Source organism: Frondihabitans sp. Leaf304 (assembly GCF_001423105.1).
In the GTDB taxonomy this organism is placed as follows: domain Bacteria; phylum Actinomycetota; class Actinomycetes; order Actinomycetales; family Microbacteriaceae; genus Frondihabitans.
The window spans coordinates 1-42154 of the sequence record NZ_LMNV01000003.1; the positions used below are offsets into that span (position 1 = coordinate 1).

At 66.9% G+C, this 42154-nt stretch carries 42 protein-coding genes; 5 read left to right on the forward strand and 37 right to left on the reverse strand.

Features of this window, described 5'->3' with window-relative positions; all coding sequences use genetic code 11:
* Positions 1 to 501: 501 nt before the first annotated feature.
* From tyrS to infC, 15 genes are all read right to left on the reverse strand, one after another.
* Positions 502 to 1815 carry a tyrosine--tRNA ligase gene (gene tyrS, locus ASF54_RS10350; RefSeq protein WP_055962452.1) on the reverse strand — a complete coding sequence of 438 codons (1314 nt, stop codon included), beginning with the start codon at positions 1813 to 1815 and terminating at the stop codon, positions 502 to 504.
* A gap of 9 nt (positions 1816 to 1824) precedes the next feature.
* Entirely contained in the window at positions 1825 to 2427 is a 603-nt protein-coding gene (locus ASF54_RS10355; protein WP_235481030.1) for a DNA-3-methyladenine glycosylase, read from the reverse strand.
* A 113-nt stretch (positions 2428 to 2540) separates the two neighbouring features.
* Complete coding sequence (argH, locus tag ASF54_RS10360; RefSeq protein WP_200919611.1) at positions 2541 to 3980, reverse strand: argininosuccinate lyase; 1440 nt, start codon at positions 3978 to 3980, stop codon at positions 2541 to 2543.
* Entirely contained in the window at positions 3977 to 4900 is a 924-nt protein-coding gene (argF, locus tag ASF54_RS10365) for an ornithine carbamoyltransferase (protein WP_055962459.1), read from the reverse strand. Before argF ends, argH begins: the two co-directional genes overlap by 4 nt.
* Positions 4897 to 6105, reverse strand: a complete 1209-nt coding sequence (locus ASF54_RS10370) for an acetylornithine transaminase (RefSeq protein WP_055962461.1) — start codon at positions 6103 to 6105, stop codon at positions 4897 to 4899. The genes argF and ASF54_RS10370 overlap by 4 nt, the downstream gene beginning before the upstream one ends.
* On the reverse strand, positions 6102 to 7052 hold the full coding sequence (gene argB, locus ASF54_RS10375) for an acetylglutamate kinase (protein ID WP_055962464.1): 951 nt from the start codon (positions 7050 to 7052) through the stop codon (positions 6102 to 6104). Before argB ends, ASF54_RS10370 begins: the two co-directional genes overlap by 4 nt.
* A 10-nt stretch (positions 7053 to 7062) precedes the next feature.
* Positions 7063 to 8220 (reverse strand): bifunctional glutamate N-acetyltransferase/amino-acid acetyltransferase ArgJ, encoded by a 1158-nt coding sequence (argJ, locus tag ASF54_RS10380; protein WP_055962468.1) that lies wholly within the window; start codon positions 8218 to 8220, stop codon positions 7063 to 7065.
* On the reverse strand, positions 8217 to 9263 hold the full coding sequence (gene argC / locus ASF54_RS10385) for an N-acetyl-gamma-glutamyl-phosphate reductase (RefSeq protein ID WP_055962471.1): 1047 nt from the start codon (positions 9261 to 9263) through the stop codon (positions 8217 to 8219). The genes argJ and argC overlap by 4 nt, the downstream gene beginning before the upstream one ends.
* Before the next feature lie 55 nt (positions 9264 to 9318).
* Positions 9319 to 11877: a phenylalanine--tRNA ligase subunit beta gene (gene pheT, locus ASF54_RS10390; RefSeq protein ID WP_055962475.1), complete on the reverse strand. Its 2559-nt coding sequence runs from the start codon at positions 11875 to 11877 to the stop codon at positions 9319 to 9321.
* Positions 11877 to 12917, reverse strand: coding sequence for a phenylalanine--tRNA ligase subunit alpha (pheS, locus tag ASF54_RS10395; RefSeq protein WP_055963854.1), 1041 nt, complete (start codon positions 12915 to 12917; stop codon positions 11877 to 11879). The genes pheT and pheS overlap by 1 nt, the downstream gene beginning before the upstream one ends.
* Before the next feature lie 128 nt (positions 12918 to 13045).
* Positions 13046 to 13507, reverse strand: coding sequence for a hypothetical protein (locus ASF54_RS10400; RefSeq protein ID WP_157510147.1), 462 nt, complete (start codon positions 13505 to 13507; stop codon positions 13046 to 13048).
* Between the two features lie 663 nt (positions 13508 to 14170).
* Entirely contained in the window at positions 14171 to 14974 is an 804-nt protein-coding gene (locus tag ASF54_RS10405; RefSeq protein WP_055963856.1) for a TrmH family RNA methyltransferase, read from the reverse strand.
* A gap of 76 nt (positions 14975 to 15050) precedes the next feature.
* Positions 15051 to 15440 carry a 50S ribosomal protein L20 gene (gene rplT, locus ASF54_RS10410; protein ID WP_055962480.1) on the reverse strand — a complete coding sequence of 130 codons (390 nt, stop codon included), beginning with the start codon at positions 15438 to 15440 and terminating at the stop codon, positions 15051 to 15053.
* A 41-nt stretch (positions 15441 to 15481) separates the two neighbouring features.
* Positions 15482 to 15676, reverse strand: a complete 195-nt coding sequence (rpmI, locus tag ASF54_RS10415) for a 50S ribosomal protein L35 (RefSeq protein ID WP_055962484.1) — start codon at positions 15674 to 15676, stop codon at positions 15482 to 15484.
* Between the two features lie 50 nt (positions 15677 to 15726).
* On the reverse strand, positions 15727 to 16359 hold the full coding sequence (gene infC, locus ASF54_RS10420) for a translation initiation factor IF-3 (RefSeq protein ID WP_084816184.1): 633 nt from the start codon (positions 16357 to 16359) through the stop codon (positions 15727 to 15729).
* Positions 16360 to 16630: 271 nt separating this feature from the next.
* Here infC and ASF54_RS10425 point away from each other — a divergent pair, with 271 nt between their 5' ends.
* Entirely contained in the window at positions 16631 to 16990 is a 360-nt protein-coding gene (locus tag ASF54_RS10425; protein ID WP_055963859.1) for a DUF1844 domain-containing protein, read from the forward strand.
* 51 nt (positions 16991 to 17041) lie between these two features.
* Here ASF54_RS10425 and ASF54_RS10430 read toward each other — a convergent pair whose 3' ends face one another.
* From ASF54_RS10430 to ASF54_RS10455, 6 genes are all read right to left on the reverse strand, one after another.
* A complete protein-coding gene (locus ASF54_RS10430) occupies positions 17042 to 17743 on the reverse strand; it encodes an SseB family protein (RefSeq protein WP_235481031.1) in 702 nt (233 codons plus the stop codon).
* 92 nt (positions 17744 to 17835) lie between these two features.
* On the reverse strand, positions 17836 to 18582 hold the full coding sequence (gene priA, locus ASF54_RS10435; protein ID WP_055962493.1) for a bifunctional 1-(5-phosphoribosyl)-5-((5-phosphoribosylamino)methylideneamino)imidazole-4-carboxamide isomerase/phosphoribosylanthranilate isomerase PriA: 747 nt from the start codon (positions 18580 to 18582) through the stop codon (positions 17836 to 17838).
* Between the two features lie 64 nt (positions 18583 to 18646).
* The gene (gene hisH, locus ASF54_RS10440; protein ID WP_055962497.1) at positions 18647 to 19291 is read right to left on the reverse strand and encodes an imidazole glycerol phosphate synthase subunit HisH; all 645 of its coding nucleotides are present in this window, start codon (positions 19289 to 19291) and stop codon (positions 18647 to 18649) included.
* The gene (hisB, locus tag ASF54_RS10445) at positions 19288 to 19911 is read right to left on the reverse strand and encodes an imidazoleglycerol-phosphate dehydratase HisB (protein WP_055962500.1); all 624 of its coding nucleotides are present in this window, start codon (positions 19909 to 19911) and stop codon (positions 19288 to 19290) included. Before hisB ends, hisH begins: the two co-directional genes overlap by 4 nt.
* Positions 19908 to 21011: a histidinol-phosphate transaminase gene (locus ASF54_RS10450; RefSeq protein WP_055962503.1), complete on the reverse strand. Its 1104-nt coding sequence runs from the start codon at positions 21009 to 21011 to the stop codon at positions 19908 to 19910. Before ASF54_RS10450 ends, hisB begins: the two co-directional genes overlap by 4 nt.
* Positions 21012 to 21202: 191 nt before the next feature.
* A complete protein-coding gene (locus tag ASF54_RS10455) occupies positions 21203 to 21601 on the reverse strand; it encodes a LysM peptidoglycan-binding domain-containing protein (protein WP_055962506.1) in 399 nt (132 codons plus the stop codon).
* Between the two features lie 226 nt (positions 21602 to 21827).
* Here ASF54_RS10455 and lexA point away from each other — a divergent pair, with 226 nt between their 5' ends.
* Positions 21828 to 22535, forward strand: a complete 708-nt coding sequence (lexA, locus tag ASF54_RS10460; RefSeq protein WP_084816185.1) for a transcriptional repressor LexA — start codon at positions 21828 to 21830, stop codon at positions 22533 to 22535.
* Positions 22536 to 22613: 78 nt separating this feature from the next.
* Here lexA and hflX read toward each other — a convergent pair whose 3' ends face one another.
* A complete protein-coding gene (gene hflX, locus ASF54_RS10465) occupies positions 22614 to 24149 on the reverse strand; it encodes a GTPase HflX (RefSeq protein ID WP_055962509.1) in 1536 nt (511 codons plus the stop codon).
* Between the two features lie 41 nt (positions 24150 to 24190).
* Between hflX and ASF54_RS10470 the strand changes: the two genes are divergently transcribed.
* On the forward strand, positions 24191 to 24799 hold the full coding sequence (locus tag ASF54_RS10470) for a class I SAM-dependent methyltransferase (protein ID WP_055963864.1): 609 nt from the start codon (positions 24191 to 24193) through the stop codon (positions 24797 to 24799).
* Positions 24800 to 24882: 83 nt separating this feature from the next.
* Here ASF54_RS10470 and dapF read toward each other — a convergent pair whose 3' ends face one another.
* The 13 genes from dapF to thyX all read right to left on the reverse strand — a co-directional run bounded on the left by dapF (position 24883) and on the right by thyX (position 39284).
* Positions 24883 to 25758 (reverse strand): diaminopimelate epimerase, encoded by an 876-nt coding sequence (gene dapF, locus ASF54_RS10475; protein WP_055962512.1) that lies wholly within the window; start codon positions 25756 to 25758, stop codon positions 24883 to 24885.
* Positions 25755 to 26687, reverse strand: a complete 933-nt coding sequence (miaA, locus tag ASF54_RS10480) for a tRNA (adenosine(37)-N6)-dimethylallyltransferase MiaA (protein ID WP_235481032.1) — start codon at positions 26685 to 26687, stop codon at positions 25755 to 25757. Before miaA ends, dapF begins: the two co-directional genes overlap by 4 nt.
* 11 nt (positions 26688 to 26698) lie before the next feature.
* Positions 26699 to 28264 (reverse strand): tRNA (N6-isopentenyl adenosine(37)-C2)-methylthiotransferase MiaB, encoded by a 1566-nt coding sequence (gene miaB / locus ASF54_RS10485; protein ID WP_055962515.1) that lies wholly within the window; start codon positions 28262 to 28264, stop codon positions 26699 to 26701.
* Between the two features lie 72 nt (positions 28265 to 28336).
* Positions 28337 to 29209 carry a regulatory protein RecX gene (locus ASF54_RS10490; RefSeq protein ID WP_055962518.1) on the reverse strand — a complete coding sequence of 291 codons (873 nt, stop codon included), beginning with the start codon at positions 29207 to 29209 and terminating at the stop codon, positions 28337 to 28339.
* The gene (gene recA / locus ASF54_RS10495; RefSeq protein WP_055963868.1) at positions 29206 to 30315 is read right to left on the reverse strand and encodes a recombinase RecA; all 1110 of its coding nucleotides are present in this window, start codon (positions 30313 to 30315) and stop codon (positions 29206 to 29208) included. The genes ASF54_RS10490 and recA overlap by 4 nt, the downstream gene beginning before the upstream one ends.
* A 381-nt stretch (positions 30316 to 30696) precedes the next feature.
* The gene (locus tag ASF54_RS10500; protein ID WP_055962522.1) at positions 30697 to 30921 is read right to left on the reverse strand and encodes a DUF3046 domain-containing protein; all 225 of its coding nucleotides are present in this window, start codon (positions 30919 to 30921) and stop codon (positions 30697 to 30699) included.
* 156 nt (positions 30922 to 31077) lie between these two features.
* Positions 31078 to 31386, reverse strand: a complete 309-nt coding sequence (locus ASF54_RS10505; protein ID WP_055962525.1) for a helix-turn-helix domain-containing protein — start codon at positions 31384 to 31386, stop codon at positions 31078 to 31080.
* A 147-nt stretch (positions 31387 to 31533) separates the two neighbouring features.
* On the reverse strand, positions 31534 to 32025 hold the full coding sequence (locus ASF54_RS10510; RefSeq protein WP_055962528.1) for a CinA family protein: 492 nt from the start codon (positions 32023 to 32025) through the stop codon (positions 31534 to 31536).
* On the reverse strand, positions 32022 to 32663 hold the full coding sequence (gene pgsA / locus ASF54_RS10515; protein ID WP_055962531.1) for a CDP-diacylglycerol--glycerol-3-phosphate 3-phosphatidyltransferase: 642 nt from the start codon (positions 32661 to 32663) through the stop codon (positions 32022 to 32024). Before pgsA ends, ASF54_RS10510 begins: the two co-directional genes overlap by 4 nt.
* Before the next feature lie 4 nt (positions 32664 to 32667).
* The gene (locus ASF54_RS10520; RefSeq protein ID WP_055962535.1) at positions 32668 to 35586 is read right to left on the reverse strand and encodes an FtsK/SpoIIIE family DNA translocase; all 2919 of its coding nucleotides are present in this window, start codon (positions 35584 to 35586) and stop codon (positions 32668 to 32670) included.
* 192 nt (positions 35587 to 35778) lie between these two features.
* On the reverse strand, positions 35779 to 37455 hold the full coding sequence (locus ASF54_RS10525; RefSeq protein ID WP_055962538.1) for a ribonuclease J: 1677 nt from the start codon (positions 37453 to 37455) through the stop codon (positions 35779 to 35781).
* A 73-nt stretch (positions 37456 to 37528) separates the two neighbouring features.
* Entirely contained in the window at positions 37529 to 38506 is a 978-nt protein-coding gene (gene dapA / locus ASF54_RS10530) for a 4-hydroxy-tetrahydrodipicolinate synthase (protein ID WP_055962541.1), read from the reverse strand.
* A gap of 25 nt (positions 38507 to 38531) precedes the next feature.
* The gene (thyX, locus tag ASF54_RS10535; RefSeq protein WP_055962544.1) at positions 38532 to 39284 is read right to left on the reverse strand and encodes an FAD-dependent thymidylate synthase; all 753 of its coding nucleotides are present in this window, start codon (positions 39282 to 39284) and stop codon (positions 38532 to 38534) included.
* A gap of 80 nt (positions 39285 to 39364) precedes the next feature.
* On the opposite strand from thyX, the gene ASF54_RS10540 reads away from it, so the two are divergent.
* Complete coding sequence (locus ASF54_RS10540) at positions 39365 to 40273, forward strand: TIGR01777 family oxidoreductase (protein ID WP_055962546.1); 909 nt, start codon at positions 39365 to 39367, stop codon at positions 40271 to 40273.
* Positions 40274 to 40326: 53 nt separating this feature from the next.
* On the opposite strand, the gene ASF54_RS10545 is transcribed toward ASF54_RS10540, so the two are convergent.
* Together ASF54_RS10545 and dapB are read right to left on the reverse strand one after the other, a co-directional pair.
* A complete protein-coding gene (locus ASF54_RS10545; protein WP_442855784.1) occupies positions 40327 to 40773 on the reverse strand; it encodes a hypothetical protein in 447 nt (148 codons plus the stop codon).
* Between the two features lie 37 nt (positions 40774 to 40810).
* Entirely contained in the window at positions 40811 to 41554 is a 744-nt protein-coding gene (gene dapB, locus ASF54_RS10550) for a 4-hydroxy-tetrahydrodipicolinate reductase (protein WP_055962549.1), read from the reverse strand.
* Between the two features lie 36 nt (positions 41555 to 41590).
* Here dapB and ASF54_RS10555 point away from each other — a divergent pair, with 36 nt between their 5' ends.
* Positions 41591 to 42070 (forward strand): GNAT family N-acetyltransferase, encoded by a 480-nt coding sequence (locus tag ASF54_RS10555; protein WP_055963874.1) that lies wholly within the window; start codon positions 41591 to 41593, stop codon positions 42068 to 42070.
* Positions 42071 to 42154: the final 84 nt, after the last annotated feature.

The window sequence follows — 42154 nt, forward strand, 5'->3', positions numbered from 1 at the left end:
CCGAGGTATAATTTGGCATTTGACAATGTGCACGCTGTTGAGTTCTCAAGGACCAAACGCACCTGAGACCCGATGATGTTTATCATCTTCGCTCAAGGCAACTTTGAAACCTTATCCACCCCGTCGGGCCCTGTCAAACCCGCTCTTTCGAGAAGATCTAACGGACTTCAAGAGCCTCAGAGGCCCTTGCGCCCAGCCTTGGCCGGGAGGTGGAGGACTTGCAACCTTACTCACAACCGGTTCGAAGTTCAAGACCGAAGTCGAAGAAGAACCGGGGAGAAAGGGCCCCCGCTTGAGGCCGGTAAGAGGAGCCGCTAGGCCCTTCCGTTTCCGTTCCTTTGGGGTGACAAGAAGAAACAATACGGGCGGATGAACACCTCGGCAAATCTCGGCTGCATCCCGGGCGTGTCGTCGATGAGAGGCCCGGAAATACGGGGGTTTACGCACGATGGCCCGGTTTTCTCCCTATGGGGAGCACACCGGGCCATCAACGTCACCGCCTCAACTCGAGACGGTCACACCGGCGAGGGTCTTCTTGCCGCGTCGAAGAACAGCTCGCTTCCCGTCGAACGCGAGTGACACCACGAGTGCCGAATCATCACTGATCCGCTCGTTGTTCACGTAGATGCCGCCCTCGGCGGCCGCCCGGCGAGCTGCCCCGAGCGACGCCACTAGTCCGGTGGCGACGAGAGCCTGCGACACGGTGGTCGAGGGATCGACGATCGCGTGCGGCAATTCGGCAATCGCCGCTTCGAGTACCTCGGAAGGGAGAACCGCCAAGTCGCCCTGACCGAAAAGCGCCGCCGAGGCGTCGATGGCGGCTTGCGCGGCCTCGGTGCCGTGAACCAATCCCGTCACCTCGAGAGCAAGACGCTTCTGAGCTTCGCGAGCGAACGGACGCTCGGCAACCTGCGTTTCGAGCCGCTCGATCTCAGCACGATCAAGGAACGTGAACACCTTGAGTCGAGCCACCACATCGGCGTCGTCCTGGTTCAGCCAGAACTGGTAAAAGGCGTACGGCGAGGTGAGCGACGAGTCGAGCCAGACAGCGTTTCCTTCGCTCTTGCCAAATTTGGTGCCGTCGGAGTTGGTGATCAGCGGGGTGCCGATCGCGTGAACCGCGACTCCCTCCGTGCGACGAATCAACTCAGTGCCGCTGGTGAGGTTGCCCCACTGGTCGCTCCCCCCGGTCTGTAGCAAGCAGTCGTACGTGCGGTAGAGCTCCCGGAAGTCGAGCCCTTGGAGGATCTGGTAGCTGAACTCCGTGTAGCTGATGCCCGCATCGGAGTTCAAGCGGGCCGATACCGCGTCCTTCTTCAACATCGTGTTGACTCGGAAATTCTTGCCGATGTCACGAAGGAACTCGATGGCGCTGAGGGGCTCGGTCCAGTCGAGGTTATTGACGACACGGAGAGCGTTGGATCCTTCGCTCGAGAGGAACTTCTCGACGTGCACCCGGATGCTCTGCACCCACTCGGCCGTCTGCTCGCGCGTCTTGAGTACGCGCTCCGCCGTCGGGCGAGGATCGCCGATGAGTCCCGTCGATCCGCCGACCAACCCGAGCGGCTTGTGCCCGGCGAGTTGGAGACGCCGCATGAGGAGCAGCTGCACCAGGTTTCCGAGGTGCAGGCTCGGTGCGGTCGGGTCGAATCCGCAGTAGAACGTGATCGGGTCGCCGCCGAGGAGGTCACGCAGAGCACCCTCGTCGGTGGAGACGTGCACGAGTCCGCGATAGACGATTTCGTCCCACACGGTGTCGAAGGTGGGATCGTTCGCCTGGGTGGCCAAGAGGTCGGCCGTCGTCTGACTCGTCACCCGTCAACTTTAGCCGCGGCGGCGCGAGACGGCGGGACGATACGCCGACACCGTCGGGTCGTTGGCGATCCAGAACCGCCAGGGGTAGGCGTTTGTGCCGGCGTACCCTGCGACGCCGACGCGGGGGCCGGTTACGACGTCGAACGACTGCTCAGTCGGCAGCGTCAGTGTGAATGGCGGCGCGTCGATGGTCGCACCGTCATCGTTGAGCGAGATACCCAGCGCCGAGCCGAGCCGCCCGGGGCCTCGGGCGAGCTCGACGTCTCGGCGCGCAGCCGGTCGGCGTGACCTGGCCACCTCGAGACCGTCGACGATCTCACCGGCACGAAGCAACACTGCCGAAGCGGACCCTTCAGGCCCGCAGACGAGATTCAAGCACCGGTGGATTCCGTAGGAGAGATACACGTAGAGGGTGCCCGGGGCCAGCCACATGCTCGAGTTGCGGGCAGTCGGTCCGTTGTGGGCATGCGACCCCGGATCCTGACCCTGCCCCTGGTACGCCTCGACCTCGGTGATCCGAAGAGCCACGGGCCCCGACCGGAACACCGCGCCGAGCAACATCGGCGCCACCTCGAGCGCGGGCGCCGCGAGAGCGGCCGACACCGACGTCACGAATCAGAAGAAACGCTGGCCGGTGACGACCGTGTAGGTAACAGCCGCGACGACGACGAGCACGCACACCACGATGACCACCCGCAGCAGGATCGGCCGCCTCGGCTGATCGCTCATGACGTTGCCTGGAGTCCGAGATCGGCGACGAGGCCCCGCACCTGCGACGTCAACGAGACGAGCTGCTCGGCGACCCGGTTCGGCGCCGTGCCCCCGACCCCGTCGCGGCTGGCAATCGATCCCTCGACGGTCAGGACGGCGCGGATCTCGGGGGTGAGATGGTCGGAGACTTCGCGGTACTGCTCGTCGGTCGGCTCGTCGAGGTCGAGACCGTTCGTCTCGCAGAACTGCACGAGCGAACCGCTGATCTCGTGGGCGTCTCGGAACGGCACACCCTGCTTGACCAGCCACTCGGCGACGTCGGTCGCGAGCGAGAACCCCTGGGGAGCCAACTCGGCCAGCCGACCCTCATCGAACTCGAGCGTCGCGATCATCCCGGTGAACGCCGGCAGAAGCACTTCGAGCTGCGTCACCGTGTCGAAGACCGGCTCTTTGTCTTCTTGCAGATCGCGGTTGTACGCGAGAGGCAGACCCTTGAACGTCGCGAGGAGCCCCGTGAGGTTGCCGATGAGACGGCCCGACTTTCCGCGAGCGAGCTCGGCGATATCGGGGTTCTTCTTCTGCGGCATGATCGACGACCCGGTCGAGAAGCCGTCGTGCAGCTTGACGAAGCCGAACTCGCGGGTGTTCCAGAGGATCACCTCTTCGGCGAGCCGCGACAGGTCGATGCCGATGGAGGCCGTCACAAAGGCGAACTCCGAGACGACATCACGGCTGGCGGTCGCGTCGATCGAGTTCTCGGTGGTTCGGTCGAAGCCGAGCTCCCGGGCGACGAGCGCAGGATCCAGGCCCAGCGACGATCCGGCCAGCGCCCCTGATCCGTACGGCGACGCACTCGCCCGTCGTGACCAGTCGCGGATCCTCTCGAGATCGCGCACCAGAGGCCACGCGTGAGCGAGGAGGTGGTGGGCGAGGAGCACCGGCTGGGCGTGCTGGAGGTGGGTACGACCCGGCATGACGGCGGTATCGTGCGCGGTCGCCTGCGCGACGATCGCGTCGATGAGGTCGGTGACGAGTCTCGCGATTACGAGGCCGTGGTCGCGGAGATACATCCGCACGAGAGTCGCGATCTGATCGTTGCGGCTGCGACCGGCACGGAGCTTGCCACCGAGCTCCGGCCCGGTGATCGACATCAGGTGCCGTTCGAGGGCCGAGTGCACGTCTTCATCGCTCTCGGCCGCCGTGTAGGTACCGTCAGCCACGCCGCGCTCGAGCGTGTCGAGAGCCGTGAGCATGCCGTGGAGCTCATCGGCGGTCAGGTAGCCGGCGGCATTCAAAGCGGTGGCGTGCGCGCGGGATCCTGCGATGTCGTAGGGGTAGAGCTGCCAGTCGAACTGCGTCGACTTACTCAGCGCCGTGAGCTCGGGGCTGGGACCGGATGCGAAGCGGCCGCCCCAGAGCGCGCCGGCCTCCGCGGCCCGGTTGCCGCCCGTCACTTCTGCTCCAGGAGCCAGGTGAGAAGCGCCTTCTGCGCGTGAAGACGGTTCTCCGCCTCATCCCAGATGACGCTGCGGGGGCCGTCGATAACGTCGGCCGCTACCTCGTAGCCACGATCGGCGGGAAGGCAGTGCAAGAAGATGGCGTCGTCATCGGCCTCGGCAAGGAGCGCCTGGTCGACCTTGTACGAGCCGAAGGTCGCGACCCGGTGAGCCTTCTCGTCTTCTTTGCCCATCGACACCCAGGTGTCGGTGACGACAATATCGGCGCCGCGAACGGCGTCGACGGCGTTGGTGATCACCTGAGCGGAGCCGCCCGTGGTGGCGGCGATCCGCTGAGCATCGGCGACGACAGCGGCCTCGGGAGCGAACTCCTCGGGGGCTCCGATGCGAACGTGCATGCCCGCAGTCGTGCCCGCGAGGAGGTACGACTGGGCCATGTTGCACCGGCCGTCGCCCACGAACGCGACGGTGAGGCCCTCGAGAGCACCCTTCTGCTCGCGGATCGTCAGCAGATCGGCGAGCAGCTGGCACGGGTGGAAGTCGTCGGAGAGGGCGTTGACGACCGGCACCGTGGTGCCCTCGGCCATCTCTTCCAATCCGGCCTGGCCGTAGGTGCGCCAGACGATGGCGGCGACCTGGCGCTCGAGCACGCGAGCGGTGTCGCTGGGCGTCTCCTTGCCCCCGAGCTGGCTCGAGGCGGTGGCGATGATGAGCGGGACTCCCCCGAGGTCGGCGATGCCGACGGCGAACGAGACACGGGTGCGCGTCGACGACTTGTCGAAGATCACGGCGACCGTCTGCGGGCCCTCGAGCGGACGAGCCTTGTAGCGATCCGCCTTGAGAGTTTCGGCGAGATCGAGGACGGCAGACTGCTCGGCGGGACTCAGATCGTCGTCGCGGAGGAAGTGGCGGGTCATGCGAGACCTTTCAGAACGGAGGTGAAGATCTCGGTGAACTCGGCGATCTCGGAATCGCCGACGATGAGCGGCGGAGCGATGCGGATGCTGGAGTCGTTGGCGGCATTGACGATAAGCCCCGCCTCGAGGCAGCGGGCCGAGATCTCGTTGGCGATCGGCTCGTGCAGGCCCACTCCGATGAGGAGCCCGCGCCCGCGGACCTCCTTCACGTGCGGCGACGCGATCGCCGTGATGGCGGCCCGGATCTGCTCGCCCCGAACGCGGGCATTCTCGACCAGGCCCGCGGACTCGATCTCACCGAGGACCGCGTTCGCCGCCGACGTGGCGAAGGGGTTCCCGCCGAAAGTCGAGCCGTGCTGACCGGCCTCGAACAGGTCGCTGGTGTCGCCGAACGTCACGAGCGCACCGATCGGGATTCCCCCGGCGATACCCTTCGCGACGGTGATCGCGTCTGGCACGATGCCGAACTGCTGGAAGCTGAACCAGGTGCCCGTGCGGCCGATACCCGTCTGGATCTCGTCGAGAATCAGAAGCGCACCGTGCTTGGCCGTCAGCTCGCGCGCGGCCTGGAGGAACCCCTCGGGAAGGTCGACGACGCCGGCCTCGCCCTTGATCGGCTCGATGATGATGCCCGCGACACGGTCGTCGATCGAGTGCTCGAGCGCCTCGATCGTCGTGTCGATGTGCTCCACGCCGGGAAGCATAGGTTCGAAGGGCTCGCGGAGCGCCGGTTTGCCGGTAAGGGCCAGGGCGCCCATGGTGCGGCCGTGGAACGAGGACTGGAGGGCGAGGATCCTGGTCTTCGTGCCGTCGGGGCCCTTGTTGAGGCGCAGCAGCTTGAAGGCGGCCTCGTTGGCCTCGGCTCCCGAGTTGCCGTAGTAGACCCGACCCTGCTCGCCGGCTCCCGAGATGGCCTTGAGGCGCTCGGCTAGTTCGACCTGCGACGGAGTCGCGAAGTAGTTCGACACATGGATCAGCGTCGCGGCCTGCTTGGAGACCGCCTCGACGAGAACCGGGTGGGCGTGGCCCAGGGCGTTGACGGCAATACCGGCGAGGAAGTCGAGGTAGCGCTTACCCTCGACGTCCCAGACCTGGCAGCCTTCGCCGCGCTCGAGCATGACCTTGGGAGTCGAAAGGCTCTTCATGATGGAGTCACCGAATCGGCGCTGCCACGTGCCTTCGGTGGTCGGGGTGGTCGTGGTCATGACTGTCCTCTCTTCTGCTCGTGCGTTCGTCTGCTGTTGGGGATGACCTCGGTGCCCGCACCGCGCTGGGTGAAGATCTCAAGGAGGATGGAATGCGGAATGCGACCGTCGATGATGGTCGCCCCGCCGACGCCCGCGACGACGGCGTCGAGGCAGGCGGTCATCTTGGGGATCATGCCGCTCTCGAGGCTCGGCAGGAGGCCGGTGAGTTCGTCGACGGTGATCAGCGCCACGAGCGAGTCGCGGTTCGGCCAGTCGGAGTACAGACCGGGCACGTCGGTCAGCATGATCAACTTGGACGCCTGCAGGGCGATCGCCAGGGCGGCCGCCGCGGCATCGGCGTTCACGTTGAGCGCCGAATCGGGATCCATGTCGTTCACGGCGATGGAAGAGACGACCGGGATCCGGCCGGCCGCGATCTCGGCGAGGACGCGCGACGGATCGACGTCGGTGATGTCGCCGACGTGCCCCAGATCGAAGGTCTCGCCGTCGACCTCCACGCCGCGGACATGCCCTTCGAAGAGCTTGGCCTCGTCGGTGCCGTCGCTGAAGACACCGCGCGCGAGATCGCCGTGCTCGTTCATCATGTCGACGATCTCGCGGTTGACCTCGCCTGCCAGCACGTCGCGCACGACCGAGATCGCCTCGGTCGTCGTGACCCGATATCCGCCACGAAACTCCGACTCGATGCCGGCCGCCTTGAGCGCGGCCGAGATCTGCGGCCCTCCCCCGTGCACGACGACCGGGTGCAGCCCCACCGTGCGGAGGTACACCATGTCTTCGGCGAAGGCGCGCTTGAGATCGTCGTTGATCATGGCGTTGCCACCGAACTTCACGACGACCACCCGGTCGCGGTAGTTCAGCAGCCACGGCAGCGACTCGATGAGCGTTGCGGCCTTGACCGCGGCCAGGGCCTGCTCGGACTGTGTGGCGTGCTCGGTATCCATGCTCACGCCCTCAGCTCGAGTACGCGCTGTTCTCATGCACGTAGTCGTGCGTGAGATCGTTCGTCAGGATGGTCGCCGTCGCGGGGCCGGCATGCAGATCGAGAAGGATCCGCAGTGCTCGCGGACTCATATCGCAGTCGGTCACGGGGCGGTCGGGTGTGCCCTTGGCACAGAGTCGCACCCCGTTGAACGAGACGTCGACGTCGTACGGGTCGAACTGCGCGCTGGTCGTACCGATGGCGGCGAGAACGCGGCCCCAGTTGGGGTCGTTGCCGAACACCGCGGCCATGAGGAGGTTGCTGCGGGCGAGCGACCGGCCCACCTCGACGGCCTCGTCTTCGCTGACCGCACCCACGACCTCGATCGTGATGTCGTGCGACGCGCCCTCGGCGTCACCCTGGAGCTGCTCGGCGAGGTCGGCGCAGAGGGCGGTCACGGCCCGGGTGAATGCGTCGTCGTCGGGAGTGATGCCCGACTCGCCGCTGGCGAGCAGGACGACCGTGTCGTTCGTCGACATGCAGCCGTCGGAATCGAGGCGGTCGAAGGTGACGTGCGTGGCGCTCCGAAGGGCAGAATCCAACTTCGCTGCCGGCACGTCGGCGTCCGTCGTCAGTACCACCAGCATGGTGGCGAGACCGGGTGCGAGCATGCCGGCACCCTTCGCCATACCGCCGACGACCCAGCCGTCGCCCTGGACGACCGCCTCTTTGGCGTGCGTGTCGGTCGTCATGATGGCAGTCGCCGCAGCTGTGCCGCCCGTCGGGCTCAGTTCGACGACCGCGGACTGGGATCCTGCGATCACCTTGTCGCGGAAGGTCTGGTCGCCCACGCCGATAAGACCGGTCGAGCAGACGACCACGTCGCCCGCGCCGATATCGAGCGCCTCGGCGACTGTCTCAGCCGTGAGGTGCGTGGTCTGGAAGCCGAACGGCCCGGTGAAGCAGTTGGCCCCGCCCGAGTTGAGCACGACCGCCCGGGCCTCGCCGTCGGCCACCACCTGCTGCGACCAGATGACGGGGTGCGCCTTGGCACGGTTGCTCGTGAAGACACCGGCGACCGCGGCCCTGCGACCGCGGTTGACCACCAGCGCAACGTCGGGTTTACCGGTCGACTTGAGGCCGGCGACGACGCCGGAGGCCTCGAAGCCCTGTGCTGCTGTGACGCTCACGGGGCGACTCCGTTCGTGGTGAGACCAAGGGTCTCGGGGAATCCGAGGGCGATGTTCGTCGACTGGACGGCAGCACCGGCCGTGCCCTTTGCGAGGTTGTCGAGGGCGCTGACGACGATGACGCGGCCGGCTGCCTCGTCGACCGAGAGCCCGATGAGGCAGACATTCGCGCCGAGAGTGTCGGCGACTCGCGGGTACTCCCCCGCGGGCAGCACATGCACGAACCGCTCGTCGGCGTACGCGGCCTCCCACGCGCGGCGGATGTCGGCCTCGGTCACGCCGGGAGCGAGCTTCGCGGTGGTCGTCGCGAGAATGCCCCGCGCCATCGGCACGAGCATCGGGGTGAAGGAGAGCGTCACGTCGGTGGCGCCGGCGACCCGGAGATTTTGCTGGGTCTCGGGGATGTGCCGGTGGGTTCCGCCCACACCGTACGCGGAGGCCGAACCGAGCATCTCGCTGGCGAGGAGGTGCGGCTTGAGCGCTTTGCCGGCGCCCGACGGGCCCACGGCGAGAACCGCGACGATGTCGTTAGCCGACACCAACCCGGCCTCGACGCCCGGAGCGAGCCCGAGGGTCATGGCGGTCACGTTGCAGCCCGGCACCGCGATGCGGGTCGCCCCGACGATCTCGTCGCGCTGCTTGCTGCCGCCGGCGTGGAGCAACTCGGGCATGCCGTACGTCCACGCACCGTAGAACTCGCCGCCGTAGAAAGCAGCCCAGTCGTCTTCGCTGGTGAGCCGGTGGTCAGCGCCGCAATCGACGACGAGGGTCTCGCTCGGCAGCTGGGCGGTGATCTCACCGGACTTGCCATGTGGCAGAGCGAGGAACACCACGTCGTGGCCGACGAGGTTCTCGGGAGTCGTCTCGACGAGTGTCAGGTGCGCAAGAGAACGGAGGTGCGGCTGGGCCGCGATGAGCGGCTGGCCGGCATTCTTGAACGCCGTGACGGTGGTCACTTCGAATTCTGGATGCTGAGCGAGGAGCCGGAGGAGCTCCCCGCCTGCGTAACCGCTTGCGCCTGCAACGGCGACGGATAAAGGCATGCTTCTACCCTAATGTTCGACTGGACGGGATCGGGGCGGCGACGCCTCGCGACGGTCAGTCGCGGAGAGTCGCCCCGAATCGCTCGCCAGCCAGACGGACGGCGCCGGCCTTGGCCTCGGAGGCCTCGGCGGCGGTCAGGGTGCGATCGGTCGCGCGGAACCGCAGCGCGAACGTGAGGGACTTCGAGCCCTCATCGATGCCTTCGCCACGGTAGTCGTCCACGAGGCGAGCATACTCGAGAAGCTCACCCGCGCCGAGCACGACCGATTCGAGCACCTCGCCGGCGGGCGCATCGGCGCCGACTACCAGAGACAGATCTTGAGTCGCGATCGGGAACGCCGAGATCGGCTCGGGCTGCAATTCGACCCGGGCGAGCTCCATGGCACGATCCAGATCGAACTCGGCGACGACGAGCCCACGGGGCAGATCGAGCTCGGCAGCCAGAGCGGGAAGCAGCTCGCCGGCGGCACCGAGGAGTTCGCCCGCGACCACCAGCTCGGCCGCGCGGCCGGGGTGCAGAGACGGGTGACGACCCTGACGAACCGTCAACTCGGCACCGATCGCCCGAAGAGCCACCCGCACGTCGTCGAGCACGTCGGCGAGATCGGCCTGCACGGCGGGCTGCCCCGGCTGACGCTCGATCGTCGAACCCGCGCGCAGCAGTGCGAGGTGGCGCGGCTGCTCGGGAAGGCTGGCGTTGAGCTCGGCGAGGACTTCGTCGGAGGGCCTGGCGGCACCGACCGGGATGAAGTCCGTTCCCGGTGCAGCGGCTTCGGTGGAGGCATCCGTCGGGGCTGTCGTTGAAGGATCCGTCGAGGCGACGAAGAACACCGAACCCGACTCGAACAGCGCAAGGTCGAGCAGACCACGCGAAATGTTGCGGCGGGCCGTCTCGAGAAGCCCCGGAATCAGCGACATCCGCATCTCGCCAGCGGCGGTGTCGAGCGGATTTGCCAGCGTCACCGGCGTGACACCAGCGGCGTGATCACGGACCGGCGCGAACGCCCCGTTCTTCTCCGGCGACAGGAACGGATACGCGAACACCTCGGTCAAGCCGGCCGCAGCGAGCCCGGTCGACACAGCGCGGCGCAGCACCTGCTCGCGAGTGAGACCTCGACCGGGAGGCGCGACGGGCAAGACCGACGGAATGCGGTCGTAGCCCGTGATTCGAGCCACCTCTTCGACGAGGTCGGCATCGGTGGTCAGGTCGGGACGCCACGTCGGCGGCGTGACGGCGAAGCCACCGTCGACGACAGCGACGTCGGCACCGATCGCCAGCAGGGATTCTTCGACCTCGGCCGCGGTGTAGTCGACGCCGATGAGGCGCGAGGCGCGGTCTTCGGCGAGGAAGACGGAGGCGGGGGTGACGGATTCGTCGAACGAGGATCCGAGGACGTCGCTCGTTCCGCCTGCCAACTCCACCAGCAGTTCGACTGCGCGCTCTGCAGCTGGCGCCGCCACGGCCGGGTCGACCCCGCGCTCGAAGCGTCGCGACGCCTCGCTCGGCAGCTTGTGGCGGCGCGCAGTGCGCGCGATGCTGATCGGCTCGAAGGTCGCGGCCTCGATGACCACGTCTGTCGTCGTCGCCGAGACCTCGGTGCGCTCTCCGCCCATGACGCCGGCGAGGCCGACGGGGCCCTCGTCGTCGGTGATAAGGAGGTCTTCGACGTCGAGGGCGCGGTCGCGTCCGTCGAGAGTGGTGAGGTGCTCCCCCGGAGCCGCGCGACGAACGGTGAGACCGCCGACGAGCTTGTCGAGGTCGTAGGCGTGCAACGGCTGACCCGTCTCGAGCATCACGTAGTTCGTGATGTCGACGGGCAGCGAGATCGAGCGGACGCCGACGAGCCGGAGGCGGGAGCGCATCCACGGCGGAGTCGGACGCGTGGCGTCGATGCCTCGGACGACGGCGGTCGTGAAGGTGCTGACCCCGCCTCGACCGCGGACCGGAGCGGCGTCGGCCACGGTGACGGAGAAGTCGCTGCGAGTCGTCGGCGTGAGTGCGGCTGCGGGATCCTTGAAGGCGGCCCCTGTGGCGTGCGAATACTCGCGGGCGACACCGCGGATGCTGAAGGCGTAGCCACGATCCGGTGTCACGTTGATCTCGACTGCTGCGTCGTCGAGCCCGAGCAGCGAGATCGCATCGGCGCCGACTTCGGGATCGAGGCCGAGGTCTTTGAGCAGCAGGATGCCGTCGTGCTCATCGCCGAGACCGAGCTCGCGCGTCGAAGCCATCATGCCGTCGGACACGTGCCCGTAGGTCTTGCGCGCCGCGATCGGGAACGGCCCGGGAAGCACCGCACCCGGCAGGCTCACCACGACCTTGTCGCCCACGGCGAAGTTGTGCGCGCCGCAGACGATGCCGCGCACGTCGGCTTCGTCGGTCTCGGGGTTCGGGCCGACCGCGATGCGGCACCAGTTGATGGTCTTGCCGTTCTTTTGGGGCTCGGGCGTGAACTCGAGTACCTGCCCCACGACGAGCGGGCCCGTCACGTCAGAGAGATGAACGTCTTCTTCTTCGAAGCCGACGCTCACCAGCGCCGCATGGACGTGCTCGAGCGTGACGTCTTCGGGAAGATCGACGTATTCGCCGAGCCACGAGAGAGGGACGCGCATCAGACCACCATTCCGAACTGCTCACTGAAACGAACATCGCCCTCGACCATGTCGCGCATGTCGTTGAGGTCGTTGCGGAACTGCAGGGTTCGCTCGATTCCCATTCCAAAGGCGAAGCCTTGGTATTCGTCGGGGTCGATACCCGCCGCACGAAGGACGTTCGGGTTGACCATGCCGCAACCACCCCACTCGACCCACCGCGCGCCACCCTTGGCGTTCGGCTGCCAGACGTCCATCTCGGCGCTGGGCTCGGTGAACGGGAAGTAGTTGGGGCGAAGGCGGATCTGCGCCTCGTCGCCGAACATCTGGCGGGCCAGGTGCTCGAGCGTGCCACGCAGGTGAGCCATCGTGAGGCCCTTGTCGATGGCGATGCCCTCGATCTGCGTGAAGACGGGTGTGTGCGTGGCGTCGAGCTCGTCGGTGCGGAAGACCCGCCCCGTGGCGACGTTGTAGACGGGCAGCTCTTTCGACAGGAGCGTGCGGATCTGCACGGGCGAGGTGTGCGTGCGCAACAGCAGGTGACGGTCGACGGGCTCGACGAAGAAAGTGTCTTGCATCGCTCGGGCCGGGTGGTCGGCATCGAAGTTCAGTGCATCGAAGTTGAACCACTCATGCTCGAGCTCGGGCCCCTCGGAGAGCTCCCACCCCATGCTCACGAAGATGTCGGCCATCTTCTCTTGCAGGAGGCTCAGCGGGTGGCGGCTGCCCTGTCGGCGCCGGACCGGCAGCGCGGTCACGTCGATGCGCTCGGACTCGAGTCGTGCGGCCTCTTCGGCGACGGCCAGCTCGGCCTCTCGAGCCGCGACAGCCTGAGCGACACGGCCCCGGGCTGCCCCCATCAGTTTGCCAGCGGCGGCCTTCTGATCGTTCGGCAGCGAGCGGAGACCGGCGTTCATGCGCGCCAGCATCGACGCCTCGCCGACATGGTCGGACCGCACCGCCTTCAGCTCGGCGACGGTGGAGGCCGCCTGAACCGCTTCTAGGGCGGAATCGACGGCACTCGCGACGGAGTCTTCGGAGATTGCTGGCGTGTCTGACACGAGAAGCAAGCCTACCGAATGCTCGCCTTCGAGCCCGATCGTCTCTACCTCGTCGCCGAAAGTGCCCAGATGGGGCTGATTCGGCCGATAAGAGGCCCATTCGGGCACGTTCGACCTGGTGCCAGACATCATCGCGGCCGACGCTCGCACAGGAGCCGACCGATGCGCTCAATCGCTCGGACGAAACGCTGACGCGCGTCGCCGCCCGTGACCCTGAGGACTCGCCAACCCTCGTCCTCGAAACGCTCGCGCCGCTCGATGTCAGAACGGAAAGTCGCCACGTCGGTCCGGTGGTGATCGCCCTCGTATTCGATCACCAGCCGCGCGAGGCCATAGGTCAAATCGGGTTGACCGAGGAATCGTCCTCTGGCGGTGTGCACGTCGACATTCAAGAAGGGCATCGGAAGACCGCCCCGGGTGATGGCGAGACGCAGATCGGTCTCGGCCGGCGACCGCGATCCCTCTCGGACCTCAGCAAAGGCACGCCGGAGGTTCACGCACCCGCGGCGACCGACCGCTTGCCGACAGGCGAGAGCAAGATCGTCGCGGGTGAGGCCGGATCGATGGGGATCGACGAGGGCGTCGCCCATCCGGATGAGCTCGTCGACCGAGAGCAGGGGAGCTAGCTCAACCCAGGTTGCCACCGGATGCGAGAGGGGCAGCCCCGATCGCACGGCCAGGGCTCCCCGGCCCACCGACCGATGGCCGACCACACCCCTGCCGCGAATGCTCCGATCCGCACTGCGAGTCGTCACATGCACGGGCGCCTTGGGATGCAGAAATCGGAAAGGTAGCGGCAGACCCCAGAGCGCCGCCGCAGTGACGTGACTGAACCATGAGTCGGGCGGCAGCCGCGAGGCGTAGGAGCGAGCCGCCTCGAGAGCGTCTGCCGGCATGCTGGCCGCACGGACACCGTGGAAGGGCGCGACCAGATCGCTCGAGCGAAGGCGATCTCGAGTAACACCGAGGGTGAGTGCTTGAGACGTCGAGAACGGTCCGCCTCTAATGGAAGCTGGAAGGGATGCTGGTCGAGTCATGAGACCAGGATCCGACGGCCCGGCTCGCTAAGACGGTCCGGTTATCGAGATGGGGAGAACTGCCGGTGGGTGCGTGCCCGTGGAGACCACATCATCTCCCGGACGGCCGTTCCTGACGATCCTCGAGCGTGCTCCTATCGGGGCCTTAGAGCCGATCAGAGACCACTTCGAGCACTCTCGACGCATTCAGCCGCGCTGGGCAACCGCCGCCAGGCATCAGGAGCGCTGAGCGAACGCACTCTCGTAGAGGCAGACCGACGCAGCGGTGGCGAGGTTCATGCTCTCGGCGTGGCCGTAGATCGGCACGACGACGGCGCGATCGGCGCGGGCGAGGTCTTCGTCGGTGAGCCCACGAGCCTCGTTGCCGAAGAGCCACGCGGTGGGGTCGGCGAGAATGCCCTCCTTGCGCGCGGCGAGGAGATCGTCGCCTTTCACGTCGGCGGCAAGCACGCGGACCCCAGCCTCGGTGCACCGAGAGAGAACGGCGGAGAGTTCGAGGCCGACCGCGACCGGAACGTGGAACAGCGAACCTGTCGTCGCCCGCACGACCTTGGGGTTGTAGAGATCGACGCTGCGCCCCGTCATGATGACGGCATCGGCGCCCGCCGCATCGGCGGCGCGGATGATGGTGCCCGCGTTGCCGGGGTCGCGTACCTCTTCGAGGATCGCGATGAGTCGCGGGCCGTCGTCGGCGAAGATGTCTTTGATCGCGGTCGGGAACTGACGGCAGACCGCGACGAGACCTTGCGGCGTGACCGTGTCAGCCATAGCCGTGAGCACCTGCTCGGTGACGAACTCGATCTCGACGCCCGCATCGACGGCAGCCTGAGCCAGCTCGGTGTACCGCTCGAGGGCTGTCGGCGTCGCGAACAGCTCGACCACCAGCTCGGGGCGGAACGTCAGGGCCTCGGTGACCGCCTGCGGGCCTTCTAACAGAAAAAGCCCGGTCTCAGACCGGGCGTCTCTCTTGGCCAGTTTGGCCACCGCCCGCACTCGCGGCGAACGGGGGTTGTCGATCATCTGGTTGCTGGGCACGCCCCCACCCTACGGGGAGAGCGGCGTGCCCAGCCACGAGACACGACCAGGGGAACGAAACCTACGCGGCCTCGACCTTGGGGGCCGACGTGTCGGCGGGAAGCGCAGCCTTGGCGGTTGCGACGAGGCCAGCGAACGTGGCGGGCTCGTTGACAGCGAGGTCGGCGAGGATACGGCGGTCGACCTCGACGCCAGCCAGGGCGAGACCCTGGATGAGGCGGTTGTAGGTGAGGCCGTTCGCGCGCGACGCAGCGTTGATGCGCTGGATCCACAGGCGACGGAACTCGCCCTTCTTGGCACGGCGGTCGCGGTACGAGTAGACGAGGGAGTGAGTGACCTGCTCCTTGGCCTTGCGGTACAGGCGCGAACGCTGACCGCGGTAGCCCTCGGCGCGTTCGAGGACGACGCGACGCTTCTTGGCGGCGTTGACCGCTCTCTTGACTCTTGCCATTGTTCTTAGTTCCTAACGATTAGACGGATGCCGACCAGGGGTCAGCGGCCGAGAAGCTTCTTGATGACCTTGGCGTCGGCCGGGGCCAGCACCTGGTCTTGGTTCAGGCGGGCCTTGCGCTTCGCGCTCTTGACCTCGAGGTTGTGACGCATGCCGGCCTGCTGCTTCATCAGCTTGCCGGTGCCGGTGACCTTGAACCGCTTCTTCGAGCCGGAGTGGGTCTTCATCTTGGGCATAGTCGTTGCTTTCTTCTCTGGAACCTCGGGGCGGAACGAGTAGGTGGTGCCTACTCGGCCGATGCCTCGGTGGTCGTGGTCTCGGCGACGGCAGCGTCGGCTGCCGCGGGGGCGGGGTGCTTGGGGGGCTTGTTGGCCTGCTTGCGAGCCTCGGATTCGGCCTTCGCCTCGGCCTTGTTCTTCAGCGGGCCGATCACCATGACCATGTTGCGGCCATCGATCGTGGGGTTGTTCTCGACGGTGCCCCACTCGGCGACATCTTCGGCGAAGCGCTGAAGCAGACGCACGCCCTGCTCGGGTCGCGACTGCTCGCGGCCTCGGAACAAGATCATGGCCTTGACCTTGTCGCCCGACTGGAGGAAGCCCTCAGCGCGCTTGAGCTTGGTCTCGTAGTCGTGCTTGTCGATCTTCAGGCGAAAACGGACCTCTTTGAGAATCGTGTTCGCCTGGTTGCGCCGAGCCTCTTTGGCCTTCTGCGCAGCCTCGTACTTGAACTTGCCGTAATCCATGATCTTTGCCACGGGCGGCTTCGAGTTCGGTGCAACTTCGACCAGATCCAGGTCGGCCTCTTGCGCGAGACGCAGGGCCATGGCGATGGGGACAACGCCCACCTGCTCGCCGGCGGGCCCGACAAGTCGGACCTCAGGGACGCGGATGCGGTCGTTGGTACGGGGATCGCTGATGCGGGACTCCTCTAATTCTTGATCAACACTCGACGGGTGGTCGGGCGGGCGAAAAAGAGGAAGTCACATGCCGGCTTACGCCAACACGACACCCTTAGAGCTGCTGGCCTCGAAACCTTCGTCTCGATGCCGTGCGGGGTGTAACTACCCGGTAACGTTGAAGTCGCGGGTGGGAGGAACTCCTCTTTCGAACAGGGCATAAAGCCCCGTAGCCGCATGAAGCCTAGCAGAGAGATCGCTTGTGAGCCACAACCCGCCAGCCGACGACCACATCTCCCCTTACGACACGGTGGGCGACGGGGTCGAAGAGATCGGGGCCGAGCGCGATATCGCCGATGTTCCGGCGGTCGAGGTCATCAACACGGTCGCGGTTCACCTACTCAGTGCGAGCGCCGTCAAGCTCGGGCTCGCCGACGCACCCGAGACCCAGATCGACCTCGACGAGGCCCGCAAACTCATCACGGCCCTGGCCGGGCTGGTTACTGCCGCGGCGCCCGAGATCGGCGACACCCACGCCCGCGCCCTTCGCGACGGGCTCCGCACCGTGCAGCTGGCGTTCCGCGAGGCGTCGCCCATCGCCGATCCGGTGGGCAAGGGGCCGGGCGAGAAGTACACCGGCCCGGTCAACTGACGGGACGGTCCGCGGCGCCGCACCCGGATCCTTGTCGAGCGCCCTCTGTCGTCAGACCGCAGCCACGACGCGAACGGCCATGCTGTCGACGCGCTTCGCGATGACCTCATCGGACGCCCAGGCGGACTGAAGTCTCGCGATCAGTTCTGCCAGCGCGTCGCGATCAAGGCCCGGCCTCAGCCTCAGCTCGACGACGAGCTCGGGGCCACTCAGTCGTGCCCTCGCCGACGAAGCGGCGACCGTGACGCTGGCGACGGACTGCTCGTCGGAGGTGGGACGCAGAAAAGCCTCTGCCACCTCGTCGTCGGCGTAGGACGCCACCCACGGCAGGTCTTGGGCGAGCGCCCACAGTGCAGGTCGTCGGATGCCGAACTCGGTCTCGGAGCCGGGATCGAGCACCAGGAGTTCGGTCGACTCCCCCGCCGCCGCGATGGCCACGCGTCGAGCTTCGGCCGGCACAGGCCGAGCCGTGGGGTTCCAGGTCGAGAGGGCCGAGACCGAGGTGAAGGCCGGTAGCACGCTCCGCCCGTCAGGGCCTTCGACGGTGACGATCGCGAGTTCTTGAGTCTTGTCGACGGTCACGCCGTGCTCGTTGACGCCCTCGTCGCCCGCGTGGGCGATCAGCGGGATCAGCAGACGGGCCGAGCGCAGCGCGTCGACGACAGCCGACTCGCCGACCTCCTGGGCGCGGAAACGCTTCAGCGCGTCGAGAAGCCCTGCATCGGCTGTTCCGTCATCGGCGGCGTAGGCCATGTCGTGCGCCTGAAAAGTTCGGCCGGCCCAGGGTGTGCCCGCACTGTCTCGATCGGAATCGCCGTGATCGCCGTGGTGGGAACTCGCCGCCATCAGCGCCCGGCGACGTCGAGGGCAGCCGCAAGAGTGAACGCACCGGCGTACAGCGCCTTGCCCACGATTGCGCCCTCGAGGCCGTGGGGCACCAATTCGCGAAGAGCGATCAGGTCGTCGAGGCTCGAGATACCGCCGGACGCGACGACGGGGCGATCGGTCTTCTTCATGACCTGCTTCAGCAGCTCGACGTTGGGACCCTGGAGGGTGCCGTCTTTCGTGACGTCGGTCACCACGTATCGAGCGCAGCCTGCGTCTTCGAGCCGAGCCAGCACCTCGAACAGGTCGCCGCCCTCTTTGGTCCAGCCCCGTGCGGCCAGCGTGGTGCCGCGCACATCGAGCCCGACCGCGATGGCGTCGCCGTAGCGTGCGATGACCGACGCCGCCCACTCCGGGTTTTCGAGCGCGGCCGTGCCGAGGTTGATGCGTTTGACGCCGGTCTCGAGTGCGGCCTCGAGGGACGCGTCGTCGCGGATACCGCCCGACAACTCGACGTGGATGCCGGTGACCTGCTTGATCACTCGGTGGATGACCTCCCGGTTGTGCCCTCGACCGAAGGCGGCGTCGAGGTCGACGAGGTGCAGCCATTCAGCACCCTGGTCTTTCCAGTCGGCTGCTGCATCGACCGGATCGCCGTAGTTCGTCTCGGTGCCGGCCTCCCCCTGGGTGAGGCGGACCGCCTTGCCGTCGGCGACGTCGACAGCCGGAAGAAGGGTGAGGGCGGGGGTGGAGATGATCTCGCTCATGGTGCTTTCTGGGGAGGAAGGGCGGAGAGATGAAGGATCCGGCACGGCCGGCTTCGTCGGCGGACTACAGCGTCTGCAGCCAGTTGGTCAGCAGGCGGATGCCGGGTTGGCCCGACTTCTCGGGGTGGAACTGGGTGGCCCAGAGGGGGCCGTTCTCGACCGCGGCGACGAACGGACCGCCGTGATCGCCCCAGGTGACGAGCGGGCCCTTGCGGGCCCCGTGCCCCTCGAGGCTCCAGGACTGGGCCGCGAAGGAGTGGACGAAGTAGAAGCGCTCGTCGCGGACGCCGTCGAAGAGAAGCGACTCGGTCGGCGCGTCGACGGTGTTCCAGCCCATGTGCGGCAGAACCTCCGCCTTCAACTCGTCGATGACGCCGGGCCATTCGCCGAGGCCGTCGACCTCGGAGCCACGCTCGACGCTCCGGTCGAAGAGCACCTGCATTCCGACACAGACACCGAGGACGGGTCGGCCGCCCGCCAGACGCCGATCGATCTTTTCGGCGCCGCGGACGGACTCAAGCTGGCTCATCACCGCGGAGAACGCACCGACACCGGGAACGAACAACCCGTCGGCTTTCGCCACGCGGTCGCTCTCGGCAGTGAGCTCGACATCGGCGCCGGCGAGCTCGAGCGCCTTGATGGCCGAGTGCACGTTGCCGCTGCCGTAGTCGAGCACGACGACCTTCGGGCGGGCACCGGCGGCCGTCATAGAGCACCCTTCGTCGAGGGAATACCCTCGACGCGAGGATCGGGCTCGACGGCATCCCGAAGCGCCCGAGCGAAAGCCTTGAATTCTGCCTCGGCGATGTGGTGCGGATCACGACCGCCGAGCACGGTGACGTGCACGGTGAGCCCCGCGTGGAACGCGATCGCCTCGAAGACGTGGCGAACCATCGACCCTGTGAAGTGGCCACCGATCAGGTGCATCTCGAACCCGGCCGGCTCGCCCGTGTGCACGAGATAGGGACGACCGGAGACGTCGACGACCGCCTGCACCAACGCCTCGTCGAGGGGCACGAGCGCGTCACCGTAGCGACGGATGCCCGCCTTGTCTCCGAGCGCCTGCTTCAGCGCGGTGCCGAAGGTGATGCCGATGTCTTCGACCGTGTGGTGCACGTCGATGTGGGTATCGCCGGTGGCCTTGACACTGAGGTCGATGAGTGAGTGCTTCGAGAGCGCGGTGAGGAGGTGATCGAAGAACGGCACCGACGAGTCGATGCTCGCCGAGCCCGTCCCGTCGAGGTCGAGAGACAGGTCGATGCTCGACTCACTCGTAGATCGACTGACCGACGCGGTGCGATCGCGGAACGCCTGGGACGCTGTGCTCATGCTCCGAGCCTAATGTCGCTCATGGCCTCGAGGAACGCCGTGGTCTCAGCAGCCGTACCGGCGCTCACGCGCAGGTGCCCCGGGATCGCGAGATCGCGCACGATGATGCCGCGAGCGAGGAGCTGCTCGAAGACCGCCTCGGGATCGACGACGCCGCCGAAGAGGACGAAGTTCGACCACGTCGGCCACGGGTGATAGCCGAGCTCGGTGAGCGTCTCGACGATACGGTCACGCTGCGCCTTGATGTCGTCGACCATGGCGAGCATCTCGTTGGCGTGCCGGAGGGCGGCGACGGCGGCGGCCTGCGTCAACGACGACAGGTGGTATGGAAGCCGCACGAGTCGGAGCGCGTCGATCACCGCAGGGTCGGCTGCGAGGTAGCCGACTCGGGCACCCGCGAACGCGAACGCCTTGCTCATAGTGCGGGAGACGAGCAGACGGGGTCGCCCTTCGAGGAGCGTGACCGCCGAGGGTCGATCGGCGGGCATGAATTCGGCGTACGCCTCGTCGACCAGGACGATGCCCCGGGCAGCCTCATAGGCCGCCTCGATGGTCGCCAGCTCGACCGGCGTGCCCGTGGGGTTGTTGGGCGCGCACAGGAACACGATGTCGGGGTCGACCCGGAGGATCTCGCGGGCGACCGTCTCGGGCGAGATCTCGAAACCCTCGTCTCGAGGCGCTTCGACCCACTCGGTACCCGTGCCCCTGGTGATGATGGAGTGCATCGAGTAGGTGGGGGGAAACCCGAGAGCGGTTCGGCCCGGCCCGCCGAACGCCTGCAGGATCTGCTGAATGACCTCGTTAGAGCCGTTCGCCGCCCAGATCTGCGCCGGCTCAATCGCCTCATCGGGCGCGAGGGCAGCACTGAGATAGCGAGCCAAAGCCTCGCGAAGGGGCGTGAACTCTCGGTCGGGGTAGCGGTTGACCTCGAGTACAGCGGCGGCGACGGATTCGACGATGTCGCGAGCCACGTCTTCGGGAATCGGATGGGTGTTCTCGTTGACGTTCAGCGCGACAGGCACCTTCTTCTGAGGTGCGCCGTAGGGCGACTGACCTCGGAGGTCGTCGCGAATGGGAAGGTCGTCGAGAGTGATAGCCACAGCACCATTTTATGGGGCGGTCTCGCGCCGCGACTGCGTTGTCCACAGCCTCTCCGCTGTTGGCGACTCCGGGCCGCAACTGCAAACGGCGACTGCAGGCGGCACCGGATGTGGCCCATTGTCTGCACCCCACCGGAGACGCGAACGGCGCCACGCGTGAGCGCGGCGCCGAGGGACGGTCAGAAACCTGATCAGCTCTGGCTGTACTGCACCGGGATGGCGAGCGACTGGCCCGGCATGACCTGCGTCGAAGAGAGGTCGTTCAACTTGACGATGTCGGAGATGACGTCGCGCGGGTCGGAGTCGGGAGCGACGCCCTCTGCCACCTGCCACAGGGTCTCGCCCGCCGCGACGGTGACGTGGTCGAAATGGACGTTGCCCGCGGAACTCGTCGCGACGGCGCTGCCACCGGTGAGCAGGAAGCCGGCAATGAGGGCGAGTGCGGCAACGACGACGGCGAGCGTCAGAACCAGTCGACCACGGCGCGTGATGCGGAGGTGGGTCGGCACGTTGGTGGGGACCGGACCCGAGGTCGAAACCGTCGCGGCGCGGGAGGTAGAAGGAACCAGTGCGGTGATCGTAGCGCTCATGCTGTTGCCTCTCTTATCGAATGCGATCGGCCCGTAAGACTGCGGACTCGAAGGCGTGTTCCGAACATATCTTCGATTACAGCCGATTTCAAGAGCTCGGTACCAGAAATACGACAAAAAACACGCGACACACTCGAACATGTGTTTGTTCTGCCATATCTGACCGGATACAGTTTCGATCGGTGGGATCAGTAGACCAGCGACCACCGACATTCGAGAGGGCGAGATGGCACGCGAGACCGCACGACGCGAAACCCAGGGCGATCACGGCGCCGACGTGACGTCTCTGAAGAAGGCCCTTACCGCGAAGCAGACGCTGATTCTCACGGCGATCCGTGACTCGATCGGCAGCCGCGGTTACCCGCCGAGCATGCGCGAAATCGGCGATGCGGTCGGGTTGGCCTCTCTCTCCAGCGTGACGCACCAGCTCAATCAACTCGAGCTGGCGGGAGCGATTCGCCGAGACCCGAACCGGCCACGCGCTCTCGAGGTTCTTCTCGAAGACCCAGCCAAGTCGGATCCTGAGCCCTCGATCATCCGTTATGACGACGACGACAACATCACCGCCCGGGTGCCCCTGGTCGGCCGAATCGCCGCGGGTATTCCGATCACAGCGGAGCAGCAGGTCGAAGACGTCATGCCGCTGCCCCGCACGCTCGTCGGCAAGGGCGAACTCTTCATGCTCAAGGTCGTCGGCGATTCGATGATCGACGCTGCGATCTGCGACGGTGACTGGGTGGTCGTCCGCCAACAGGGCAACGCCGAGAACGGCGAGATCGTCGCCGCGATGCTCGACGACGAAGCGACCGTCAAGGTCTTCCGTCAGCGCGACGGTCACACCTGGCTGCTCCCCCGCAACTCGAACTTCGAGCCGATCGTCGGCGATCACGCGCAGATCCTCGGCAAGGTCGTGGCTGTGCTGCGGTCGCTCTAGTAGCCCTCGGAAGTACGAAAACCGCCCTCGAGCCGAAGCTCGGGGGCGGTTTTCGTACTTCCGAGGGAGTGTCCGCCTTTAGTGCGCGAACTCCTGCAGCGTCGGGGCATCTTGGGAGTAGACCCGGGCTGTTACCCGGGTGCCCTCAGCTACGTATTCGACGTCGACGACGCGTCCGATCTCGTGAATTCGAGACACGACATCACCGCGATCGAACGGCACGAGCAGATCGAGCTCGACCTCGGGCCGGGGCAGCAACTCGGCGATCCGCGCTCGCAACTCGTCGATACCGGCGCCCGTACGGGCCGACACGAAGATCGCGTCAGGCACCATTCCCTGGAGCACCAGACGCTGGCTCTCGTCGATCAGATCGCTCTTGTTGAAGACGACCACCTCGGGGATGTCACGCCCGTCGACCTCCGAGATCACCTCTCGAACCGTCGCCAGCTGAGCAGCCGGATCGGGATGCGATCCGTCGACGACGTGCACGATGATGTCGCTGTCCTGCACCTCTTCGAGAGTCGACCGGAAGGCCTCGACGAGCTGATGCGGCAGGTTGCGCACGAATCCGACGGTGTCGGAGTACGTGAACGGCCGGCCATCGTCAGTCGACGACTTGCGGACGGTCGCGTCCAGCGTCGCGAACAGGGCGTTCTCGACGAGAACCCCGGCGCGGGTCAGACGGTTCAGCAGGCTCGACTTGCCGGCGTTGGTGTAGCCGGCGATCGCCACGCTCGGAACCGTGTTGCGCACCCGGTTGGCTCGCTTCGCAACTCGCGCCGGCTTCATCTCTTTGATCTTCTTGCGAAGAATCGCCATACGGGTGTGGATGCGGCGACGGTCGAGTTCGATCTTCGTCTCACCCGGCCCACGGGAGCCCATACCGGCACCCGCGCCACCGACCTGCCCACCGGCCTGGCGCGACATCGAGTCACCCCAACCGCGCAGTCGCGGGAGGAGGTATTCCAGCTGGGCCAGTTCGACCTGCGCCTTGCCCTCGCGGCTCGTGGCGTGCTGGCTGAAGATGTCGAGGATCACGGCCGTGCGGTCGATCACCTTGACCTTCACCACGTCTTCAAGCGCGCGCCGCTGGCTCGGAGCCAACTCGGTGTCGGCGATCACGGTGTCAGCGCCGAGGGCCAAGACGGTGTTCTTCAGCTCGAGCGCCTTGCCCGACCCGAGGTACGTGCTGGGGTCGGGGTTGGGGCGACGCTGCAGGAGCCCATCGAGGACCACCGCGCCCGCGGTCTCAGCCAACGCCGCCAGCTCGCGCAACGAATTCTCGGCGTCGCCGAGCGACCCCTGCGAGTACACGCCGATGAGAACTACGTTCTCCAGCCGAAGCTGTCGGTACTCGACCTCGGTGACGTCTTGCAGCTCGGTGGAGAGGCCGGCCACCCGCCGAAGCGCCTGCCGGTCTTCGCGGTCGAACTGATCGCCGTCGTGGTGATCGTCTCCGGTACCGTCGCCTCTCGTGTCGAGACCCTGGGTCTGGATGGCCTGGGCCGGCGAGAAGACGGACAGGCCGGCTCGCGACGAGGCATTGCTCAGGATCCGGTCGACGACGTCGTCGCGCTCGGCGCCCTTCTCCTCTGTGGTGCTGTGCTCTGTCATTCGAGTCACATTAGACCTTTCGTGTTCAGTAATCTGGGGTGATGACCAGCGATCACTACTTCTCGAGCTCCCCCTCGAGCGAGCTCCGACCGAGAGAGATCACGGTCGAGCTCGCCGGGCGTGAGCTCACGCTGGCAACCGCCGCGGGTGTCTTCAGCCCGGGGCGGATCGATCCGGGTACCGCGGTACTTCTTGGATCAATGCCGTCGCCACCGAGCGACGGCACTTTCTTGGATGTGGGGTGTGGATGGGGGCCGATCGCGCTCACTCTCGCCCTTCGGTCGCCCGAGGCAACCGTGTGGGCGGTCGACGTCAATGAGCGCGTCCTCGAGCTCCTTCGAGAGAACGCCGCTCGCGTCGGCCTCACTAACGTCAACGCCGTGCTGCCCCAAGACGTTCCCGATGATCTCGTCTTCGACGGAATCTGGTCGAACCCGCCCATCCGAGTCGGTAAAGAGGCTCTCCACGGCATCCTCAGCCAATGGCTGCCTCGCCTTGGCATCGACATGGAGGCGTACCTCGTCGTGGCGAAGAGCCTCGGCGCCGACTCGCTCCAGCGATGGATGAACGAGACGATGGCCGAGATCGTCGAGGTCGAACGAGAAACCACGTCGAAGGGGTATCGCGTACTCCGCGCAGTTCGGCAATAGTGGCGCTTCGTTGAAAGGTACGTCGAACCCGGCGAGCAACTGCGTCAGATGGTCTTCATGCGAGAACACTAACCCGCGAGGCGTCAGAGAACCAGGTCTCCGGTGAAGACGAGCTCTGCGGGGCCACTCAACGAGACGTGCTCGCCGTCTTCCGTCGCGAACATTCGCACGCCGACGGTGCCACCGGGAACGTCGACCCGCCACTGATCGGGAGCCGACGGCCCCGCCCAGTAGCGAACGGCAAGTGCCGCAGCCGCCGCACCCGTGCCACACGAGAGAGTCTCACCGGAACCGCGCTCGTGCACTCGCATGCTGATGCGCCCGATACCGTCGGCGACCAGCGGGTCGGCGGGGACGACGAACTCGACGTTGGCCCCGTCGACAGGATTCGGCTCGAGGATCGGCACCACCGTGAGATCGACGTCCGCGAGCTCGTCGGCCGAGGCGAGAGCGACGACGACGTGGGGATTGCCGACGGTAAGACCGAGGCCGGGCCTCGCCGCATGCAGATTACGAGCCCGCACCTGGGCCTCGTCGGTCAGGCCCCACCGCCCCAGGTCGACCTGGAACCCCGACCGGTTGATCTGAACGTCGCGCACGCCAGCCCTGGTGCCGATCGCCAGGGTCTCACCCGGCTCGAGCGTGACCAGGCCCTGCTCGAGGAGGTACTTCGTGAAGACGCGAATGCCATTGCCGCACATCTCGGCCACACTGCCGTCGGCGTTGTGATAATCCATGAACCACTCGGCACCGTCATCTTCGGCCAGACTCGACGCACCCTCGGGGTGGCTGTCGCTGCGCACCGCTCGGATCACGCCGTCGCCGCCGACACCGAATCGGCGATCGGCCAGTGCGCGGATGCGATCAGGTGTGAGATCGAACGAGCCATCGGGGTCGGAGAACAGCACGAAGTCGTTACCCGTGCCCTGGCCCTTGGTGAAGCGGACGGTGGTGGTCACCCCACGAGTGTATCGGCGGCGGCTGACACGGATCCTGCGCTCCCTGCCCTCGACCAGGCGACCCTCGGATACCGCCGGAACCAGCTCACCTGTCGGCGGGCGTACCTCCGTGTGAGCAGCTTGGTCGAGTCTTTCGCCTCGCCCTCGGAGACCTCGCCGCGAAGCTGCTGCAGGGCCTGGGAGTAGCCGATGGCTCGGCTCGCGGTCACGCCCCGTTCGATCCCCTGCTCTCGCAATTTCTCGACCTCAGAGAGGAGCCCGTCACGCCACATGCCGTCCACTCGGTCGTCGAGTCGCTCGACGAGGATTTCGCGCGTCTCTTCGAGCCCGAAGAACGCGGGGGAATGCCACGTCGGGGCGTCGTCGGGCAGGCCCACCGCGAACGGCTTTCCCGTGAGCTCACCCACCTCGAGCGCTCGGACGATACGCCGGCCGTTGTACGGGCCGATCGCCCGCGCCGCCTCCGGATCACGCTCGAGGAGGAGGCGGTAGACAGCGCCGACGCCTTCTGCCGTCAACAACGACTCGTATTTGTGGCGGACGACCTCGTCGGTGCCGGGAAAGGCGAAGTCGAAGACGGCCCCCGACACGTAGAGACCTGAGCCGCCGACGAGGATCGGGATGGCCCCACGTTCGAAGATGCCGTTCGCGACCTCGCGTGCCCGTCGCTGGTACCACTCGACGCTGGCCTCGTCGGTGACGTCGAGTTCGTCGAACAGGTGATGCGGGATACCTCGGCGTTCGGCAAGCGGAAGTTTCGCGGTGCCGACGTCCATGCCCCGGTACAGCTGCATCGCGTCGGCATTGACTACCTCGGCGGTGCGCCCGCGAGTGGCGAGTTCGTCGGCGAGGTCGAGCGAGAAGGTCGATTTACCGGTACCGGTCGCCCCCACGACGACGGCGAAGTCGAGGCGCGGCAGTGCGCTCACTGGCGACGCGCCTACCGTTCGGAGTCGGACGAATCGTAGATCGGCGTCGTCGACACCCGAAGCGTGGGCAGGCCGAGCGACACCCGCGGCTTCGTCGCCGACGCCACACCGGTCGAGCCGCTGGGCACACCGCAGGAGGCCGCCTGGGCGAGATCCCACGCGTCGCCCGCCCGAGTACGCCGGACGGAGAACGGGGTCGTGGCCGTCTGATCGGCAAGCAGGTAGAACGGCTTCGCCTCGGTGATCTCGACCGTCACCATGTCTCCGGGACGGGGCGCCTCGATGCGCGCGGGCAATTCGAAGTGCACGAGACGCGAGTCTTGCGCGCGACCCGAGAGCCGGTGTGTGGCCTCGTCTTTGCGCCCCTCGTTAGTTGCAACCAGGAGCTCGACCACGCGCCCGACCTGCTTCTGGTTCTCTTCGTACGAGATGCGGTCTTGCAGAGCGGCGAGACGCTCGAAGCGCTCCTGGACGACCGCCTTGGGAATCTGATCGGCGTAGTCGGCGGCGGGTGTGCCCGGGCGGACGGAGTACTGGAATGTGAAGGCGGTAGCGAACCTCGACTGCTCCACGACTCGGAGCGTCTCTTGGAAGTCGTCTTCGGTCTCGCCGGGGAAACCCACGATGATGTCTGTGCTGATAGCCGCATCGGGCATCTGCGCGCGGACACGATCGAGGATGCCAAGGAACTTCTCGCTGCGATAGCTGCGGCGCATGGCTTTGAGGATCCGGTCGCTCCCCGACTGCAGGGGCATGTGAAGCTGCGGCATGACCGAGGGTGTGTCGGCCATCGCGTCGATGACATCGTCGGTAAAGGCGGCGGGGTGGGGGCTAGTGAACCGAATGCGCTCGAGACCGTCGATCTGACCGGCGGCACGAAGCAGCTTCGCGAAGGCGCCCCGGTCTCCGAACTCGACGCCATACGAGTTGACGTTCTGCCCGAGGAGCGTCACCTCGACGGCGCCATCGTCGACGAGGGCCTGGATCTCGGCCAGAATCTCGCCGGGACGGCGGTCTTTCTCCTTGCCCCGGAGCGCGGGCACGATGCAGAAAGTGCAGGTGTTGTTGCAGCCGACCGAGATCGAGACCCATCCGCTGTAGGTCGAGTCGCGCTTCGTCGGCAGCGTCGAAGGGAAGACGTCGAGCGACTCGAGGATCTCGAGCTGCGCCTCGTCGTTGTGACGCGCACGCTCCAGCAGAGTCGGCAGAGCGCCCATGTTGTGCGTGCCGAAGACGACGTCGACCCACGGCGCTCGGTCGAGGATGACCGACTTGTCTTTCTGGGCGAGGCATCCCCCGACAGCGATCTGCATGCCCTCGTGGTTGCGCTTCGTCTGAGCCAGGTGCCCTAGCGTGCCATAGAGCTTGTTGTCGGCGTTCTCTCGCACCGCACACGTGTTGATGACGACGATGTCGGCCTCGGCCCCGTCGGCGGGTACGTAGCCGGCAGCTTCGAGCGATCCGCTGAGCCGCTCGGAGTCATGGACGTTCATCTGGCACCCGAAGGTGCGCACCTCATAGGTGCGTGCGCGGGCATCCGTAGGAACGGGTGCGCTGGTTTCGAGGACCGTCGACATAGTGCTCCAGTGTAAATCTTTGCGGGCCGCGCCTCGTACCCGACGATATCGGAGCCGAGGATCCGCGACCCCTCACTCGAATCGAACGCCCCCGCGCGATCCCCCGCCGCGGGACCCGCCCCGGGGCAGAGCCTTCTCGACCGCTCGTCGGATGACCTCCGACCGGTAGCCCCGCCGCATCAGGTAGCCGTTGAGTCGCCTCTCGGCCGTCGCCTGGTCGAGACCGCGGAGCTGCCCGGCGCGCTTGGTGGCCCAGTCGTCGGCGCGCGCCTGTTCTTCGTCGTCGTCGATCTCGGCGATGGCCGCCTCGATCGACTCCTGCGCGACACCGCGCTGACGGAGTTCGGCCGTGATAGCGCCCTTACCCAGGCCCTTGCGATCTTGCTTGCTGCGGACCAGGTTTTCGGCGAGCTCATCGTCGTTGAGCAGCCCGACTCGTTCGAGACGCTCGATCTCTTCGGCGACGACCTCGTCAGGGAGATCACGCGACCGAAGGGTTTTGGTCATTTCGGCCGATGAGACACCCCGGCGGGAAAGCGCATGCAGGCTGATGTTTTCTGCTCGAGCCTTGGCCGCGTCGTACGTCTCTTCCGGTTCGGGCTCTGTTTCGGGCTCGGGCTCGCGCTCGACGTCCGGGCCGGCTTCGGCGCCTTCAGACCGAGCCGCGAACGCGGCGTAGGTCGGCAGGGCCGAGACCACGGCACCGTCAGGCTCTGCCACGGCACGGCCCCGCTGCGACCCGGGCCCGTGTGAGGAATGCCCATCGATATCGGCGATCCCGCCATCGGCTGCCTCGACGTCGCCCCGAGTGGCCCGCGCCTCGAACGACGCGGACTCGTCGGGGTCAGCCCACTCCGGCTCGTCAGGTGCCCTGGTGCCCGGCTTTGCCCAACCGGCCCCGAAGAGCGGGGTTACCGGCGCGAGGCGATCGTCGTTGTCGCTCATGCGCCCTTGCGCTCTGCCAGCTTGCGCTGGATGGGTGCGACCGACGGAGCGGCTGCCGGTGCCGCGGCTGCTGCGGCCGCGTCGTTTGCGGCCTTCGCCGCCGCGCCGTCGGCGCCGACGCCGAGCTTGGCCAGGATCTTCTGCTCGATCTCGAGAGCGATCGACTTGTTGGACAGCAGGAAGTTGCGCGAGTTCTCTTTGCCCTGACCGAGCTGGTCGCCCTCGTAGGTGTACCACGCGCCCGATTTGCGCACGATGCCGTGCTCGACGCCGAAGTCGATCAGGCTGCCCTCACGCGAGATGCCGACACCGTAGAGGATGTCGAATTCGGCCTGCTTGAACGGCGGTGCCATCTTGTTTTTGACGACCTTGACGCGGGTGCGGTTACCCACGGCATCGGTGCCGTCTTTGAGAGTCTCGATGCGACGGATGTCGAGGCGGACGGACGCGTAGAACTTGAGGGCCTTACCACCGGCCGTCGTCTCCGGGCTTCCGAAGAAGACACCGATCTTTTCGCGCAGCTGGTTGATGAAGATCATCGTGGTGCCGGTCTGGCTGAGACCACCGGTGAGCTTGCGGAGGGCCTGCGACATGAGTCGAGCTTGGAGGCCGACGTGAGAGTCACCCATCTCGCCCTCGATCTCGGCGCGCGGCACGAGGGCTGCGACGGAGTCGATGACGACGAGGTCGATGGAACCGGAGCGGACCAGCATGTCGGCGATCTCGAGCGCCTGCTCACCGGTGTCGGGCTGCGACACGAGGAGGGCGTCGATGTCGACGCCGAGCTTCTTGGCATACTCCGGGTCGAGGGCGTGCTCGGCGTCGATGAAGGCGGCGATGCCTCCGGACTTCTGAGCGTTCGCGATCGCGTGGAGGGTGAGAGTCGTCTTACCCGACGACTCGGGCCCGTAGATCTCGACGATTCGACCCCGCGGAAGCCCGCCAATGCCGAGCGCGACATCCAAGGCGATCGAGCCCGTGGGGATGATGGCGACGGGAGCGCGCTCGTCGCTTCCGAGCCTCATGACGGCGCCCTTACCGAACTGGCGGTCGATCTGGGCGAGTGCGGTCTCGAGGGCTTTCTCGCGGTCAGCAACTGAGGGCATGGTGTTCTCCTTGGATGACATCCGGTGCGGATGGGCGGTGCGCCTATAGGCTGTCGTGCCCCGACCGGCCGATGGTGCAAGGCCGGATGTTCTTCGACAAGGCTCAGGGGAAGCGCTGGTGAAAAGAACGCTACGGAGAACCACCGACACTCAGAGCGGCAGCAGGCCTTCCGTGGAGAACCGGGCCCCAGCGAGCCCCTGTGAAGACGAGGCTAACACCCAACCGAACACATGTTCGAGTGGCCCAGGGGCGGCGTGTCGCTCATGCCGCGGCCCGAATTCGAAGGAAAAACCGGCGCGCGCGACCGTAAGCATGCGGATCAGGGGCTGCGCGGGGCCAGATCTCCTTCAAATTCGGACGGGAGGACGTCGGCAGCCCGATCAGCTCCGCGGCTTCGGCAGACCCACGCCGTGACGACGCTCCACCGGCACGTCTTCGGCGTCACAGAGCGCCAACCAGACGTCGCGCGGCTCATCTCCGCGGGCGATGGCCGCGTCGGCCGACACATTGCCGAGCGCCGGGAGCACGGCATCGCGGGTCACGACCCGGCCGTAGCCCTCTCCGAACTCGTCGATCACAGCCCGGGCGAATTCACTCTTGCGCACCGGTCGAGGCTACCCGCCCTGTGGGAAGTGAGCCGTCGGATCCTGAAGTTCGACACCGCGAGAACGAACCCGCGAGCGTGACCCACCTCACAAGCCCCACACGAAAGAACGCCCCGACCAGAAGGCCGGGGCGTCCAAGCTCGAAGCGGAGTGCGACTAGCGGACCGCGAGGTCGGCGTCGAACTCGGCGACGAGGTCGTCGGGGAGCGTGTCGGGGATGCGGTTCAACCCCTCGATAACCGCCATGCGGTCACCGACTTCACGCATGATGGTGGAGATAGGCGTCTCGAGAGCATCCGCCACAGACGCGAGGATCTCGGAGCTGGCCTCTTTCTGGCCACGCTCCACCTCGCTGAGGTACCCGAGCGCGACGCTGGCCTTCGATGCGACCTGACGAAGCGTGCGACCCTTTTGCAAGCGGAAGTCACGAAGGACGTCGCCGATTTCTTGACGTACGAGAACCATAGGGACCCTCCTTCTGAGGACGACCCACCGAAGTCGAAGTACTTCTGTGGGTGAGTAACACTAACTGTCGTCGCTGGTGTAACTGTAGCCAGCAGGCTTTGAATGCGCCGTGTGTACCTGCGAGATGTAACGAGACCGAAACCCTGTCTATTCCCGAGGCCGTTCGAGCAGTCGCTGAAGTGCTGAGAGTGATTCGTCGACGGTAGCCGATCGGATTGCCGTTCGGTCACCCTCCAGTGCGAGGGGCACGACCTCGGAGTGGTCTTGCCAGACGATCCCGACGTAGACAGTGCCGACGGGCTGGCCGTCTTGCCCCTCCGGCCCGGCGACGCCCGTGGTGGCGATGCCGATGTCGGCCTGACGGTGCCCGAGCGTCAGACGCTCGCGGACGCCCCGCGCCATCGCGATCGCGACGTCGGGGTGGACAGCGCCGTGCTGGGCCAGGAGCGACGCCGATACTCCGAGCAGGGAGTGCTTGACCTCGGTCTGGTAGGCCACGACTCCCCCGGCGACGACCGCGGAGGCGCCGGGAACGGAAACGAGCTCGGCCACGAGGAGGCCGCCGGTGAGTGACTCCGCGACGGCGATGGTGAGGTTCTGTGCACGGAGTGAGGCGACGACGTCGACGACGAGGGTCATGCCCGGGCTCGCGAATGGCGGAGGGCGACCCGCATGTAGTCGAGGCCGGAGAGCACCGTCGCGACGAAGGCAGCTGACATGACGATGATGTTGACCCAGGTGAACCAGTCGCCCAGCCAGGTCGTGAACGGGAAAAGCGCCAGCGTGAGGGCAACGCCCTGCAGCAGGGTCTTGAGCTTGCCGCCACGCGAGGCCGGGATGACCCGGTCGCTGAGCGCCACGAACCGGTAGACCGTGATGCCGACCTCGCGGATGAGGATCACGATGGTCACCCACCACGGCAGTTCGCCCAGCACGCTGAGGACGATGAACGCGCCACCGGTCAGCACCTTGTCGGCAAGCGGATCGACGATCTTGCCGAAGTCCGAGACCAGATTCTGTCGTCGGGCCAGGAACCCGTCGAGGCTGTCGGTCAGGATCGCCACCACGAAGATGACCGCGGCCCAGATGCGCAACGACCCCATCTCACCGTCGTCGACGAGAAGCAGCACGAAGAACAGCGGCGCCATGAGGATCCGCACCACCGTGATGATGTTGGCGATGTTGGCCGTCGAAGCCGGGCCGTCACCGCGGCGGACGATGCGGCCGGTGAACGGGAAGGCCTTGGCGCGGGGGCTGCCGGCGGGATCGTGACTCATGGCTCTAGTCTCGTCCCGTCAGGCCCCAGGCGTCTTCCGACTGCTCGTCGTCGCCGTCCACCTCGCGATATCCGCGGGTCATGTCGCCCACGGGGTCGGCGCTGTAGATGTCGGCGCCGTCGTCGGGGCGGGAGACCGAAGGATCCGGGGAACCCTGGCTCGAGGCCGGCGCATCCTGCCCGCGCAACCGCGCGAGCACCCCCGGCAGCTGCTCCACTGTCACGAGCACGTCTCGTGCCTTCGACCCCTCCGAGGGCCCGACGATGTCGCGTGACTCCATGAGGTCCATCAGGCGTCCGGCCTTGGCGAAGCCGACACGGAGCTTGCGCTGCAGCATCGACGTCGAACCGAACTGGGTCGAGACCACGAGCTCGGCCGCGGCGAGGAGGAGTTCGAGGTCGTCGCCGATGTCGCCGTCGATCTCTTTCTTCTCGGTGACCTGGGCCACGTCGGAGCGGTAGTCGGGTCGAGCCTGACGGGTGACGTGCTGGACGACCTCGTTGATCTCGCTCTCCTGCACCCAGGCGCCCTGCACACGCATGGCCTTCGAGGCGCCCATGGGCAGGAACAGGCCGTCACCCTGACCGATGAGCTTGTCGGCGCCGGGCTGGTCGAGGATGACCCGCGAGTCGGTGACGCTCGTCACGGCGAACGCGAGCCGCGACGGAACGTTGGCCTTGATGAGTCCGGTGACGACGTCGACCGACGGACGCTGCGTCGCGAGGACGAGGTGGATTCCCGATGCTCGGGCCAGCTGCGTGATGCGGACGATCGAGTCTTCGACGTCTCGGGGCGCAACCATCATGAGGTCGGCGAGCTCGTCGACGACGACCAGGAGGTACGGGTACGGCTTGAGCTTCCGCTCGCTCCCCTGCGGCAAGACGATCTCGTTGTTCACGACGGCCTTGTTGAAGTCATCGATGTGGCGGAACCCGAACGACGCGAGGTCGTCGTACCGCATGTCCATCTCCTTGACGACCCACTGGAGCGCCTCGGCGGCCTTCTTGGCGTTCGTGATGATGGGAGTGATGAGGTGCGGCACGCCGGCGTAGATGGAGAGCTCGACGCGCTTCGGGTCGATCAGCACCATGCGCACGTCGCTCGGCTTGGCGCGCATCAACAGCGAGGTGATCATCGAGTTGACGAAGCTCGACTTACCCGAGCCGGTCGAACCGGCCACGAGGAGGTGGGGCATCTTCGCGAGGTTGGCGACGACGTACCCGCCCTCGACGTCTTTGCCGACGCCGATCGTCATCGGGTGGCTGCTCTTGGTGGCGACCGACGAGCGGAGCACGTCGCCGAGCGACACGATCTCGCGGTCGGTGTTCGGGATCTCGACGCCGATCGCGCTCTTGCCGGGGATCGGCGAGAGGATCCGCACCTCGTTCGAGGCGACCGCATAGCTGAGGTTCTTCGAGAGGGCGGTGACCTTCTCGACCTTGACGCCCGGCCCGAGCTCGATCTCGTAGCGAGTCACGGTCGGTCCACGGCTGAAGCCGATCACGCGAGCGTCGACGTTGAACTGGGTGAGCACCTCGGTGATGGCAGCGACGATGACGTCGTTCGCCTCGCTGCGCGTCTTGGCCGGGTCGCCGGCGCTGAGCGTCGAGACGGCTGGCAGCCGGTAGGGCGTGTCGCTGGCCTGGTCGTCGACGATCTCGAGGCTCTGCGGAGCCTCATCGTCTCCGGGCTCGAAGAAATCGGCGGCCGCGTCGGACGGCCCGAGGTTCATGGCCGGGACGACGGGAGCAGGCGTGGGGACGGGTGCGGACGGTGCGGTGAACGCCCTGGTGAGTCCGTCGGATCCTGCGGTTGCCACCGTCGCAGCGGACGCGTTCGCGACCGCCTGCTCGGCGAAACCGAGGTCGCTGAGAAGGTCGGTGCGAGTGTCGGGTGCGTCGTCGGACGGCGAGCCGGTGATGACCTCGGTGAACGACGCCTCGGCGGGCTCGGCCTTGGCCTTGCGACCGCGAGGCTGGCGACCCAGCGCATCTGTCGGGGCCGTCTCGGCGACGACCGGGGAATCGTAGGCGGGATCTTCTTCGCGGCCGCTCTTGTTGCGGCGCCACCACGGCATCTGCTCGGCGTCTTCGTCGGTCGCGTCGTCGAGCTCGGCGGCCTCGCTGCGTTGCGCTTCGACCAAACCCGGCTGCGGTGCGCCGAAGAGGTAGGAGTAGAGCTCGTGGAGCCTGTGGCCGATGTGATTCGGCGGGGTCTTCGTGATGATGAGCAGCGAGAGCGCCAGCACGATGCAGACGATCGGCACGGCGACCCACGCGGTGAGCAGGCTCACCATCCACGAGGCGACGACCCAGCCCAGGATCCCGCCGGCCGACGCCAGACCGACCATCCCGCCGGCGGCTTCCGGTCGCCCGCCGAAGATGTGGCAGAGACCCGAGATCGAGACCACCATGAGCCCCAGGCCGATGCCGATGCGGGTGTTGTCGTGCACGGATGCCGGGTGCCGGAAGAGCCACCCCGCGAAGACGACCATGATGACCGGGAGGGCGTACGCGACGCGTCCGAAGAGGCCACCGAACGTGTAGTGGTCGAGTGCCATCGCGATCGGATCGGTCGGGTTCAGCCACTCGACGACCGCTCCGGCGATGGCCAGGAGGACGAGGAAGAAGGGCACGCCGTCGCGGCGCTCGTCGGGGTCGAGCGACTCGCGACCGAGAACGCGGAAGCCCGCGCCCACCACGTGGGCCAAGCCGAGCCAGGCCCGAGTGCCGATGCCGGGCCCGTGGTCGATGACGACGGGCGACTTGGAAGCGGGGAGCTTCTTGGTCGGCGTGGCTCTGGTCGCGGCGGTCTTGGCGGCGGCGGTCTTGGCGGGCGACTTGGAAGCGCCGGAGCCGCCCGCGCGCGAGGCAGCGCGACCCGTGGTGCGGGCGCGCGGCGAGGGCTTAGTGCTCGTAGGCATGCCGCAAAGCTACCTTGCACCACTGGTTGAAGGTGCATCTGGGGCGCGCGTGTCAGTTCACAGGAGTCACAGGAGTCACATTGGTGGGGGCCGGAGGGCCTGCAGGAATGACGTGAGGGGGTGGCGAGTCGCTGCGTCGCCGGACGACCGGAGCTTGTCGGAGGTCCGGCGCCGCGGCGACCCGCCGCGGAATCACGCTGAGATGACGACCGGAACGATCATCGGACGACGACGGTGCTGGCTGTTCACCCAGCGGCCGACGGTGCGACGGACGACCTGGCTGAAGGCATTCGCGTCGCGGGTGCCGTTCTCGGCCGCCTCGGTGAGCGCCGCGAGGATCTTCGGACGGACGTCGTCGAAGACGCGCTCGTCTTCGGCGAACCCGCGCGACTGGATCTCAGGGCCCACGACGACGCGACCGGTGGTCGGGTCGATCGCGAGGAAGATGCTGATGAAGCCCTCTTCGGACAGCACGCGGCGATCCTTGAGGTCGGCCTCGGTGATCTCTCCCACCGTGGAGCCGTCGACGTAGACGTAGCTGAGGTCGAGCTGGCCGGCCACGGTCGCGACGCCGTCTTTGAGGTCGACGACGATGCCGTCCTGGCCCAGGATGATGTTCTTGCGCGGCACACCCGTCTTCTCGGCCAGCGCAGCCGACGCATAGAGGTGGCGGTGCTCGCCGTGAACCGGGAGCACGTTCTTCGGACGCAGGATGTTGTAGCAGTAGAGCAGCTCGCCGGCCGACGCGTGGCCGGAGACGTGCACCTTGGCGTTGCCCTTGTGGACGACGTTCGCGCCCAACTTCGTGAGCCCGTCGATCACTCGGTAGACGGCGTTCTCGTTGCCGGGGATCAGGCTCGAGGCGAGGATGACCGTGTCGCCCTCGCCGATCTCGATCTGGTGCTCGAGGTTCGCCATGCGGGCGAGGACGGCCATCGGCTCACCCTGCGATCCGGTCGACATGTAGACGATCCGGTCGTCGGGGAGGTCTTTGGCCTTCTTCGAGTCGATGAGGACGTTCTCGGGCACCTTGAGGTAGCCGAGGTCGGCCGCGATCGTCATGTTGCGGATCATGGAGCGACCCATGAAGGCGACGCGGCGGCCGTTCAGGTGCGCGGCGTCGAGCACCTGCTGCACACGGTGCACGTGGCTCGAGAAGCTCGCGACGACGACGCGACGAGGCGCGCGCGACATGATGTCGTCGAGAACGGGCCCGATGTCGCGCTCGGGGGCTGTAAATCCGGGCACGTCGGCGTTGGTGGAGTCGGGCAGGAACAGGTCAACGCCCTCCTCGCCGAGACGCGCGAACGCACGGAGGTCGGTGATGCGGTCGTCGAGCGGGAGCTGGTCCATCTTGAAGTCGCCGGTGTGCAGCACGAGGCCGGCGCTGGTGCGGATCGCGACTGCGAGAGCGTCGGGGATCGAGTGGTTGACCGCGATGAACTCGAGCTCGAACGGGCCGAGTTTCTCGATCTGCCCCTCTTTGACGGCCAGCGAGTACGGCTGGATGCGGTGCTCTTTGAGCTTCGCCTCCACCAGCGCGAGCGTCAGGGTCGACCCGATCAGCGGAATGTCTTTGCGGAGACGGAGGAGATACGGGACGGCGCCGATGTGGTCTTCGTGGCCGTGCGTGAGCACGACGCCGAGAACGTCTTTCAGACGGTCTTTGATGGGACCGAAGTCGGGCAGGATCAGATCGACCCCGGGCTGGTGCTCCTCGGGGAAGAGCACGCCGGCATCGACGATGAGGATCTTGCCATCGAGCTCGTAGGCGGTCATGTTGCGGCCGATCTCGCCGAGACCGCCGATCGGGATCACTCGCAGAGTGCCCTTCTCGAGGGCGCGGGGAGTCTGGATTGTCGTAGGCATATGTTCCTTGGGTGTCGAAGTCGAGGTCGTGAACCTCCGGTGTAGGTCTGGTGCCGGTCGGAGCCGGCGAACGCTAGCGCGTAGTGCCGTGGATCTTCGGCAGGGCGCCGCCCGCGGCCGCGTTGCGGTCGGGGCGGAATCGCGAGAGGTCGACGCCGGGAATCTCGCCCACGTGCGACAGCTCGTCTTCGATGAGGGCAGCCTCGGTGTCTTCGGGGCCGACGAGGGGCAGGCGCACGCGAGGGCTCGAGATGCGCCCCAGGCCGTGGAGGATGTACTTCGCGGCGACAGTGCCGGGCACGTGGGTCATGACGGCGCGCACGAGGGGCTCGAGCTGCTGGTGCGCGAGAGTCGCGGTGTGCAGGTCGCCCGCGTTCACCGCGTCGATGATGGTGCGGTAGGGCGCCGCGGCGATGTTGGCGGTGACGCCGATGAGGCCGGTCGCTCCGATGGCGAGGTGCGGCAGCACGTTCGCGTCGTCGCCGGAGAAATACATCAGATCGGTCTGATTCAACACCCGGCTGACCTCGGCGAAGTCGCCCTTGGCGTCTTTCACCGCCACGATGTTGGGGTGCTTCGCCGCGCGGAGGATTGTCTCGTACTTGATCGGGATACCGGTGCGGCCGGGGATGTCGTAGAGGATGACGGGCAGGTCGGTCGCGTCGGCGATCATGCGGAAATGCGTCAGTACGCCAGCCTGAGTGGGCTTGTTGTAGTACGGCGTGACGATCATGACGCCGTCGGCGCCCGCCTTCTCGCTGGCCTTGTACAGCTGGATCGCGTGGGCGGTCTCGTTCGAGCCGCCCCCGGTGATGATCTTGGCGCGACCCGAGGCGACGTCTTTGCCGACCTCGACGAGCTTCAGCTTCTCGGGGTCGGTGAGAGTCGAGGTCTCGCCCGTTGTGCCCGTGACGACGATGCCGTCGGCACCCGAGGTGATGCAGTCGTCGATGTGCTTCTCGACGCCCGGCCAATCCACTTCACCGTCTGCGGTGAAGGGGGTGACGAGTGCGACGAGGACCTGCCCGAAGGGGTTTGCAATGTTCGACACCCCCCTAGAGTATCGGCACCTGCCCCTAGGGGGCGACGCGGCCGTTCTTGCCGAAGGCGGCGTAGGTCAGCGGCATGAGCTCGGCCCAGATGTCTTCCATCTTTTCGGCGCACATCTCGATCTCGCGCTGTGGGAACGACGGGAAGTGCGTGCCCTCGCGCTTCGTGCGGAGCGACAGGAAGTTCATGAGCGAGCGGGCGTTCACGGTGACGTACATCGACGAGTAGATGTTGAGCGGCAGGACGATGCGCGCGACCTCGCGGGCAACACCCGCCTCGAGCATCTTCTGGTATGCGTCGTAGGCGAGCGTCGAGGAGGCCTTCGTCGCCTCGGAGACGAGCTCGTACTGCTCCGGGCTGCCGGGCAGGAAGTCGTAGGCGCCGGGCTTGCCGACCTGCACGAGGTTACGGGTCTCGCCGGGCACGTAGAACACCGGGTTGAGCTCGCGGTAGCGGCCCGACTCTTCGTTGTAGGACGCCATGCGGTGCCGCATGAACTCGCGGAACACAAAGATCGGCGCCTGCACGTAGAAAGTCATCGAGTTGTGCTCGAACGGCGAGCCGTGGCGGTCGCGCATGAGGTAGTTGATGAGGCCGGCGCCCTTGGTCGCCTGCTCGCCGTCGGCGGAGGCCTGCGCACCGTCGAGGGTGAGCTCGCCCATCGTCGAGACACGCGCAGCGAACAGCACGTCGGAGTCGTGGGCGCTCGAGCGGACGAGCTCGACCGTCACGTCGCTGCGGAATTCGATTTCGGGGGTGGCGGGGGTCTCTTCAGGCACGGCTCCGAGACTACCCTCCTAGCACCCCCGGACACCGCCAGCACCCCCGTCTAGTGTGAGGACTCGACGAAGGGCAGGCAATGACGGGACAGAACGAGACGGGTCTCACCGTGTTGATCGCGGGAGCATCGGGTTCGATCGGTACGGAGGTGACCCGGCAGGCAAAGGCGCAGGGCCACGAGGTGCTGAAGCTGGTGAGGCGACCCACGACGAAACCGGACGAATTCACCTGGTCGCCGTCCGCCGGCATCATCGACTACAACCTGCTCGATCGCGCCGATGCGGTGATCAACCTGTCGGGTGCGTCGCTCACGAAGCTCCCGTGGACCTCGGCTTACAAGCACGAGATCCTCGAGTCGAGAGTGACGGCTACGCGCACGCTGGTAGACGCCATGCAGCACGCCGAACACCCGCCTGCGACTTTCTTGAGCGGCTCCGCCGTCGGAATCTACGGCGACCGTCCGCTCGACATCCTCACCGAGGACTCCCCCCGCGGCGAGGGCTTCCTCGCCGACGTGGTCGCGGAATGGGAAGACGAGGCGAAAGCCGCCCCCGAGGCGACGCGGGTCGTCCTGCTCCGAACGGGCATCGTCATCGCCCCCGGAGGCGCCATGAAGCCGCTTCTCGCCCTCACGAAGGCCTTTCTTGGCTCCCGTCTCGGCACCGGCACGCAGATCTGGCCCTGGATCAGCCTTCACGACGAGGCCGCCGCCATCGTTCACCTGCTCACCAGCGACGTCTCCGGCCCGGTCAACCTGACCGGCCCGGTCGCAGCAACGAGCGACCGCATCACGGCTCGCACGGCAGCTGATCTCGGCCGCCCGTACAAGCTAGCGGTGCCCGAGTTCGCCATCCGCACCCTGCTCGGCGACGCCGGCCAGGAGATGCTCCTCTCCAGCCAGAAGGTCACCCCGCAGCGACTCATCGACGACGGGTTCGACTTCCGCTTCGAGACCGTCGAAGACGCGCTGGACGACCTCATCAAGTAGGGCGGGGCCCGGCGGGGTGATCACACCGAAGGATCCGCCGGCTCGCCCTCGAATCAGGCCGACGCGCGGCGCCTGAGCCCGAACGACCTCCGGATCGCCCCACGGGCCCGGCGTCGGTCGCCGCAGGCGTCGTATGCGAGCCCCAGCCGGAGCCACGCGCGCCAGTCGTCCGGGGCTGCTCGAGCCGCCGCGGCGTAGGCGGGGAAGGCCGCGTCGGCGGCTTCGCGCTCATAGCGGCCCGACGGGCGACGCGGCAGGTCGTCGACGGGCAGGGCGCCTTCGGCCTCCAGCTGCTTGACCATGCGCTCGGTGAGAATGCCGAAGCGGATCTCGAACAGCAGCGCCGCGACCCCGATGATCGGCAAGACGAGCAGGGCGACGCCGATCACTATCGCGATGGGCTCGCCCGCGGCCATGAAGAGCACGGCCCGCTGCCCCACCAGCACGAGGTAGAGCACCAGCAGGGCGCACATGACGAGAGCTGCGATGCGGCCCTTCACCGTCGGATCCTGACGTCGGTTAGTGCGACCGAGTCGCTCATGCGGCGGGAGAGCCGAGCGGAAGCACTCGATCGAGCCCCACGACGACGCCCACGGTGGCGGGTGCGGCGGCGAGAGCGACCAGGATGCCCTTCTCGTACGCGGCCTGCGAGGTGGTGTCGTGGGTCAGTGAGAGCGTCTCTCCCGAGCCGCCGAAGACGACCTCCTGTCGGGCCTCGATGCCGGGGAGGCGGAGGCTGTGCACGGGCACGCTGGCGATCTGCTGCCCGCGGGCGCGCTGGTCGACGTGCGGGGCGCGCACGGGGCCGAGGTCGCGACGGGCGTCGGCGATGAGCTCGGCCGTGCGAATGGCCGTGCCCGAGGGCGAGTCGACCTTGCCGGGGTGATGGGTCTCGATGATCTCGACGGAGTCGAAGAACCGAGCCGCCATGGTCGCGAAGGTCGTGGCGAGGACCGACCCGACCGAAAAGTTGGGGATCACCAGGACGCCGGGGCCGTCGACCTCGGCCACCACGCGACGGAGATCGGCGAGCCGGGGCTCCGACCAGCCGGAGGTACCCACCAGCACGGGAATCCCGGCGCGCACAGCCTTCTCGACGATGCCGGGGCTCACCGCCGGCACCGTGACGTCGACGACGAGGTCGGCCCCGAGCAGCTCGTCGAGCGAGTCGCGCGACGACAGCCCGGCATGCAGTTCGAAGCCGTCGGTCTCTTCGATGAGGCGGAGGAACAGCTGGCCCATCCGCCCGGTGGCTCCGACGACAGCGACTCGTATGGACATACCTCCAACCTACCGGGCTCGGTAGCATCGGTGCTCGTGGTGCACTACCGAGAAGTTCCCGTCGACGCGCCCGAGGCGCACGCCCTCCTGGACGCCTATTTCACCGAGCGCATAGCCACCTTTCCGGATCCGGTCGGCTACAAGACGACGTTCCCGGACGCTTCGCTCTTCACTCCCCCGCACGGGGTCTTCGTGGTCGTCGACCTGTCAGACGACGAGCGGGGCGTCGCCTGCGGCGGAGTGCGCAGGATCCGAGACGGTGCGGACGGCGGGGTCCGGTACGAGATCAAGCACCTCTTCGTGGCGCCGTCGGGCCGGGGTCGGGGGCTCGGCAAGGCTCTGCTCAGCGAGCTCGAGCGTCGGGCGCGCGCGTTCGGCGCGACGGAGGCCGTACTCGACACGAGCGACAGCCTGACGGCCGCGGGCGGCCTCTACCGTGCGTCCGGCTACGCGACGATCGAGCCGTACAACGACAACCCCAACGCGACCCACTGGTACGCCAAGCCCCTTCTCTGACGCCTCGCCCTCTACCCAGATGTCTTCAGCGCTTTTCGCGGAAGGCAGCCGCTCACCGGACGATCGGAGCCTGTCGGAGATCCG

What these genes read in the sequence shown, in the direction of transcription:
- pgsA (WP_055962531.1), bottom strand. Translation starts at nt 32,663, where the DNA reads ATGAGTCACGATCCCGCCGGCAGCCCCCGCGCCAAGGCCTTCCCGTTC.
- ASF54_RS10470 (WP_055963864.1), top strand. Translation starts at nt 24,191, where the DNA reads ATGACCAGCGATCACTACTTCTCGAGCTCCCCCTCGAGCGAGCTCCGA.
- ASF54_RS10405 (WP_055963856.1), bottom strand. Translation starts at nt 14,974, where the DNA reads ATGATCGACAACCCCCGTTCGCCGCGAGTGCGGGCGGTGGCCAAACTG.
- ASF54_RS10520 (WP_055962535.1), bottom strand. Translation starts at nt 35,586, where the DNA reads ATGCCTACGAGCACTAAGCCCTCGCCGCGCGCCCGCACCACGGGTCGC.
- ASF54_RS10505 (WP_055962525.1), bottom strand. Translation starts at nt 31,386, where the DNA reads ATGGTTCTCGTACGTCAAGAAATCGGCGACGTCCTTCGTGACTTCCGC.
- miaB (WP_055962515.1), bottom strand. Translation starts at nt 28,264, where the DNA reads ATGTCGACGGTCCTCGAAACCAGCGCACCCGTTCCTACGGATGCCCGC.
- dapB (WP_055962549.1), bottom strand. Translation starts at nt 41,554, where the DNA reads ATGTCCATACGAGTCGCTGTCGTCGGAGCCACCGGGCGGATGGGCCAG.
- argB (WP_055962464.1), bottom strand. Translation starts at nt 7,052, where the DNA reads ATGGATACCGAGCACGCCACACAGTCCGAGCAGGCCCTGGCCGCGGTC.
- pheT (WP_055962475.1), bottom strand. Translation starts at nt 11,877, where the DNA reads ATGCGCGTCCCTCTCTCGTGGCTCGGCGAATACGTCGATCTTCCCGAA.
- argC (WP_055962471.1), bottom strand. Translation starts at nt 9,263, where the DNA reads ATGCCTTTATCCGTCGCCGTTGCAGGCGCAAGCGGTTACGCAGGCGGG.
- rpmI (WP_055962484.1), bottom strand. Translation starts at nt 15,676, where the DNA reads ATGCCCAAGATGAAGACCCACTCCGGCTCGAAGAAGCGGTTCAAGGTC.
- lexA (WP_084816185.1), top strand. Translation starts at nt 21,828, where the DNA reads ATGGCACGCGAGACCGCACGACGCGAAACCCAGGGCGATCACGGCGCC.
- ASF54_RS10490 (WP_055962518.1), bottom strand. Translation starts at nt 29,209, where the DNA reads ATGAGCGACAACGACGATCGCCTCGCGCCGGTAACCCCGCTCTTCGGG.
- ASF54_RS10430 (WP_235481031.1), bottom strand. Translation starts at nt 17,743, where the DNA reads ATGGCCTACGCCGCCGATGACGGAACAGCCGATGCAGGGCTTCTCGAC.
- recA (WP_055963868.1), bottom strand. Translation starts at nt 30,315, where the DNA reads ATGCCCTCAGTTGCTGACCGCGAGAAAGCCCTCGAGACCGCACTCGCC.
- ASF54_RS10370 (WP_055962461.1), bottom strand. Translation starts at nt 6,105, where the DNA reads ATGACCACGACCACCCCGACCACCGAAGGCACGTGGCAGCGCCGATTC.
- ASF54_RS10510 (WP_055962528.1), bottom strand. Translation starts at nt 32,025, where the DNA reads ATGACCCTCGTCGTCGACGTCGTCGCCTCACTCCGTGCACAGAACCTC.
- ASF54_RS10400 (WP_157510147.1), bottom strand. Translation starts at nt 13,507, where the DNA reads ATGGGCGACGCCCTCGTCGATCCCCATCGATCCGGCCTCACCCGCGAC.
- hflX (WP_055962509.1), bottom strand. Translation starts at nt 24,149, where the DNA reads ATGACAGAGCACAGCACCACAGAGGAGAAGGGCGCCGAGCGCGACGAC.
- ASF54_RS10540 (WP_055962546.1), top strand. Translation starts at nt 39,365, where the DNA reads ATGACGGGACAGAACGAGACGGGTCTCACCGTGTTGATCGCGGGAGCA.
- priA (WP_055962493.1), bottom strand. Translation starts at nt 18,582, where the DNA reads ATGAGCGAGATCATCTCCACCCCCGCCCTCACCCTTCTTCCGGCTGTC.
- argF (WP_055962459.1), bottom strand. Translation starts at nt 4,900, where the DNA reads ATGACCCGCCACTTCCTCCGCGACGACGATCTGAGTCCCGCCGAGCAG.
- ASF54_RS10455 (WP_055962506.1), bottom strand. Translation starts at nt 21,601, where the DNA reads ATGAGCGCTACGATCACCGCACTGGTTCCTTCTACCTCCCGCGCCGCG.
- rplT (WP_055962480.1), bottom strand. Translation starts at nt 15,440, where the DNA reads ATGGCAAGAGTCAAGAGAGCGGTCAACGCCGCCAAGAAGCGTCGCGTC.
- hisB (WP_055962500.1), bottom strand. Translation starts at nt 19,911, where the DNA reads ATGAGCACAGCGTCCCAGGCGTTCCGCGATCGCACCGCGTCGGTCAGT.
- hisH (WP_055962497.1), bottom strand. Translation starts at nt 19,291, where the DNA reads ATGACGGCCGCCGGTGCCCGCCCGAAGGTCGTCGTGCTCGACTACGGC.
- ASF54_RS10525 (WP_055962538.1), bottom strand. Translation starts at nt 37,455, where the DNA reads ATGCCTACGACAATCCAGACTCCCCGCGCCCTCGAGAAGGGCACTCTG.